Annotated in this window: 54 protein-coding genes and 1 tRNA gene (1 of these 55 running past the window's edge); 28 read left to right on the plus strand and 27 right to left on the minus strand. The window is 40.2% G+C overall.

Features of this window, described 5'->3' with window-relative positions; genetic code table 11:
* The 3 genes from FTV11_RS11855 to FTV11_RS11865 all read left to right on the plus strand — a co-directional run.
* On the plus strand, positions 1 to 659 hold a 659-nt coding region (locus FTV11_RS11855; RefSeq protein WP_180074049.1), incomplete at its 5' end, for an FAD-dependent oxidoreductase.
* A gap of 266 nt (positions 660 to 925) precedes the next feature.
* Positions 926 to 1,168: a hypothetical protein gene (locus FTV11_RS11860; protein WP_078192893.1), complete on the plus strand. Its 243-nt coding sequence runs from the start codon at positions 926 to 928 to the stop codon at positions 1,166 to 1,168.
* A 234-nt stretch (positions 1,169 to 1,402) separates the two neighbouring features.
* Positions 1,403 to 1,597: a hypothetical protein gene (locus FTV11_RS11865; protein ID WP_111885752.1), complete on the plus strand. Its 195-nt coding sequence runs from the start codon at positions 1,403 to 1,405 to the stop codon at positions 1,595 to 1,597.
* Positions 1,598 to 1,666: 69 nt separating this feature from the next.
* On the opposite strand, the gene FTV11_RS11870 is transcribed toward FTV11_RS11865, so the two are convergent.
* Both FTV11_RS11870 and FTV11_RS11875 read right to left on the minus strand, forming a co-directional pair.
* A complete protein-coding gene (locus FTV11_RS11870) occupies positions 1,667 to 2,314 on the minus strand; it encodes a LysE family transporter (RefSeq protein WP_180007363.1) in 648 nt (215 codons plus the stop codon).
* A gap of 146 nt (positions 2,315 to 2,460) precedes the next feature.
* Positions 2,461 to 3,033, minus strand: coding sequence for an FxsA family protein (locus FTV11_RS11875; RefSeq protein ID WP_078189033.1), 573 nt, complete (start codon positions 3,031 to 3,033; stop codon positions 2,461 to 2,463).
* 132 nt (positions 3,034 to 3,165) lie between these two features.
* Here FTV11_RS11875 and ruvC point away from each other — a divergent pair, with 132 nt between their 5' ends.
* The gene (gene ruvC, locus FTV11_RS11880) at positions 3,166 to 3,711 is read left to right on the plus strand and encodes a crossover junction endodeoxyribonuclease RuvC (RefSeq protein ID WP_078189034.1); all 546 of its coding nucleotides are present in this window, start codon (positions 3,166 to 3,168) and stop codon (positions 3,709 to 3,711) included.
* Between the two features lie 70 nt (positions 3,712 to 3,781).
* Here ruvC and FTV11_RS11885 read toward each other — a convergent pair whose 3' ends face one another.
* Positions 3,782 to 4,057 (minus strand): acylphosphatase, encoded by a 276-nt coding sequence (locus tag FTV11_RS11885; RefSeq protein WP_180074050.1) that lies wholly within the window; start codon positions 4,055 to 4,057, stop codon positions 3,782 to 3,784.
* 1 nt (position 4,058) lies between these two features.
* Complete coding sequence (locus tag FTV11_RS11890; RefSeq protein WP_180074051.1) at positions 4,059 to 5,546, minus strand: NAD(P)H-hydrate dehydratase; 1,488 nt, start codon at positions 5,544 to 5,546, stop codon at positions 4,059 to 4,061.
* A 20-nt stretch (positions 5,547 to 5,566) separates the two neighbouring features.
* Between FTV11_RS11890 and queG the strand changes: the two genes are divergently transcribed.
* Positions 5,567 to 6,661 (plus strand): tRNA epoxyqueuosine(34) reductase QueG, encoded by a 1,095-nt coding sequence (queG, locus tag FTV11_RS11895; RefSeq protein WP_180074052.1) that lies wholly within the window; start codon positions 5,567 to 5,569, stop codon positions 6,659 to 6,661.
* Positions 6,662 to 6,938: 277 nt separating this feature from the next.
* Positions 6,939 to 7,931, plus strand: a complete 993-nt coding sequence (gene bioB / locus FTV11_RS11900; protein WP_180012144.1) for a biotin synthase BioB — start codon at positions 6,939 to 6,941, stop codon at positions 7,929 to 7,931.
* A gap of 125 nt (positions 7,932 to 8,056) precedes the next feature.
* On the opposite strand, the gene FTV11_RS11905 is transcribed toward bioB, so the two are convergent.
* The gene (locus tag FTV11_RS11905) at positions 8,057 to 8,281 is read right to left on the minus strand and encodes a hypothetical protein (protein WP_180007368.1); all 225 of its coding nucleotides are present in this window, start codon (positions 8,279 to 8,281) and stop codon (positions 8,057 to 8,059) included.
* Between the two features lie 537 nt (positions 8,282 to 8,818).
* Complete coding sequence (locus FTV11_RS11910) at positions 8,819 to 11,023, minus strand: OsmC domain/YcaO domain-containing protein (RefSeq protein WP_180074053.1); 2,205 nt, start codon at positions 11,021 to 11,023, stop codon at positions 8,819 to 8,821.
* A 368-nt stretch (positions 11,024 to 11,391) separates the two neighbouring features.
* On the opposite strand from FTV11_RS11910, the gene FTV11_RS11915 reads away from it, so the two are divergent.
* The 3 genes from FTV11_RS11915 (at position 11,392) to FTV11_RS11925 (ending at position 13,854) form a co-directional block, all read left to right on the plus strand.
* Positions 11,392 to 11,468 (plus strand) — tRNA-Ile (locus tag FTV11_RS11915).
* A 763-nt stretch (positions 11,469 to 12,231) separates the two neighbouring features.
* Positions 12,232 to 12,801 carry a 1-acyl-sn-glycerol-3-phosphate acyltransferase gene (locus FTV11_RS11920; protein WP_078194352.1) on the plus strand — a complete coding sequence of 190 codons (570 nt, stop codon included), beginning with the start codon at positions 12,232 to 12,234 and terminating at the stop codon, positions 12,799 to 12,801.
* A gap of 300 nt (positions 12,802 to 13,101) precedes the next feature.
* Positions 13,102 to 13,854, plus strand: coding sequence for a YebC/PmpR family DNA-binding transcriptional regulator (locus FTV11_RS11925; protein ID WP_111886000.1), 753 nt, complete (start codon positions 13,102 to 13,104; stop codon positions 13,852 to 13,854).
* An 89-nt stretch (positions 13,855 to 13,943) separates the two neighbouring features.
* Here FTV11_RS11925 and FTV11_RS11930 read toward each other — a convergent pair whose 3' ends face one another.
* On the minus strand, positions 13,944 to 14,414 hold the full coding sequence (locus FTV11_RS11930) for an Lrp/AsnC family transcriptional regulator (RefSeq protein ID WP_111885999.1): 471 nt from the start codon (positions 14,412 to 14,414) through the stop codon (positions 13,944 to 13,946).
* A gap of 321 nt (positions 14,415 to 14,735) precedes the next feature.
* Positions 14,736 to 15,500, minus strand: a complete 765-nt coding sequence (locus tag FTV11_RS11935) for a glutathione S-transferase family protein (RefSeq protein ID WP_168379640.1) — start codon at positions 15,498 to 15,500, stop codon at positions 14,736 to 14,738.
* A 269-nt stretch (positions 15,501 to 15,769) separates the two neighbouring features.
* On the opposite strand from FTV11_RS11935, the gene ychF reads away from it, so the two are divergent.
* Positions 15,770 to 16,861: a redox-regulated ATPase YchF gene (ychF, locus tag FTV11_RS11940; protein WP_078189045.1), complete on the plus strand. Its 1,092-nt coding sequence runs from the start codon at positions 15,770 to 15,772 to the stop codon at positions 16,859 to 16,861.
* Positions 16,862 to 17,134: 273 nt separating this feature from the next.
* A complete protein-coding gene (locus tag FTV11_RS11945; RefSeq protein ID WP_373685422.1) occupies positions 17,135 to 17,527 on the plus strand; it encodes a hypothetical protein in 393 nt (130 codons plus the stop codon).
* Between the two features lie 64 nt (positions 17,528 to 17,591).
* Here the strand turns inward: FTV11_RS11945 and FTV11_RS11950 are convergent, their stop codons facing one another.
* Entirely contained in the window at positions 17,592 to 18,131 is a 540-nt protein-coding gene (locus FTV11_RS11950; protein WP_078189046.1) for a DUF962 domain-containing protein, read from the minus strand.
* A gap of 100 nt (positions 18,132 to 18,231) precedes the next feature.
* Between FTV11_RS11950 and FTV11_RS11955 the strand changes: the two genes are divergently transcribed.
* On the plus strand, positions 18,232 to 18,939 hold the full coding sequence (locus FTV11_RS11955; RefSeq protein WP_180074055.1) for a Crp/Fnr family transcriptional regulator: 708 nt from the start codon (positions 18,232 to 18,234) through the stop codon (positions 18,937 to 18,939).
* A 96-nt stretch (positions 18,940 to 19,035) separates the two neighbouring features.
* Here the strand turns inward: FTV11_RS11955 and FTV11_RS11960 are convergent, their stop codons facing one another.
* Positions 19,036 to 19,194, minus strand: a complete 159-nt coding sequence (locus FTV11_RS11960) for a hypothetical protein (protein WP_257221543.1) — start codon at positions 19,192 to 19,194, stop codon at positions 19,036 to 19,038.
* A gap of 433 nt (positions 19,195 to 19,627) precedes the next feature.
* Entirely contained in the window at positions 19,628 to 20,107 is a 480-nt protein-coding gene (locus tag FTV11_RS11965) for a hypothetical protein (RefSeq protein ID WP_180027232.1), read from the minus strand.
* Between the two features lie 103 nt (positions 20,108 to 20,210).
* On the opposite strand from FTV11_RS11965, the gene FTV11_RS11970 reads away from it, so the two are divergent.
* From FTV11_RS11970 to dapC, 5 genes are all read left to right on the plus strand, one after another.
* A complete protein-coding gene (locus tag FTV11_RS11970; protein WP_078194362.1) occupies positions 20,211 to 20,963 on the plus strand; it encodes an AzlC family ABC transporter permease in 753 nt (250 codons plus the stop codon).
* Positions 20,960 to 21,307 carry an L-valine transporter subunit YgaH gene (gene ygaH / locus FTV11_RS11975; RefSeq protein ID WP_180027233.1) on the plus strand — a complete coding sequence of 116 codons (348 nt, stop codon included), beginning with the start codon at positions 20,960 to 20,962 and terminating at the stop codon, positions 21,305 to 21,307. The genes FTV11_RS11970 and ygaH overlap by 4 nt, the downstream gene beginning before the upstream one ends.
* Positions 21,308 to 22,098: 791 nt before the next feature.
* Entirely contained in the window at positions 22,099 to 23,304 is a 1,206-nt protein-coding gene (gene purT / locus FTV11_RS11980; RefSeq protein WP_078194365.1) for a formate-dependent phosphoribosylglycinamide formyltransferase, read from the plus strand.
* Positions 23,305 to 23,333: 29 nt separating this feature from the next.
* Complete coding sequence (gene glnD, locus FTV11_RS11985; protein ID WP_180074056.1) at positions 23,334 to 26,000, plus strand: [protein-PII] uridylyltransferase; 2,667 nt, start codon at positions 23,334 to 23,336, stop codon at positions 25,998 to 26,000.
* 24 nt (positions 26,001 to 26,024) lie between these two features.
* The gene (gene dapC / locus FTV11_RS11990; protein ID WP_180027235.1) at positions 26,025 to 27,194 is read left to right on the plus strand and encodes a succinyldiaminopimelate transaminase; all 1,170 of its coding nucleotides are present in this window, start codon (positions 26,025 to 26,027) and stop codon (positions 27,192 to 27,194) included.
* 141 nt (positions 27,195 to 27,335) lie between these two features.
* Here the strand turns inward: dapC and FTV11_RS11995 are convergent, their stop codons facing one another.
* From FTV11_RS11995 to msrB, 4 genes are all read right to left on the minus strand, one after another.
* Positions 27,336 to 29,525, minus strand: coding sequence for a TonB-dependent siderophore receptor (locus FTV11_RS11995; RefSeq protein WP_180027236.1), 2,190 nt, complete (start codon positions 29,523 to 29,525; stop codon positions 27,336 to 27,338).
* 305 nt (positions 29,526 to 29,830) lie between these two features.
* Entirely contained in the window at positions 29,831 to 30,352 is a 522-nt protein-coding gene (locus FTV11_RS12000) for a TonB C-terminal domain-containing protein (RefSeq protein ID WP_180074057.1), read from the minus strand.
* Between the two features lie 106 nt (positions 30,353 to 30,458).
* Positions 30,459 to 30,941, minus strand: a complete 483-nt coding sequence (locus FTV11_RS12005; protein ID WP_180004104.1) for a glutathione peroxidase — start codon at positions 30,939 to 30,941, stop codon at positions 30,459 to 30,461.
* Positions 30,938 to 31,357: a peptide-methionine (R)-S-oxide reductase MsrB gene (msrB, locus tag FTV11_RS12010; protein WP_180009463.1), complete on the minus strand. Its 420-nt coding sequence runs from the start codon at positions 31,355 to 31,357 to the stop codon at positions 30,938 to 30,940. The genes FTV11_RS12005 and msrB overlap by 4 nt, the downstream gene beginning before the upstream one ends.
* A gap of 228 nt (positions 31,358 to 31,585) precedes the next feature.
* On the opposite strand from msrB, the gene FTV11_RS12015 reads away from it, so the two are divergent.
* Together FTV11_RS12015 and FTV11_RS12020 are read left to right on the plus strand one after the other, a co-directional pair.
* Positions 31,586 to 33,016, plus strand: coding sequence for a pyridoxal phosphate-dependent aminotransferase (locus FTV11_RS12015; protein ID WP_180027238.1), 1,431 nt, complete (start codon positions 31,586 to 31,588; stop codon positions 33,014 to 33,016).
* A 232-nt stretch (positions 33,017 to 33,248) separates the two neighbouring features.
* Positions 33,249 to 34,424: a YbfB/YjiJ family MFS transporter gene (locus FTV11_RS12020; RefSeq protein WP_180074058.1), complete on the plus strand. Its 1,176-nt coding sequence runs from the start codon at positions 33,249 to 33,251 to the stop codon at positions 34,422 to 34,424.
* A gap of 317 nt (positions 34,425 to 34,741) precedes the next feature.
* Here FTV11_RS12020 and FTV11_RS12025 read toward each other — a convergent pair whose 3' ends face one another.
* Entirely contained in the window at positions 34,742 to 34,918 is a 177-nt protein-coding gene (locus tag FTV11_RS12025; protein WP_168379654.1) for a hypothetical protein, read from the minus strand.
* A 406-nt stretch (positions 34,919 to 35,324) separates the two neighbouring features.
* A complete protein-coding gene (icd, locus tag FTV11_RS12030; RefSeq protein ID WP_180004095.1) occupies positions 35,325 to 36,578 on the minus strand; it encodes an NADP-dependent isocitrate dehydrogenase in 1,254 nt (417 codons plus the stop codon).
* A gap of 189 nt (positions 36,579 to 36,767) precedes the next feature.
* Between icd and FTV11_RS12035 the strand changes: the two genes are divergently transcribed.
* Complete coding sequence (locus tag FTV11_RS12035; RefSeq protein WP_180020878.1) at positions 36,768 to 37,556, plus strand: rRNA large subunit pseudouridine synthase E; 789 nt, start codon at positions 36,768 to 36,770, stop codon at positions 37,554 to 37,556.
* 81 nt (positions 37,557 to 37,637) lie between these two features.
* Here FTV11_RS12035 and FTV11_RS17150 read toward each other — a convergent pair whose 3' ends face one another.
* Both FTV11_RS17150 and FTV11_RS12045 read right to left on the minus strand, forming a co-directional pair.
* Positions 37,638 to 38,396, minus strand: a complete 759-nt coding sequence (locus FTV11_RS17150) for a hypothetical protein (RefSeq protein ID WP_257223038.1) — start codon at positions 38,394 to 38,396, stop codon at positions 37,638 to 37,640.
* A gap of 61 nt (positions 38,397 to 38,457) precedes the next feature.
* Entirely contained in the window at positions 38,458 to 40,161 is a 1,704-nt protein-coding gene (locus FTV11_RS12045; RefSeq protein ID WP_180074059.1) for a M61 family metallopeptidase, read from the minus strand.
* A gap of 180 nt (positions 40,162 to 40,341) precedes the next feature.
* Here FTV11_RS12045 and FTV11_RS12050 point away from each other — a divergent pair, with 180 nt between their 5' ends.
* From FTV11_RS12050 to FTV11_RS12060, 3 genes are all read left to right on the plus strand, one after another.
* Entirely contained in the window at positions 40,342 to 41,655 is a 1,314-nt protein-coding gene (locus FTV11_RS12050) for a D-alanyl-D-alanine carboxypeptidase PBP6B (protein WP_306669395.1), read from the plus strand.
* A 103-nt stretch (positions 41,656 to 41,758) separates the two neighbouring features.
* Positions 41,759 to 43,060, plus strand: a complete 1,302-nt coding sequence (locus FTV11_RS12055; RefSeq protein WP_180074060.1) for an NAD(P)/FAD-dependent oxidoreductase — start codon at positions 41,759 to 41,761, stop codon at positions 43,058 to 43,060.
* A 136-nt stretch (positions 43,061 to 43,196) separates the two neighbouring features.
* Positions 43,197 to 43,679 (plus strand): peptidylprolyl isomerase, encoded by a 483-nt coding sequence (locus FTV11_RS12060; protein WP_078189067.1) that lies wholly within the window; start codon positions 43,197 to 43,199, stop codon positions 43,677 to 43,679.
* Between the two features lie 155 nt (positions 43,680 to 43,834).
* Here FTV11_RS12060 and FTV11_RS12065 read toward each other — a convergent pair whose 3' ends face one another.
* The 6 genes from FTV11_RS12065 to FTV11_RS12090 all read right to left on the minus strand — a co-directional run bounded on the left by FTV11_RS12065 (position 43,835) and on the right by FTV11_RS12090 (position 49,461).
* A complete protein-coding gene (locus FTV11_RS12065) occupies positions 43,835 to 44,614 on the minus strand; it encodes a M48 family metallopeptidase (RefSeq protein ID WP_168379353.1) in 780 nt (259 codons plus the stop codon).
* Between the two features lie 112 nt (positions 44,615 to 44,726).
* The gene (locus tag FTV11_RS12070; RefSeq protein ID WP_078194385.1) at positions 44,727 to 45,035 is read right to left on the minus strand and encodes a hypothetical protein; all 309 of its coding nucleotides are present in this window, start codon (positions 45,033 to 45,035) and stop codon (positions 44,727 to 44,729) included.
* Between the two features lie 97 nt (positions 45,036 to 45,132).
* Entirely contained in the window at positions 45,133 to 45,936 is an 804-nt protein-coding gene (locus FTV11_RS12075; protein WP_180074061.1) for a M48 family metallopeptidase, read from the minus strand.
* Positions 45,937 to 46,128: 192 nt separating this feature from the next.
* Positions 46,129 to 47,451, minus strand: coding sequence for an adenylosuccinate synthase (locus FTV11_RS12080; RefSeq protein ID WP_180074062.1), 1,323 nt, complete (start codon positions 47,449 to 47,451; stop codon positions 46,129 to 46,131).
* A gap of 66 nt (positions 47,452 to 47,517) precedes the next feature.
* The gene (locus tag FTV11_RS12085; RefSeq protein WP_180074063.1) at positions 47,518 to 48,684 is read right to left on the minus strand and encodes an ATP phosphoribosyltransferase regulatory subunit; all 1,167 of its coding nucleotides are present in this window, start codon (positions 48,682 to 48,684) and stop codon (positions 47,518 to 47,520) included.
* A gap of 321 nt (positions 48,685 to 49,005) precedes the next feature.
* Positions 49,006 to 49,461: an Lrp/AsnC family transcriptional regulator gene (locus FTV11_RS12090; RefSeq protein ID WP_078189073.1), complete on the minus strand. Its 456-nt coding sequence runs from the start codon at positions 49,459 to 49,461 to the stop codon at positions 49,006 to 49,008.
* 142 nt (positions 49,462 to 49,603) lie between these two features.
* Here FTV11_RS12090 and FTV11_RS12095 point away from each other — a divergent pair, with 142 nt between their 5' ends.
* Together FTV11_RS12095 and FTV11_RS12100 are read left to right on the plus strand one after the other, a co-directional pair.
* Positions 49,604 to 50,350 carry an AzlC family ABC transporter permease gene (locus FTV11_RS12095; protein ID WP_180074064.1) on the plus strand — a complete coding sequence of 249 codons (747 nt, stop codon included), beginning with the start codon at positions 49,604 to 49,606 and terminating at the stop codon, positions 50,348 to 50,350.
* Positions 50,347 to 50,646, plus strand: a complete 300-nt coding sequence (locus FTV11_RS12100) for an AzlD family protein (RefSeq protein WP_180074065.1) — start codon at positions 50,347 to 50,349, stop codon at positions 50,644 to 50,646. The genes FTV11_RS12095 and FTV11_RS12100 overlap by 4 nt, the downstream gene beginning before the upstream one ends.
* Before the next feature lie 158 nt (positions 50,647 to 50,804).
* On the opposite strand, the gene FTV11_RS12105 is transcribed toward FTV11_RS12100, so the two are convergent.
* The gene (locus FTV11_RS12105; protein WP_078189224.1) at positions 50,805 to 51,107 is read right to left on the minus strand and encodes a hypothetical protein; all 303 of its coding nucleotides are present in this window, start codon (positions 51,105 to 51,107) and stop codon (positions 50,805 to 50,807) included.
* Between the two features lie 200 nt (positions 51,108 to 51,307).
* Positions 51,308 to 52,336: a type I glyceraldehyde-3-phosphate dehydrogenase gene (locus tag FTV11_RS12110; protein ID WP_180009414.1), complete on the minus strand. Its 1,029-nt coding sequence runs from the start codon at positions 52,334 to 52,336 to the stop codon at positions 51,308 to 51,310.
* A gap of 574 nt (positions 52,337 to 52,910) precedes the next feature.
* Between FTV11_RS12110 and alaS the strand changes: the two genes are divergently transcribed.
* The 3 genes from alaS to csrA all read left to right on the plus strand — a co-directional run.
* Positions 52,911 to 55,604 carry an alanine--tRNA ligase gene (alaS, locus tag FTV11_RS12115; RefSeq protein ID WP_180074066.1) on the plus strand — a complete coding sequence of 898 codons (2,694 nt, stop codon included), beginning with the start codon at positions 52,911 to 52,913 and terminating at the stop codon, positions 55,602 to 55,604.
* Positions 55,605 to 55,950: 346 nt separating this feature from the next.
* Positions 55,951 to 57,231 (plus strand): aspartate kinase, encoded by a 1,281-nt coding sequence (locus FTV11_RS12120; RefSeq protein ID WP_078194395.1) that lies wholly within the window; start codon positions 55,951 to 55,953, stop codon positions 57,229 to 57,231.
* 248 nt (positions 57,232 to 57,479) lie between these two features.
* Positions 57,480 to 57,671, plus strand: partial view of a carbon storage regulator CsrA gene (gene csrA, locus FTV11_RS12125; protein ID WP_078189080.1) — the 5' portion only. It continues 63 nt past the right edge of the window; only the first 192 of its 255 coding nucleotides appear in the window; its start codon is at positions 57,480 to 57,482; the stop codon falls past the right edge of the window.

Below are 57,671 nucleotides of genomic sequence, written 5' to 3' on the forward strand. Positions count from 1 at the left end.
TTGAAGTGACTTTAGAGAATGGTGCAAAACTTGAATCTAAAACAGTGATTCTTTCAACAGGTGCACGCTGGAGAGAAATGAACGTTCCGGGTGAACAAGAATACCGTACTCGTGGTGTTGCATACTGTCCACACTGTGACGGTCCATTGTTTAAAGGTAAACGTGTTGCAGTGATCGGTGGTGGTAACTCAGGTGTCGAAGCGGCGATTGACCTTGCAGGTATTGTGGAACATGTAACGCTAGTTGAGTTTGATACGAAGCTTCGTGCTGACCAAGTCCTTCAAGACAAGTTAAACAGCTTACCGAATACCACTGTGATCATGAATGCATTGTCTACAGAAGTGGTCGGTGATGGTTCACAAGTGACTGCATTGAACTACAAAGACCGTGCAACAGATGAAATCAAAACAATTGAATTGGCTGGTATCTTTGTACAAATCGGTTTGTTACCAAACACTGATTTCTTAAAAGAAACAGCAGTTGAACTTTCAAACCGTGGCGAGATCGTAATTAACGAGCGCAACGAAACCAATGTGAAAGGTGTATTTGCTGCCGGTGACTGTACAACAGTACCGTACAAACAAATCATCATTGCAACAGGTGAAGGCGCGAAAGCATCATTATCTGCTTTTGATTACATCATCCGCTCTGGTCAATAATTCAATTTAGACAGAACAGCAAAAGCCAGTTTTCGAACTGGCTTTTTTTATGTCTGAAAATTCATGTCTTGTTTCATTTATAAATTATTAATAAAACAAATATTTAACTCTCTGACGCTTTTCACTTACACAATAATGAGCAAAACAAACCGTTTAAAACTTGTACAGCAGCTTATTTGCACATTAAGATAAAACAATCATCACGGATTGATGGTTGACAATAACAACAAGAATGTTGGTCAAATTCGACTAAATGGAGAAACGCAATGCACTATCAATATCACTGTGCTTGTTGCAATAAAGTATTGGCTTCAAGCGATAAAGAATGTTCCGAATGTGGCTCGCATAATATCCGTAGCCCATATGGCTTTTGGATATTTTGCATACTCAGTTGTTTGGCTGTTGCCATTCTATTTAAGAGTGTTCAAGTGTATTTGCAACAGCACGATACTGAAGCGACAACCCAACTCAACATCTTTGAAGTACTCAAGCAGGATGGTAAAAATTAAGCTTTTTTACAACAGCCAAATATAGCCCTATGAACAAGCTGGCAATGCCTAAATATCATACAATCCGTATTTAAGCGCTATTATCCAGTTGCTTTAAAGTCATTCAAAGCGAGAAATTAAAATGATGAAAGCCTGAATGATTTCAGGCTTTTTTATGCGCTTGCATCGCCCTGCTTACTTATCTTCACGAGGAAAATTCTTTAAACTATGGCGATAGCAATGAGGTTCTAGATGATGGTGCAGTTAATCAAAAAAGGCGGTTTACGTGAACGCGCCAATCGTAGCCGATCATACAAAGGCTCTGAAAATACCGAAACTACCCTCAAGCCAAACCGTTATCGTGATCATGCTGAAACTACCGATGTTGCACAAGATCCATCAAATACAGCACCGTCTAAAGACCAAGATCAAACCAATCCAGAGCAATAGAACTTGGACATAAAAAAAGCCAAGTTTTAATACTTGGCTTTCGCTTTGCTGACAGCAATATGTTTGCAGCTATTGAAGATTGAACATTCTAATTGCGTCGAACCACAGCCAAATCGCAAAAATTAAAAATAACGCCCCTGAAACCACATCAATATAACTACCCGAACGTTGGTAGAGTGCTTTAATTTTAGGCAAAGACATAATCATCATAAACAAACTAAACACAATAAAGGTTTGAATCGGAATGATGACAGCTAGCTGTGCTTTTAGGTTACTACTGGCTGATGAACTCAACGCCAGTGAGAACACACTACTAAAATATATCAGCGTTTTCGGATTGGCTAAATTCGTAAATAAACCTAATAAGAAATAATTTTCAGTTTTCTGCTGACTTAAGGCCTGCCCGTCTTCTAAATTGGCTGTTTGATTTAAACTTTTAAGCCCGCCACTAAACATTGCCCAGCCCATTTTCGCTAAGAAAAATCCACCAACAGCCATTAAAACTTGTTGTATCCATGGAAATTGCTCAACCAGAACCGTAAAGCCCAATAAGGTTAAAACGACCCACACCACAATCCCGACAGAGATCCCAGCAATAATTTTTAAAGTATTTGCACGGGTTGTTGATGCTGCACTTTTAGCAATTAATAATACATCTGGACCGGGACTCAACTGCGCAACAAAATGTAGCGCACAGATGGTGAATAACAGTGACATGCAAGCTGATTCATTTGAATTAAAACGTGAAGATTATATCGCTTGTTCAATTTTTTTGTTGGCAACACAAGGTTTATTTTTAGGCCATATCAAAATTTACGCAAAAAAAAGGCCGAATACACATTCGGCCTTTCAAACTGAGTTACTTATTTTTTATTAACATCTTTCAGTTCAATTTGTTTCGCTTCTGGTGTCACTTCACGAGCTTCACCATCAATAACGGATGAATCACGACCTGATTGCTGATTTTGCATATCTTGCATTTGACGCATCATATCTGCAAATGGGTTCTGACCTTGAGCACCGCCCATGCCTCCCATATCGCCCATCATGCCACCCATCATTTTTTCCATCATGGCTTGTTGGCGCTTCATCATGGTTTTCATCATGACCGCTTTCATGGCATTTTGTACAGGCGGAATCAAAATAAGTAGTGCCATAATATCTGAGATTAAGCCCGGCAACAGCAACAAGAAACCAGCCAAAATTTTTGGTAAGTTTCCTGTTAAAGCTGGATCATTACTCATTTGACCCGCTTGCATTTGCTGCATTTGAGGCATCAGACCTGATGAATATTTACGGATAATATTCATCCCTATAAAGAAGGCCGCCACGAACCAGAAAAAGACATACCACATGCTGCCGACGAGGTCGCCCACACCGATCCAGACAAACACTTCCAGGATCAAGCCTGCTAAAATCAGAAGAAATAATTTCATGAAAATTAAACAAATCTCAGTAAATTAATTTAAGGTGTTGCGTTCAACTGCTCAATCACTATCAAGCTTTTTTGACACGCTTATGTAACAATATGGGCATTATTTTATTTTTAAAGGGCAAATAGGGCAAACATGTCATTAATTATCGGTATTGACCCTGGGTCACGCTTAACTGGTTACGGCATCATCGAAAAGGATGGTTCTAAACTACGTTTTGTCGATGCTGGCACCATTCGTACCGAAACAACAGAAATGCCTGAACGCTTAAAACGTATCTTTGCTGGTATTGATCGTATCGTAAAGTTTCACGGGCCTACTGAAGCTGCGGTTGAACAAGTCTTTATGGCTCAAAACCCTGACTCAGCCCTAAAACTGGGTCAAGCACGTGGTGCTGCCATTGCCGCTTTAACCAATTTAGATTTACAAGTCGCTGAATATACTGCACGTCAAATTAAACAATCAGTGGTCGGCTATGGTGCTGCAGATAAAGAACAAGTTCAAATGATGGTTATGCGTATTCTGAACCTAAGTATCAAACCCCAGCAGGATGCAGCCGATGCTTTGGCTGCCGCAATTTGTCATGCGCATGCGTCTGGTAGTATGAGTAAAATGGCTGTACTGAATGCCTTAGGTGGTATGGCTCGTGGCCGAAGCCGTGTAAGCACTCGACGTCGATAAATAATCGTCAAATCATATAGCGCAGTAATTCATTCTGTTTTCAAAAGCCCACTCAATCTAGTGATCAAATTTAGCGAATCATTTTAAAACCGCTATAGTCTAATTCATGCATTGGAATTTCTTGCTGATCGATTTTAGTCACGTCTGCTCGTAACGGCCCCACTAGACTGTGTTTCAGTATTTTATGAATGGCGTCTTCAGTTCCAATAATCAGCGCTTCAACTTCGCCCGTCACTAGATTTTTCACATAACCATTTAAACCAAGTGCAATCGCTTGCTGTTCAAACCAACGACGATAGCCAACGCCCTGCACTTTACCTTGAATTCGCAATTTAACTGCATGCATTTTAGTCTTCAACTCCTGAATGATTGACCACATGATAAACCGCTTGGGCCATATCCTGCGCTTGCAAACCACGCATCCCCGGCTTCGCCAATACATCACCTGCTAAAGCATGCAGGCTTACGATTTCGTGCAGATGAATTTGCTGATGGAATTGTGCTTTTAAACTTGCAATCATCCCTGCAAGCACATCGCCCATACCGCCTGTACCCATTCCTGCATTACCTGCGGTGCAAATCCAAAGTTGATCTTCAAGTATCAAGCTGCCTGCCCCTTTAAGCACCCATTGACCTTGAAATTTTTCTTTTAAATGTTGAATTGCTTGTATACGATCTGCTTCAACTTCAGCAGTAGTAATACCCAATAATTTTGCAGCTTCACCCGGATGTGGCGTTGCATAGGTGCGTGCATTCAATTTTTCAGGTGTTTCTGCTAGAAACCACAAGGCATCGGCATCCAAAACAATTTCCAAGGTTGACTGCTGAATCAATGGAAACCATGACTGAAACTGCTGTTGTGCCCAATTGTCACGACCAAGCCCCATGCCAAAGCTAATCGCATCAACATGATCGATCAGTTGCCGAATCGCTTCTGTAGTTAAAGCATTGATATCGCGTAGCATAATATTCGGTGCGCGCGCCAAAATTGCGGTGTGATGTCGTGCATCACAAACAACCGTGACCTTACCTGCACCTGCATGGAATGCAGCCTCAGCAGCCATTATCACCGCCCCACCCATTTCAGCATGCCCACCAACAACCAAAACATGACCATAACTGCCTTTATGACCAAAGGCTTGACGTGCAGGTAAGGCTATTTTCTGCGGAGACAAATACGCAAGTGGCTCTAGTTCTGCATCAGTCGGTATGCATGCCATCACCGAAACTTCACCTGCATATTCCTTCGCTTGGCCTGTAAATAACCCTGCTTTTAGACCCAATGCCGTAAATGTATAATCGGCTTGAAATGCGATGGGTAAAGGCTGCCCTGTATTGGCATGTAATCCGCTTGGAATATCAATCGCAACTTTGAGTCCCATGCATGCATTCAATCGTTGAATAATGGCTTGCCATTCATTAGAAAGTTCACGATTGAGTCCAATACCAAATAATGCGTCGATGTAGACGTCATAATCACGCTGAAAATCAAAATGTGTATAGATCTTGAGCTTGTGATCTAATGCTTCCTGTACTGCACAATGTAAGTCCTTCGATGCTCCAATTTCAGCGGCATAGATATCGACTTGAAAGCCTGCTTGCTGTAGGTATTGCGCTGTAAGATAGCCGTCGCCTGCGTTGTTACCCTGCCCACAACATACGGCAATATTTTTTAAATTTTGCTGCTTTAACATTGGAATGAGTTGCTGAGCAATCGACCATGCGACCTGCTGCATCAGACCATAACTGCTATTGTGCTGAGCAAACCAACGCTGCTCCCAAGCTTGAATACTTTGGCTAAGATAAACAGGGCTATGGTAAACTTGCAGACGCATTGTTTTTCCTTGTTATGATTATGGCCGCTTCAACTCCTGCACAAAAAATTCCTGTCGATCAATATGATCCAGAAACCCTTAAAGCATGGATTAAAGCACAAGCCTTAAATTTAGGTTTTTCTGATTGTGTCATCGCAAAGCCAGATGCTCAAGAGGAACTCCCTCGTTTTAAAGAATATTTAGAACGTGGTTATCATGGCGATATGAAATTCCTAGAGGAAAACCTTGAAAAACGTGCCAATCCAGTACTTTTAGTCCCCGGTACCCGCAGTATCATTTGTGTCCGCATGGATTATTTGGTCGAGACACCAAAACCACGTTATGTTCCAGATGAACCAAACTCAGCCATCATTGCACGCTATGCACGAGGTCGTGACTACCACAAAGTCATGCGTGGTCGTTTAAAAACCTTGTCGAATATCATCCGTGAAAAAATCGGAGATTTTGAATCTAGACCCTTTGCCGACTCTGCACCAGTGTTTGAAAAATCTTTAGCTGAAAATGCAGGCATGGGCTGGACAGGCAAACACACCTTACTGATCCATAAAAAATCAGGCTCATTTTTTGTATTAGGTGAGCTGTTTACATCACTCGATTTGCCTTTTGATTCTCCGGCAACCAAACATTGTGGTTCATGCACAGCCTGTATTGACATCTGTCCAACTCAGGCCATCGTTGAGCCCTATATGTTAGATGCACGTAAATGCATTGCCTACTTAACTATCGAATATAAAGGCATCATTCCTGAAGAATTACGCCGTGGCATTGGCAACCGTGTGTTTGGCTGTGATGACTGTCAACTTATCTGTCCATGGAATAGCTTTGCGCATAAAACTCAAATTGAGGACTTTTATCCACGTCATGGTCTCGACCAAGTGAGTTTATTAGATCTATGGCAATGGGATGAAGCCACCTTTTTAAGCTGCACGGAAGGCAGTCCTATCCGACGAACAGGCTATCAAAGCTTTATGCGAAATATCGCCATTGGCTTAGGCAATGCACCATACAGTTCAAATATTGTTCAATCATTAAAAAATTCTCGCGAAAAACATGACGCGATCGTGCAAGTTCATATTGATTGGGCAATTACAGAACAAAATTCAAAAATGCTTTAATGGATTTGATTCTATATTTTCCAGATCCTTACAAAGTTTTCATTTAAGCTAAAACTTAGTGGCGCAATCAAAGAAAATCAATTTTTCAGCCTAAAATAAACATTGTAGCGATTGTGCTGACATTTAACACAACTTTGCAAGTATCCTAAATATCAAAACTTCTTTAAAAAAGTCATTTTAATGCACTATAGCCAACTTTCAATGTTACAAAATAGTCTTGGAAGTCTGCAAATTTTACGTATGATGATTTGCATTAGGCAGAAAATATGGATTATTTATGAGCTACCGAAATGACTGGACACACCCAGAAATACAAGAGTTGTATCAACAACCATTGATGGATTTATTATTCCAAGCACAGACCATTCACCGTGAATATTTCCAAGCCAATCATATTCAAGTCAGCACCTTACTTTCGATTAAAACTGGTAAGTGCCCTGAAGACTGTAAATATTGCTCACAGTCCGCACATTATGATTCTGGATTAGAGGCTGAAAAACGTCTGGCCGTGGAAAAAGTCATCAATGAAGCGAAAGCTGCGCTTGCCTCAGGTTCTTCGCGTTTTTGTATGGGCGCTGCATGGCGCAATCCACATGAACGGGACATGCCCTATGTGCTAGAAATGGTGCGTGAAGTCAAAGCGCTGGGACTTGAAACCTGTATGACACTTGGCATGCTGAATCAGTCTCAAGCAGAGCGCCTACATGAGGCAGGCTTAGATTATTACAACCATAACCTCGATACCTCTCGTGAGTATTATCCCAATGTCATTAGCACGCGTAGCTATGATGATCGTTTAACGACGCTAGACTATGTTCGCCAATCTGGAATGAAAATCTGTAGCGGCGGAATTGTGGGCTTAGGTGAAAGCCGTGATGACCGTATCGCCTTTTTGATGGAGTTGGCAACGCTGCCGATTCACCCTGAATCTGTGCCGATCAATCTCCTTGTACCTATTCAAGGTACCCCACTTGCTGATGTTGAGAAACTCGATGTCATCGAATGGATTCGCACCATTGCAGTCGCACGGATCATTATGCCAAAAAGCTATATTCGACTCTCTGCAGGTCGTGAATCCCTGAGTGATTCAGAACAAGCTTTGGCATTTATGGCAGGTGCAAATTCACTCTTTTCTGGTGAAAAACTACTGACCACGCCAAATGCAGGCGAAGGCAAGGATCAACTTTTATTTAGCAAACTCGGTTTAGTGGCTGAACAGCCCAAACCAAATGCTGCACAGCTTTCAACTGATGCCATGCAAATGGCTTAAAATAAGCCCCGAAGTTCGGGGCTTAGTTCAATTGAATGATCAGTGATAGGTATCAAAGTGCAATGCAAGAGATGGTGCGAACAAATGAAATGGCTAAATCACCATGAGTAGGGAAAATATATCGTTTACTTAACAAAGTTATGTGCTGTTATTAAAATTCCATAGCCTGCATTTAAATAATCCCCTTCACGAATAATGTCTTGACCATTAGCATGTTGAACCACCAATTGCTGCTGAATCACATCATAATGAAAAGATTCAAAGCAATCCTGATGTTGTAATAACCATGCAATGGTATCTGCCATATTGGCATCGACGGTATAACGCTCGGCTTGAAAATCTTTACTCATATCTGCATAAAAACTGTGAATGTATTTCTATTTTAATGATTTCAATATTGACCGGCATTAAAAAAGTGAGCTTTCGCTCACTTTTTTTTCGGCTTAGACTCTGCATTACTTTGTCACACCGCACTTACGACATTCCTTGTGCGAACCGATTTCTTCCATTTGCTCGTATTCGTAAATATGCATGCAAAATAGTTTTCTGAATAATTGAAGCATGTTGTTAAAACTCCCATTTATTTATTAATGTGCTTCTGAATATTTCGTCCTGAAATATTATGAACATGCCTAAACACGCCATAGCTAATTTATTATCATATTTTTCCAATGAGTCAAATATCTTTACTTTAAAATGACACAATTTCGGATAATCGGTTATTTTTAAGCCTCCCTTATATTCACCTGAGTTATAAGGATTTTTATTAATATCAACATCACAGATATAGATTAATTTTCAGCAAATTTCGCACAAAAAAAACTCTCCCTTAGGAGAGTTTTTTCAAATAGATGATCACATGAGTAACGTTATTCACAAGCCCAGATTTAAACGTTCTGACTGGCAAACTTCGCACGTGCAGCATGCAATTTTTTATAGCTATCAATCAGACGTAAATGACGATCTAAACCTTCAAGTTGCATATTGGTTTCAGTTAAACCGTAGAAGCGAAGACTGCCATCCATTGAACCAATCACTGCATCCATACGTTCGTCACCAAACATACGACGGAAATTATGTTCATAGTCATTGAGATCTAAGTCATCGTCCAATTCAACTTCTAAAACCACATTCATACATTGATAGAACAAACCACGTTCGACCGTATTGGTGTTGTATTGAAGGAAAGTTTCAACCAACTCTTTTGCTTCTTCAAACTCTTGTAGCGCAATATAGATCAGTAGTTTGAGCTCAAGAACCGTTAATTGACCCCATACGGTATTGTCATCAAACTCAATCCCGATGAGCGTCACAATATCCGTGTAGTCATCCACTTCAAGCTCTTCTAAGCGCTCAACCAATGACACTAACTCGTCTTCATCTAGACGATGAATGTTTAAAATATCCTCACGGAAGTCCAAAGCTTTGTTGGTGTTATCCCAAACCAAGTCTTCAACCAAATACACTTCAGAATAACCCGGAACTAAAATACGACATGCCGTAGCACCTAGATGCTGGTAGACCGCCATATACGCTTCTTTGCCCATGTCTTCTAGAATCGCAAACATCGCTGCAGCTTCTTCCGCATTGGCATTTTCACCTTCTGTAGTGAAATCCCACTCTACAAAATCATAGTCTGATTGTGCGCTAAAGAATTTCCAAGACACCAAACCACTTGAGTCAATAAAGTGTTCTACAAAGTTATTTGGTTCAGTGACTGCATTTGAGCTAAAAGTTGGTTTTGGTAGATCGTTTAGACCTTCAAAGCTACGGCCTTGTAAAAGTTCGGTTAAGCTACGCTCTAAAGCCACTTCGAGTTTAGGGTGCGCACCAAAAGATGCAAATACCCCACCTGTACGTGGGTTCATTAAGGTTACACACATCACAGGGTACTGACCACCAAGTGAAGCATCTTTTACCAATACAGGAAAACCTTGTTCTTCTAAGCCTTGAATACCTGCAACAATACTTGGATATTTGGCTAAAACCTCTTCAGGGACATCTGGTAGAGCCAATTCACCTTCTAAAATCTCACGTTTTACTGCACGCTCAAAGATTTCAGATAAGCATTGAACCTGCGCTTCTGCCAAGGTATTCCCTGCACTCATGCCGTTTGATAAGTATAAATTTTCAATCAAGTTTGATGGGAAATACACTGTTTCACCATCAGACTGACGTACAAATGGCAGAGAACAAATACCGCGTGCTGTATTTCCTGAATTGGTGTCATATAGATGTGTGCCTAATAACTCATTTTCTGGGTTATAAATTTCACGCGTATAGTCATCTAAGATTTCAGTAGGTAACTCGCCTTCTGGGCCGGGTTGGAACCATTTTTCATCTGGGTAATGCACAAAGTCAGCATTGGCAATCTCTTCACCCCAGAACTGGTCGTTATAGAAGAAGTTGCAATTGAGACGTTCAATAAATTCACCCAAAGCCGAGGCTAAGGCACTTTCTTTGGTTGAACCCTTACCATTGGTAAAACACATTGGTGATTGTGCATCACGAATATGTAGTGACCAAACATTCGGCACGATGTTACGCCAAGACGCGATTTCAATCTTCATGCCTAAACCAGCCAAAATACCTGACATATTGGCAATAGTTTCTTCTAAAGGCAGATCTTTACCCGGAATAAACGTGGTACTTTCTGACGCTAAATTTGGCATAAGTAAAGCTTGTGCATCTGCATCAATGCTTTCTACTTCTTCAATGACAAACTCAGGACCAGTCTGAATCACTTTTTTAACCGTACAGCGGTCAATTGAACGCAAAATGCCTTGACGGTCTTTTTCTGAAATATCCGCAGGTAGTTCGACTTGGATTTTGAAAATTTGCTTATAGCGGTTTTCAGGATCAACAATATTGTTTTGAGATAGGCGAATATTCTCTGTCGGAATGTCTCGTGCTGCACAATACACTTTTACAAAATAAGCTGCACATAATGCTGATGACGCTAAAAAGTAGTCGAATGGTCCGGGAGCAGAACCATCACCTTTATAGCGAATAGGTTGGTCGGCAATTACCGTGAAGTCATCAAATTTGGCTTCTTGTCGAAGGTTATCGAGATAATTAACCTTAATTTCCATGTGGGCACCTAAATATTCTTATGTGTCAGTGCAACACATAAAAATGAAAACATAAGCCGAATAACTGTAGGACATTGACTTAAAAATGTGAGGCCAGTACCAATCTAAGCGCTTTTGGGCACGGTACTGACAAGAATGGGCATTATTATAAGGTTATTTTGACTGTTTGATAACTTTTGTCGTGATTTACATCACGATAGGATTCGACACTTTGTGCATTTTGGTCGAATCCAAGCTCAACTGCTGCAACTACAGCCAATTTGTTGTGTTAGTGTGCAGCCGTGAAGAAAAAGGCTTGTCTTTTAAAAAAATCTTCGCTAGTATGCTTTGCGTCTGAACTTGTTGATAAATAACACATTCAGAATATAGGGCCTATAGCTCAGTTGGTTAGAGCAGCGGACTCATAATCCGTTGGTCCACAGTTCAAGTCTGTGTGGGCCCACCATATAAATCAACCCCTTACGTGTATTAATCGTAAGGGGTTTTTTAATGTTAAAAGCTAAGTAAAGTTTGTCTAAGCCTTTAAAAGATATGGCAGATAACATATAGATACGTACAAAACTTCAAGTCAACTTGAGTAAGCTACGATTGGTTAATACGAGAAGTAGGTTATAAAGAAATACATTCAAGAAAAATTTAAAAGCTTAAGTTCTAGATACCCTTAAATAAAGTCACGATTTGTTATACTTAAAAGGTATTATTTTATTCATTATAAGCAAATGTTTTTTGATTCATGACATTTAGAAATACTATATATTTCACACTTTAAAAGCACAAATATTAAGACTCAATCTGTTCAGGCTTTCTTAAGTCCAAATAAAACTCAACAATTGACCAAATCACAATCAAAGCAAACATAGCAACAGCGAATAACACAGCAGTTAAATAAATCATGCTTGAGTTCTCCGTTAGAAAACGAGTTAAGACCAACAGGTTAAAAGTTTTAACCTACGACAAAAGTCTAATAAGAATTTCTAACGGTGCCTAGCCATATTTAGCAAATTTTTAAGAGTATTTTTATCTATGATGATAGCTTTTCTATATAAAATTTAACCGATTTATTGTTAAAAAGTATCAGTCTTCAATCCCCCTTCTTATTCTGATTTGAAATATATGCACAATTCAGATCAAAGCTCACTTAAATCCTCTTGACTCATGATCCAAACAAGCAGAAATTACACCTTTTTAAAATCACCGTATCACCGACTATGTTGAAAAAGTTTATTGGCGAATCTGCATTTAAATTGGCAGGCTGGAAATACCACGTAGAACCTGATGTTTTAGAAAATAAACAAGTGATCGTCGGCTTTGAACACACCTCAATGATGGATGCTGTTCTTTCACTGGCCCTTTGCCAAATTTACGACATTAAAATTCACACGCTGATTAAAAAAGAACTCTTTAAAGGTCCATTTAAACCTGTTCTTGAAGCGATTGGCGGTATTCCTGTAGACCGTAAAGCCAATAAAGACATCGTGACTCAAATGGTTGAGCATTTTGAAGCTAGCGAAAAATTTAATTTAGTCATTGCTCCAGAAGCGACCCGTGCAGTACGTGGTGAAACACGAAAACCAATTCGTACAGGCTTTTGGTATATTGCTAAAGCAGCAGGTGTGCCGATTGTATTAATGTATGCCAACTCAAAAACCAAACAAGGTGGTATTTTTGGCAAGATTTACCCGACTGAGCTCGATCACGATTTAGCTTTAATTAAGCAACTCTATAAAGATAAAGTAGGTTTAGATATCGTGATCCCAGAACCTAAAAATAAAGACTAAGCGCCATTCACGTTTTAACGAACTACGTATTTAAAGATATAAATGTCACGTGCTCCATGCATTGTACATTTATATCTTCCTGTTATATCAAGATAGAGCTCACCCTTTTAGCCCGATTCTCATCATAAGAAAAATTACAGTACGGGCGTTTAGACATTTCGCATTATTTTCTCAAATTTGGATATTTTTTTTTCAACTACTCAATTCCTGAAATCCAGTACTTTCACACAAAAAAGCCATTATGGTAGAATTTGCTCAATTTGATAGGCATAAGGCCAATCTACAAGGAGCATATTTCGCATGGCGGGTCATTCCAAGTGGGCTAATACTAAGCATCGTAAAGCAAAACAAGATGCGAGCCGCGCTAAAGTATTCACAAAATTTATCCGTGAAATCGTGACAGCTGCACGTTTAGGCGGCGGTGATGTAGCGTCTAACCCACGTTTACGTGCTGTTGTTGAAAAAGCATTAGTTGCAAACATGACACGTGACACCATTAACCGTGCGATCCAACGTGGTGTGGGCGGTGAAGAAAATACCGATCTAAAAGAAGTAACCTACGAAGGATATGGCGTTGGTGGTGTTGCGGTCATCATTGAAACAATGACGGATAACTTGAACCGTACTGTTCCTGACGTTCGTCATTGCTTCTCGAAAACTGATGGTAATTTAGGTACTGCAGGTTCAGTAGCTTATATGTTTACCAAACGTGGTGAGATTACTTTTGAAGATGTTTCTTTAGAAGATCAAATCATGGACGTCGCTTTAGAAGCGGGTGCTGAAGACATCGAAGTGGACGAAGAAGAAATTCTAGTTATCACCACACCTGAAACTTTCGGTGAGGTTCAGGATGCACTTGCAGCAGCAGGTTTAAAATCTGATAACGCCGAAGTGGTCATGAACCCTTCAACTAAAGCGTTAATTTCAGATATCGAACAAGCGAAAAAAATCATCAAAATGATTGATATGTTTGAAGATCTTGACGACGTTCAAAACGTGTATACCAACGTTGAATTTACCGATGAAGTGATGGCTGAGTTAGAAGCTCTATAGTTCAATCGAGTGAAGTATAAAACGCACCCTTCGGTGCGTTTTTTATTGCCTAGCTTTCAACTGTTTGAGTTTATATATGAGGGCTGCATTTAAACCTTATTTAATAAGCCATTACAGTTAAAAACATTATATTGTTTAATTACAAAGCTCGAATGTAATGCAACTACGTGTTCAATTTTACCAATGCGCTTGAGTAAAATTTCACTATAGTTTTCCATATCACGTGCAACGACTTCCACAATAAAATCGGCAGACTGCCCTGTCACTAAAAATGCATTAATGACTTCTGGGATACTTTCTAATGCTTCTAAAAATTTAGCAAAGGTGTCTGTATCATGCTTACTCAAAGACACCTGCAGCAGCACATGCAAACTAAAGCCCAATTTTTGATAATTAATTTCACGTTTCAGACCACTGATAATATTGTGATCAATCAATTGTTTGATCCGACGATGAACTGAACTGACCGATAAATTCACCCGCTCTGACAGTTCATTTAAATTGACATCTTCATGGGTCAAAATTTCTAAAATTTGTTTATCAAAACGGTCTAGTTCCATCAGTCTACTCCAGCCATTTTTGAAAACAGTGCTGATGAACCCGATTCATCAAACACCTGTTGTCATTTTCAATGTTATTTTAAGTTTTAAAATCAGCATTTATGTGCAAGTTTTCTCATGTATAGCATGATTTATTAAAAATAATAAAGCTCATATGCATTATGAACATAATAATTTGCATAAATATCGTGTTTAAATGAATGTTTTTTCATCACGGTTTGATTTTTTATATTACCAAGTAAGTATTAAGTGGCTTAAAAAAAGCGCGCCATTAGGCGCGCTTTTTTTAAGCAGTATGACGCAAAGTTTCATATAAAGGGCTTATACACCACGCCAATCTACCCGTGCATTCCGTTCTGTTTGGTATATGCGTTGTACATATTGACCTAAAGGCAAATCGCTCAAATAGGCTTTATAAGCTTTGAACTCTTCTGACAAGGTTTCGCCATGCTCTTTTTCCCACGGCGTTCCGACAACCTCTAATAACGGCGCTAACATTGAACACACCGCAATATCGGCTAAACCTAATCGGTCGCCCACAAAATAACGCCCACCTTGTTCAATCAGACGTTGATTTAAATCAACCACAATTTCATCCAGTCGCTCACGTGAAGCCGCAACCTTATCTGTATCTAATTGATAACCCTTAGAAACCAGTGCCTTTATAATCGGTTTTGAATATTTTTCAAACTGACGTAAATAGCCTTTTTCACCAATTAAAATATCAAGTGATTCTTCACTTTCATTTAATACATGTGCCAACCCCCAACGGCGCACATGTTGCCCTAACTCAATGGAGAGTTCATTAATTTCTAAAGCGTCTTCACGCAGTTTGACATCTGGACGGATCAGACTATGTTCGGGGTAGGTCGCATCCAAGTAAAAGGCGATTTGAGTTGAATCTGCAACCCAATGATCTTGATCACGTAAAATCGGTAATTTGTTTTGCCCTGTTTTAAGCTGTGCAAATGCACGATGTACACCCGGCATTAAATTATGAGCCACATAATCCAACTCTTTATGATCGAGTAACCAGCGCGCCTTTTCACAAAAATGTGAGAGTGGAAACTGGTAGAGAGTTCGCATAAATGCTCCAAGTTTTTGTTGTAACTGTAGTTTATAAAACCCAGTAATTTTATAGGGATACTTTAGTCACTGTGTTATTGAAACACAATGTCATTTTTGCACCTATTCTGCATCTGTAGTGCAACTCAAGCATTATTCAGACGTGAATTCATCTCTATCTCTGCGCGATTCAATAAGATATACATTCTCCTGCCCATATCACCTGACTTTATTATGGCTTTCATGTAAAATCATCCACAATTTTTTTATAATACTTTGTGAGTTATTTCATGGGTTTTAACTGTGGTATTGTCGGCCTGCCGAACGTTGGTAAATCAACGCTTTTCAACGCATTAACCAAAGCTGCGATTGCTGCTGAAAACTTCCCATTCTGTACAATTGAGCCAAATACTGGGATTGTACCTGTACCTGACCCACGTATGGATAAACTTGCTGAAATTGTAAACCCACAACGTGTTGTCCCAACCACGATGGAATTTGTGGATATCGCAGGTCTCGTTGCTGGTGCATCTAAAGGTGAAGGCCTTGGTAACCAATTCTTAGCCAACATTCGTGAAACGGATGCTATTGCACATGTTGTACGTTGTTTTGAAGACGAGAATGTCATTCACGTAAATGGCAAAATTGACCCACTTGACGATATCGCAACAATCAACACTGAACTTGCACTTGCTGACTTAGAAGCTGTTTCTAAAGCAATTACACGTCTAGCAAAATCTGCAAAAGGTGGCGATAAAGAAGCGATTGCGACCAAAGCTGTTTTAGACAAAATCTTACCTTTACTGGATGAAGGTAAACCTGCGCGTGCAGCTGACCTTGATGAAGATGAACGTAAATTGGTGCGTGGTTATGGCTTCTTAACCCTTAAACCAACCATGTATATTGCCAACGTTGCAGAAGATGGTTTCGAAAATAACCCTCACTTAGAAGCAGTACAAAAATTAGCTGCTGAAGAAAATGCGATTGTGGTTCCACTTTGCAACCAAATCGAAGCAGAAATTTCATTACTTGAAGACGAAGACCGTGCGGAATTCCTTGAAGCTTTAGGCATGGAAGAACCTGGTCTAAACGTAGTTATTCGTGCAGGTTATGGCTTACTCGGCCTTCAAACATACTTCACAGCTGGTGTACAAGAAGTTCGTGCTTGGACAGTAAAAATTGGTGCAACTGCACCTCAAGCTGCAGGTGTGATTCACACTGACTTCGAAAAAGGCTTTATTCGTGCTGAATGTGTTGCCTACAACGACTTCGTTCAATACAATGGTGAAGCTGGCGCTAAAGAAGCAGGTAAATGGCGTTTAGAAGGTAAAACATACATCGTTCAAGATGGCGATGTTTTACACTTCCGTTTTAACGTATAAAACAGCACCCATAAGAAGCCAGCAATTTGCTGGCTTCTTTAATTTTAGGCAAATGATGAAGCCAAAAAATAAGCATATTTAAAAACTTAAAACCTGCTTAAAAACAAAATTATATCGACACGAATACATGATTTGGTTGCTGAGTCACCACAGTGCAAAGACTTAAATCTCTACCGTTCTGCTATAAATTTACCCATAGGCACTAATGCCTATTTTCATAGAACAATAGCAATGAAAAAAATCAGCACAATTCTAACAGCAGGTATCTTTACAATGCTTAGTGCAACTGCGTTTGCATGTCCACAAGGCACCACACTTACAGGTGGTACAGGTGCAAACCATAAAGGTGGTACTTGTGTTTCCATTGCTAAAGATGCAAAACATCAGGAACGTACTGCTACACATGCAGCACAAGCTGCGCAGCATGATGCAAAAGTCGCTCGACACGATGCAAAACAAGCCAGCCAATTGGCTCAGAGCAAAGTGAAACATAATCAAAAATTAGCAAAACATGATGCAGCTCAAGCACAGCATCTTGCAACACAAGCAAAATCAGAAGCTAGAACTTCAGTCCATGCTGCCAAAGCTGCAAATACTGACGCAAAAGCAAAAATCGCTGCACAAAAGGTCGCAGCGGAACAACATAAAGCTGCTGTGAAATCATAAACAGTTGAGAATTAACACATCGCAAAAAAAAGCCGGAATTATCCGGCTTTTTTATTCAAAACATTTATGGGTGAGCGGTATGTAATGCTTTTGCATCCATCTCAGCACGCTGTCTTCTTGCTTCTGTCAGCATGCGTTGTTCAAGCTCTTTACGAAAGCCGAGTAGAAATACAAACTCAGCTAGGACAAATAAAGGCCCTATTGCCAAGCCAATGACATCATCCATAAACGCAGGCTTTTTCTTTTCATAATAATGACCGATAAATTGGATGATCCAACCCACAACAAAGATCCCCACACTCCAGATCAACCATGACATAAGGCTCATTTTTGCGATCATTAAGGCTAAGGGATATGTGACGGCAAACACCAAAAGCATGATCAAACCGAAAATTTTATCTAAACTCAGGTAATAAATGACACTGGCAATAATCAACAACAATGCAAGAGTCAGTTCAAAACCCGAAATCATTAGCCCTGCTCGTGCGGTTAGACACATAATTGAAAACACAATAAGCGGAATACCCACAAAATGCGTCAGCACATTTTTTCGATCTAAATGATATGCTGCATACTGGCTTAGCAATCTTTCAAGTTTGCTCATTAACTTACTTCTTGTTCATTCACTCATTTCACTATATAAAAAATGCATCAATAAAGTTGTCATCTAATAGACAAGTTGGACCATAAAATAAGGATATGCTGTGCTGGACGCTCAATATGTGCATCAACTCAATAAAAATGTGTGGTATTCAGGCTTAAATATTTCCTTCCAAGACTTTATCTGCCGCCATGCCCTGACCTTAACTTTCGAAAAAGACGCACGTGTTTTTTTATCAGGACAGCGTTTTAATGGTATGTATGCAGTCTTAGATGGCGCAGTTCGCTTAGGCTATATTGATATTCATGGCAAAGAAGCGATTGCCGCCATTGCTGAGCCAATTATGTGGTTTGGCGAAATATCCTTGGTTGACCAATTACCACGCTCTCACGATGCCATCTGTATCAAAAAATCCACTTTATTACACTTACCGGCTCAAGCAATTCAGCAATTATTACAACGACACCCTGAGTTTTGGTTTCATATTGCCCAGCTCACCAGTCAAAAACTTCGCTATGCCTTTATGGAACTCATTGCCTTACATACGCAAAGTTTAAGTCAACGTCTCGCACAGCGTCTGCTGTTTATTTTAAATGGATATGGAAATCATTTGGAAATTGAGCAACACACCATACACATCTCACAGGAACAACTCGCGCAACTGATGAATTGCTCAAGACAATCAGTCAATCAGGAGCTTCAGCAGTTGGAAAAAATGCAGGTGCTTCGTGTTGCGTTTAAACAAATTGAAATTTTAGATCTAGCGCAGTTACATCAGATTGCTCATGCACTTCCTGTGCATGATGTCTGACATTTGTGATTTAAATAAGTGCATTTAATTGCACCAGAATGATTCTTTATAGTTATTTTGCTTTTATTTGTGGCACTTCGCTTTATCGAGTTTTGATCACGACAATAATTGGCAAACATTTACACTGTCAAAACCATTTGTACATGCTGCAACTTCTTGAGTTGATGCTTCTGATTTGTCTTCAGTCGCTGCTTGTACATTGATCGCTGTAGTCAAAACAGCCAAAACCGATAACTTCATTAATGTTTTTTTCATCTTAATCACCTATTCAACGTCTTTAATTTAACTTACATACTTCATCTTTTACGCAGTAATTTTTACATACTTTATCAAATAATGATAATTTTAATTTTTAATCACATTATCTATACTTTATATTATTAATATTTTAAAGATATTAATTAAAGAGAAGGTCAGACGACTGGCGTTCTAAAATGGGGGGATTTTTTATCAATAAATTTTTCTCAAAAGATATTTTTACTATTCATTATCTATGCTTTATCTATTTAACTTCAGAAAACAACCATGCAATTTGGAATTTAGCTCAATACTACGGCAGCGCACTGATTTAATTTTTATATAAAATAGCGATGATTTTAGGAGGATTTTCCAATCCTCTCTTATAGATTTATTCTTGTTTTTGATATTTTCCAAAAAAAAGCAGTGAAAATTCACTGCTTTGATCGGGTTAAATGCCTACTTTTTTCGGATCGGTATTTCCGAGTTCAGGGTTTTCAATCGCACCTTTGCATTGATTTTTATCACGCTCATAATCTGCTTGCTTCTGTGCAACAGTCGAACTCTGATCAATACTTTCACGTGCCCAAATTTCCAAACTTGTCAAAGCCTTACGACACAGCGCGTATTTGCCTTCCGTAACAGAATCGGTCATTTTGACATTGATACGCCATTCCGTACTCAATTTACGCGCTGGAATACGAACTTTCTCTTCCATCTGATCGACTTGTTTTGCATAAACAATCGGATCGACTTCATTGATAAACGCCCAAGCTTTGGCAGCATACTCCGTTGCATCATTGGTTAATTTAGGTGCTGCTTTAATTTCGACTTGAGCTTGTTCAGCTCCATCATTACCACAGGCCTGCAACAACACCGTGCTGCTCAATAATGAAACAATCAGTATCCCACGCATCTTTAACCTCTGCATATCCGGCTCATTTCAGCAAACATATTCGGCAATATGCTAGTGAATTCGCGTACAATACTCAATCATCATTTGACCTGTTGTTCAACTCTTTCAAAGGTGTGTCGTGTCTGAGCACAAACTTCCTACAGTTCAGCCTGCGGGTTTTTGGCAAGGTGCTAAAGATAGTCAAGCCATTATCTTTACCTATCTTCCTGTTTCTTTTGCATTTGGGGTTTCTGCGACTCAATTTGGCTTCACTGCATGGGAAGCATTATTTTTATCTTGCTCTATGTATGCAGGTGCCAGTCAATTTCTCGTCGTGGCGTTACTGGGAAGTGGAACATCCATTTGGATGACTGCTCTTACTGTAATTGCCCTCGATATCCGCCATTTACTCTATGGCCCTGCCTTACAAAACCTGATTCAAGACCGACTCAATTTAAAGAAAACGGCAGTTTGGGCTTGGGGTTTAACCGACGAAGTTTTCGCATCAGGCATGATCAAACTGTCGCAACGTCGTCAAGAATGGTCGGAATCTTGGATGTTAGGACTCAGCTTATTTAGTTGGCTGTCCTGGGCAACAGGCTCATTTTTAGGCGGTTTATTTGCCGATCAAGTCAGCAACCTTCCACAATTTTTACAAGCCGCACTCGACTTTCTACTGCCTGCATTGTTTTTAAGCTTTTTACTTGCCGCATTTGAGAAAAAACATACATTTGTGGTCACGGTTACAATTATTGTTTCTGCGATTGCCTGCTACTTTATTGACTTGTCTGCCGCGATTTTTATCGGTATTTCTTCTGGTATTTTTGCCGGTTTATTCAAACATTATGTTTTAAAAAAACCTGATCCTGAGCATATGGGTGAAGCATCATGAATCTAGAAATTATCTTGGTCGGGATCTTGGTCGGAATTGTGAATTTTGCATCACGGTTTGGGCCATTTTTTGTAATTCAGAAATTTCAGCAAGGTTCACAGCAGCGTGGTTCTTTATGGCTAAAAATCGCTTTGGGCTCGATTGGCATTGCCGCAATTAGTTCAATGTTGGTGGTTGCAACCTTACCACCTCTGCTTGAAACCCCAAATAAAAGCTTTGCCATGTTAGTTGGATTTGCTGTGCTTGCAGGCTTGTATTTCAAGTTTAAAAAAATTGTCCCTGCTACACTGACTGCGGCACTGACTTACGGCTTAGTCTATACCTATATACCTTTTCATCTCTAAAGCTGAGTCAGCGACAATCCAAATAAAAACCTCAAGCACAAGCTTCTTCAGCCTGTGCCTTTTAATTAGCAATATTTATGAGATAGTCAACGCATAACATAAAAATCTAGCGAAACCCCATAGATGGCAAAGTACCATTGTATTCAAGGCAAAATTTATATTCATTCTAGACAACCATCTGAATTGAGTTGGGGACTGCAAAAGCCCATCGAAAGCGTATATTTGAATGCTTCATTCAAAGCCAGCTATTCAGTGCTAATTTCTGCGCTGTACATTGCCAACCTGCAGATCTGATCCGCGCCATTTATATAGAGAAAAATCAGCAACAAAAGATTGTGGGCTTATATAACTGCACACAGCAGATTCTGCTCTTACATCCACGTCGCCTGATGTTTTCACACATATCGATGCCTCGTCTGTTCAGCAATTTTCTGCAGCTGATCGGCTTCTTATTGATTTTTCTATTGTGCATTTTCAGCCTCAGTTCATGGCTCAATTCATCATTTCACCTTCTGTCGGTGGCTACAGACGCGCTTCAATGTGCAAATTTGGATATTGAGCCATTCCCTGCATCTGTAAAAAATGCAGGTATATTTAAAGTGAATTTAAATAAAAACAACTAAATACCACTTTTTAAAGATTTTCACAGGTAAATAATTACACGAACGCATACCCATAAAGATATAAAAAAAATTGTTGGACAATATCATTTATTTATGTGAATACTCGCTTATCTCTCGAACAAGTTCTGCTATGCTTAAATTCCCATAAAATCAAGCATGGATGATTACATGAGCGTCACTATTGGTACTCCACTTCAGTCTTCAGCGTATAAAGTCTTACTGTTAGGTTCTGGTGAACTCGGTAAAGAAGTTGTGATTTCATTGCAACGTTTGGGTGTAGAAGTTCATGCTGCCGATCGTTATGACCATGCTCCTGCCATGCAAGTTGCACATTTTTCTCATACTTTAAATATGGCAGATCCTGAGGCACTTAAAGCCTTAATATCTCAAGTTAAGCCTCATTTGATTGTCCCTGAAATTGAAGCCATTGCGACTCAAGTTTTGGTCGAGATTGAAGAACAAAATATTGCCACTGTCATTCCTTCTGCAAAAGCTGTCAACCTGACGATGAACCGTGAAGGGATTCGCCGTCTAGCTGCCGAAGAGCTTGGACTCCCGACTTCAGCCTACCGATTTGCCAACACACTTGAAGCGTTCCGTGCTGCATGCGATGACATTGGCTATCCAAATTTTGTTAAGCCTGTCATGTCGTCTTCGGGTAAAGGACAGTCACGTGTAAAAAGCTTTGATGAAGTCGATGCTGCTTGGGAATATGCACAAACAGGTGGGCGTGTAAATCAAGGTACAGTGATCGTGGAATCACAAATTGACTTTGACTTTGAAATCACCCTGCTGACTGTTCGTGCTAAAAATGCAGAAACAGGTGAAATTGAAACATCATTTTGCGACCCGATTGGCCACCGCCAAGACGCTGGCGACTATGTAGAAAGTTGGCAGCCACAACTCATGACTGCTCTTGCTTTAGAGGAAGCCAAGCGTATTGCCAATAAAGTAACCATTGCATTAGGTGGATGTGGCATTTTTGGCGTGGAACTGTTTGTCAAAGGCGATAAAGTATGGTTTAGTGAGGTATCACCTCGTCCACACGATACAGGCCTTGTCACTCTTGCATCGCAATTCCAAAGCGAATTCGAACTGCATGCACGTGCCATTCTTGGTCTGCCTGTGAATACTGCTCGACACAGTACTGCTGCGAGCGCAGTCATCTATGCAGGCGTGGATGATACCAATTTATCATTTACTGGCTTAAATCTTGCTTTGGCTAATCCAGACACCGATTTACGCCTCTTTGGTAAACCAGAAGGCTTTAAACGTCGCCGTATGGGCGTAGCAACAGCACGCGCTGAAACCACAGATCACGCGCGTGAACTTGCTCAACATGCTGCACAACAAGTCAGTGTTCAACAAAACTAAGTTTGTAACACCTTAACGGACCACTGTTCATGATCAATACGCTTCCTCTGCTGAATTACATTAAAAGTAACCACGACATTCAGGCGATTAACCAATGGCGCTCAGATGTTGAAAATCAGCTACAGGAATGCTTTGAAAATGGACAGTCGATTCGTGATGTGATTTTGGCTCGATCGAATCTAATCGATGAAGCCTTAAAGTTCTTATGGACACATGCTGAACTCGACCAAACCGATCTCGGTTTGTTTGCTGTCGGTGGCTATGGTCGCCGCGAAATGCTGCCTTACTCCGACGTCGATATCATGATTTTGTCTGAGGATGAAATCAGCCCAGAACAAGAAAAACTCATCTCTAGCTTTATTTCCACGCTTTGGGATGTTGGTAATTTCAAGCCGGGCATCAGTGTACGTACTATTAATGATTGTGTTGCTCAAGCCACCAATGATTTAACTGTGGCAACAGCGCTGATCGAAGCACGTTTGATTGTGGGCAATGAACACCTAGCCAAATGGCCACGCCGTATCGTATCGCAGACATGGACGGATAAAACCTTCTATGATGCAAAAATGCAAGAGCAAGCAAAACGCTATGCTCAACATAACAATACCGAAAGCAACTTAGAACCCGATATTAAAAATGCGCCCGGTGGTATCCGTGATATCAACCAAATCGGATGGATTGCAAAGCGTCATTTCCGTGTCAATCGCATCTATGACCTTGTACATCTAGGTTTTATTTCAGAGTTTGAACTTGGCGTTCTTGAAGAAACAGAAAGCTTTCTTTGGGAAATTCGTCATCATTTACATCGCTTAACCAAGCGCGACGAAAACCGATTATTGTTTGATTATCAACGTGACATTGCCGCTAAATTTGGCTATCAACGTGAAGAAGGTAAATCACCGAATTATCCAATCGAACAGTTCATGAAACGTTACTACCGTAGCGCTCAGCAAGTGACGACGTTAAATGAAATGCTCTTGGCTTATTTTAATGAATCTGTCATTACGCCACGCTTGCCTGACTATGAACGTAAAATTGAAGAGATCAATGCTAACTTCAAATTAGTCGATGGCAAATTAGCGGTACAGCATCATAAAATTTTCTCTGAAAATCCAAGTGCTATTCTAGAAATTTTCTACCTCTTGGCGAATCGTCCAGAAATTGAAGGGATTCGTGCCCGAACTTTACGTCTATTGTCACTTGCAGCAAAACGTATTGATCAGAACTTCCGTGACAATCCTGCACATCAAGCCTTATTTATGGCGATCATTCGCTCACCCTACCGTTTATACGACACCATGGTGGCGATGAAACGTTATGGCGTGCTCGGCAACTATATTCCTGCCTTTGGGCAAATCATGGGACTCATGCAATATGACTTGTTCCATATTTACACTGTCGATGCCCATACCCTATTACTACTACGTAATTTAAACCGTTTTAAAGAGCCTGAATTTGCTAAGGACTTCCCTGTCGTTAGCTCCGTATTCCAACGACTGGCGCGCCGTGACATTGTTTATTTAGCGGCAATTTTCCATGATATCGCCAAGGGTCGCGGCGGTGACCACAGTGAACTTGGTGCGGCGGATGCGATTAAATTCTGTCGTACCCATGGGTTTACTGAACGTGAATGCAACCTTGTCGCATGGTTGATTCAAAACCATCTATTGATGTCCGTTACTTCTCAGAAAAAAGATATTTCCGATCCAGATGTGGTGAAAGAATTTGCTGAGAAAATGGGCGATATGGAGCATCTCGACTATCTCTATACCTTGACAGTTGCCGATATTAACGCAACCAATCCGACGCTTTGGAATACATGGCGTGCATCCCTCATGCGCCAACTGTATACACAAGCGCGTGATGTGATTCGTTCTGGTTTGGGTCGTCCTGTAGATTATCCAATGCTGATCGAAGACACTAAATTTGCAGCCAGTGAACTGTTAGTCAACGATTTTTCGCTCTACGATGTAGAAACTGTTTGGCAAGAACTCGGTGATGAATATTTCCTAAAAGAATCTGCCGATGAAATCGCATGGCATACGCGCGCCATATTAAAGCATGGCAATAATGCAGAACCATTGGTACTGATGCGAGCACATCGTAAATTTGCACAAGATGCGGTACAGATCTTTATTTACACCCAAGATCAGCCTAACTTGTTTGCAACAACAGTGGCAATTTTGGACAGAATGAACTTAGACGTTCAGGATGCTCGGATTATTACTGCATCCACTGCATTTAGTTTGGACACCTATGTTGTACTTGACCGTTTTGGCACTTTATTAACAGATCCTGAACGTGAGCAAACTGTTATTGAAGCACTCAAACAAGCCTTGAGCCAATCTGACAAGTACCCAGGCCTGATGCAACGTCGTATTCCACGTCAACTGCGTCATTTTGATATTGAAAATACCGTGAGTATTTCTTTTAATGAAGCGCTTCAACAAAATATGGTTGAAATTGCGACACTTGACCATCCGGGCTTACTTGCTAAAGTCGGTGGTTTATTTATGATGCAAGGCCTAGATATTCACTCTGCGAAAATTGCGACGCTCGGTGAACGTGCTGAAGATATTTTCTATGTCACTAAAAAAGATGGCTCACCTATGAGCGATTCAGAAGCAGAAACGTTTGCTGCACAATTAAAGTCAGCACTCGATGAAGCTTCGAATCAGGTTTGTAGTCATCATTAACTTAAATTGATCGGTATCCATTCCATGAACTCCAGTTTGTCATTATTGCACCCTTATCCATTTGAAAAGCTAAATAAGCTATTTCAGGATGTGAAACCCGCAGAGTTGCCTTTGATTCCCCTATCGATTGGTGAGCCAAAGCATCCTGCACCGGAGTTTGTGAAACAGGCCATTATTGATAATTTTCAACACTTATCAACTTACCCAAACAGCAAGGGTTTACCTGAGCTTCGCACAAGTATTGCAAATTGGTTAACCCGTCGCTTTAAACTCAATAGCATCAGTGCAGACACCAACGTCCTGCCTGTATCAGGTACACGTGAAGCGATCTTCTCGTTTGTACAAGCTTTGGTTAAACGTGAAGATGCCCCTTATGTGGTGATGCCAAATCCGTTTTACCAAATCTATGAAGGCGCAACTTTACTTGCGGGTGCAGAGCCTTACTTCATCAACTGTACAGAAGAAAATAACTACCTTGGCGACTTTGACGCTGTACCAGCTGAAGTTTGGGAAAAAACCGCTTTACTGTTTGTCTGCACACCGGGTAATCCTACAGGTGCGGTACTTTCTAAAGAACAGTTTAAAAAACTGATTGCTCTGTCTGACCAATATAATTTTGTGATTGCATCTGATGAATGCTACTCAGAGCTTTGGTTTGATGAAGCGCCTGTTGGTCTGCTTGAAGTTTGTGCTGAAATAGGCCGTGATGACTATAAAAACTGCGTGGTATTCCACTCACTGTCTAAGCGCTCTAACTTACCGGGTATGCGTTCTGGCTTTGTTGCAGGTGATGCTGCGCTTTTAAAACCTTATTTACAATACCGTACTTATCATGGCGCTGCGATGCCTGTTCAACACCAGTTAGCTTCAATTGCAGCTTGGGATGACGAAGCACACGTCGAAGAAAACCGCGTACAGTACCGTGCAAAATTTGAATTATTCCAACGCGAACTGGGTCACCTACTACCATTACAAAAACCTGATGCTGGGTTTTACTACTGGTTAAAAGTCGATAATGATGAAAGCTTTGCCAAAATGCTCATGGAAAAAGCACACGTTAAAGTGCTTCCAGGCCGTTACTTATCGCGTGATACAGCACAAGGTAATCCGGGTGAAAACCATGTCCGTTTAGCCCTTGTTGCCGATATTGCCCAATGTGAAGAAGTAATTCGTCGCTTAAAAGCAGTACTTTAATTGATGTAAAGCGCTTTGCTTATAACAAAAATGCCCCAAATTTGGGGCATTTCTATTTGAGTCATTTCTTAACCATCATTTAGTGAAAATCATTTAAGAGTATTCACTTTGAAACAATCATTGAGAAATCACTGAAAACCATTAGAAATCAAATGTAGCACTCAATTTAAATGTTCGAGGTTCGCTGAGTGACAAATACGTATAGTCGTTCACCGATGCAGAGGCCCAATAATCTTTATCTAAAACATTAGTCACAGTAAAATTCAAACTGGTGGGTATATTCTTGATTTGCGTTTTATAGTTTGCACCCAAATCTACACGTGTCCAATCTTTAAGTTTCAATGTGTTGGCATTGTTTGCATAAGTTGAACCCGTATAGACAACACGCCCATTTACACTCACATCTTGCTCAATCGGTAGTTTCCAGTCCGCTTCGACATTGGCTTGAAACTCCGGCACACCAATCACACGATGTCCATCAAATAAATCTTGGTATGTGTCTTTTTGCTCGGTATCAATCCAAGTTGCGCCGCCCAATATTTTGATTGAATCTGTTAATTGACCATAGGCATTAAATTCAAGCCCTTGGTGAATATTCGTCGCTTGACTGATTTGTGCAGTCCCTGAGCTATTCACTGAGGCTTTTTGGCGATCTGTATAGAAATAATTCAATGTTCCGCCAATCAAGCCATTTTCATATTTCACGCCCAGTTCTTTTTGTTTCGAGACAAATGGATCGGCAATAAAGTTATTACCTTCGCTATCCAAAATCGCTTCGCCTTGCACCAAAGCTTCGATGTAATTGGCATACATAGACCATTCAGGCGTTAATTTATAACTCACGCCTAATGCCGGAGTAAGCTGATTTTTATTAATATTGTATTTATAGGTTCCGTAAGAATATACGTCTTGATCAACTTCCTGATAACGCGCACCCAGCATGAGGGTCAAACGATCATCTAACATCGAAATATTGTCGCCCAAGGCAAAACTTTTCAAGGTACTGACACCTGCTTTTGGATAAGTCCCTTCTACCCCCAACCATTTGTCAATGTTAGAATCTTCGGTATAAATCGGATCATAAAAACTATCATTCAAACTGGTGGCATAACCATAGCTATAGCGTTTATCTGCACGATATAAAGAACCAGAAGCGACCACTTGATGTTTTAAAGCACCTGTTTCAAATTTAGTTTTGACACCCAATTCTGCTGAGTGATTACGATCTTTACGTGGAATCATCGATGCAGAAAGTTTTGCCGTTCCTGCTGCGGTATCACTTAATTGTTGGCTTGAGTAAACACCAGCTTCTTCTGATTTGCGGAAACCATATGCGGCATAGGCTGTTGTTGCATCGGTTAAGTCATATTCTGCTCGTACACTTCCGAATAAATCTTCTTCGTTTGAATAAGTCCATGCTTGACCATGATAATTAGCATACTGAGCAGCACTCGGAAGCTGTGTAACTGCATTGGTTAAACGTAAACTTGGTCGATTTTCTGAAAGGCGGTTATTGTTATATCCCAAATCACCAGATAGGCGGAAACGCTCCCCTTTGTAGTCCGCAGCAATCAAAGCCAATCCAAGTGCTTTCTTTTCTTGGTCAATCTCGGTTCCGCCATCATTGTAAGCGGTATTGACCCGCACTCCAAATTGATCACCTGTCCCAAAGCGACGTGATACATCCGATGCCACATAGGCACCATTGAAGTTTGTCCCCACCGTCACACGTGTTAAGGGATCATTACTGGCACGTTTCGGAAGTAAGTTAATTGACCCACCTATGCCTGTTCCACCTGGGATTGCACCATTTAAAAATGCCGAAGCGCCTTTGAAGACTTCTACCCGCTCAAACAGTTCTGTTGGAATATATTGGCGTGGCAATATGCCATACAGGCCGTTATATGCCGTATCATCTGATGCCAGTGCAAAACCACGAATAAAATAAGCTTCTTGAAAGTTCCCATAACCTTTGGCCGTACGCACACCCGCATCTGCTTGTAGCACATCGCCGACGCTCTTCGCTTGGCGGTCTTGAATATATTGCTGGGTATAACTGGTGATATTAAATGGTGTTTCTAAATTTTTCTGATTACCGAAAATACCCACTTTACCGCCCGTCGCAACTTGCCCCCCTGCATAAGGCTTCATCAAGCCATTTGCAGAAGCATCCGCACTGACGACCACATTAATGGCTTCTAGCGTTTGAACTTCAGTAGTATCGATATTGGCAGCGGGATGTTCATTTTCAGCGATTTCATTCGCATAAACATATGTAAACCCTTGTGTAGCACACGCCATCATCACACAGAGCTGCTTCATTTTTAACATTGGGAGAGTAATCCTAGAAAATACGCCCATATAATAAATGATAGTGATTAGCATTTACTCTTTCATTTCATTATTTGCGATGCTTTTTATTTATTACTTTTTATTTTTTAATTGTAATTTTTTATTAAGCTCAACTTAACGAGTTACACTCACCTGATTGCTGAAGAGTGTTTTCATTCATCAAATACACCGATATCAAGCAAGTTAATAACACTTGGGAAACCAATCACTCATCCACCATTAGATGAAAACCCGAGCAATGACAGTTCTAGTACCATGATTAAGACAACCCTTCTGCTATAGGCTTATTGAGGTGGATGAATAGCAAATTCATGTTCAACGGTATAACTAAGTTTTTTATCAACCATCGGAATAGGTTCAAGTCGCGCAACCAATAGGGATTTTTGTACTTTTTGATCAAAGCTTTTAGAGCCCGAACTTGCAATGAGTTTTGAGCTAACAATATAGCCTGTTGCAGCAATCACGGTGAGCTGTAGTTTGACGGGATGCTTATATGTTTTCATTTCAGACGCAGATAGCACATATTGTGGTACATTCACCCAAGAGACGTCATACATTTTCGGTTTGACATGTGGATCAATTGCATCAGCAACACGCGTAGGTTGGTATTCTTCTACAGGTGTTTTTAATAATTGCAATAATGCGTTGACCCGAGCATCTCTCGTGCGGTCTAGATTGCTGGCATCAACAGACGTTTTTACAACTTCAGATGCGCTCAGATTGCTATCTGCCCATGCTGTACCCACACATACGGGTAAAAAAACCGTTAAAACACAAATTCGACGTTTAACTATCTGCCTAAACAATGTTATGACCTTCAAATAAAGAGACGTCAGTATAAAACATCCAAAAAAATAAAGACGCTTTCGCGCCTTTATATCAACCTCAGTTCGGCCAATGATTCACTTCATTTTACTGAGCCAAAGCTTTTTCAATATCTTCATTCAATGTTTCAGGCTTGGTCGTGGGTGCATAGCGGTTAATAACTTGCCCATTTTTGCCAATTAAAAACTTGGTGAAGTTCCATTTAATACCATTACCCAATACGCCTTTCGAGTTATTGGTTAAATAACGGAAAATCACATGCGCTTCAGGGCCTTTTACATTCACTTTGGCAAACATCGGAAAAGATACGCCATAGTTTTTTTGACAAAATGCGCCAATTTGATCATTTGAACCCGGATCTTGTCCGCCAAATTGGTTGCATGGAAAACCTAAAACCTCAAAACCTTGATCTTTATATTGTTCGTAAATTTTCTCCAAACCAGCAAATTGAGGAGTAAATCCACATTTACTAGCGGTATTTACAATTAATAAAACCTGGCCTTCATAATCTGCAAAGGATTTATTACTTCCGTCCAGTAATTCTGCTTCAAACTGGTGAATGGTGGTCATGGATAAGTTTCCTCATCATTTTTTTCTTTTGTTTCTAATTCTAAGGATGCTGAATTAATACAATAACGCAATCCAGTCGGCTGTGGTCCATCAGGGAAAACATGCCCTAAATGTGCGTCACAATGATGACAAACAATTTCTGTTCTGACCATACCGTGTGTCGTATCTACATTTTCTTCTACTGCAGCAGGTTCAATCGGCTTATAAAAGCTCGGCCAACCACAACCGCTATCGTATTTTGTTTCAGAAGAAAAAAGCGGTTCCCCGCAACAACGACATACATACGTGCCAGCTTGTTTCGTATTCCAATATTTTCCAGTGAAAGCTTGCTCCGTGCCTTTCTGACGCGTTATGCGAAACTCTTCTGGCGACAATTCTCTTTGCCATTCTCTTTCTGTTTTATTGAGTTTTCCCATGATGACGTCCCTTTATATCGTGGTATTTAAAATAGGATAATCCTATATTTACGTCATTCAATCTTAAATTTCTAGTCTTTATTCAACAATTTACAAAATCTATATAATGACCCAAAAAGCAAAAAGTAAGCAAATATAAAATCGTGGTGAGCAAAATACAAAATTAAATGCTTTTTTGTGAGCACCTTTAGTGATAATCTTAGCGCTACTCTTGCTCAGGATTAAAAAATGTCGCAGAAAAAGAGCGTAATTTTTAAAAATCTGCTGCCCGTGATCAAACAATATCAACAGGCAGGGTTTACGCATGAAAAAATAGTTGCTTTACTCAGAGACGAACATCATCTCGATTTAGTAACGACCGAGACATTTAAAAGCTATTTATACCGTTATGCAAAAGTGACCTCCACTCTTTCCGAGAATATAAAAATGCCGAATACGTTTAACACCCCCCGCGAAATTAAGAAATCGTCTAAGCTCGAGCATGTTTGCTACGACATTCGCGGACCAGTGTTGCGAGCGGCCAATGAGATGGAAGAGGCTGGCCATAAAATTATTAAATTAAATATTGGTAACCCTGCTCCTTTTGGTTTTGAAGCACCTCAAGAAATTATTAACGACGTGGCACTCAACCTGCCTAATGCAATTGGTTATACCGACTCAAAAGGCATCTTCCCTGCGCGTAAAGCGATTTGTCAGTATTATCAACAAAAAGGCATCTTAAACATGCACGTCAATGACGTGTATGTCGGAAATGGCGTATCTGAACTGATCGTGATGGCAATGCAAGGCTTGCTCGACGATGGCGACGAAATGCTAGTGCCTATGCCAGATTATCCGCTTTGGACAGCAGCAGTTAACCTTTCTGGCGGTACAGCTATTCACTATAAATGTGATGAAGAAAATTTCTGGTATCCAGATACTGCCGACATGGAAAGTAAAATCACCCCTAATACCCGCGGTATCGTGGTGATTAACCCGAACAACCCAACAGGTGCGGTTTACCCACGTCATGTGCTTGAGCAAATTGTAGCTCTTGCGAAGAAATACGACTTAATTTTATTTGCTGATGAAATTTACGACAAGATCGTTTATGACGGTATTGAGCACGTCTCTGTTGCGTCATTGGCAGGCGATCAGCTATGTATTTCATTCAATGGCTTATCTAAAGCGTATCGAATTGCAGGTTACCGTTCAGGCTGGATGGCAATTACAGGCGATAAATCACGTGCGCTAGACTACATTGAGGGTTTAGATATGTTGGCTTCAATGCGTCTATGTGCCAACCACCAAGCGCAATATGCGATTCAAACAGCTTTAGGCGGTTATCAATCGATTAATGATTTAATCCGTCCAGGCGGACGTTTATATGAACAACGCAACATTGCTTGGGAAATGTTGAATGATATTCCGGGTGTGTCTTGTGTGAAACCAGAGGGTGCTATGTACTGCTTCCCTAAACTGGACCCTGAAATTTACCCAATTCAAGACGATGAGAAATTCATGTTGGATTTCCTCCGTGCTGAAAAAGTACTGTTGGTTCAAGGTACGGGTTTTAACTGGCCAACACCTGATCATTTCCGTGTGGTGTTCTTGCCTGCTGAAAATGAACTACGTGAAGCACTCACTCGTTTAGGTCGTTTTTTGGCGAAAATGCGTTAATTCATAAGTGCTTTAAAAATAAAAAAACCGTACGCCATGTACGGTTTTTTTATTACTGTATCTTTAAATTTGATTTCTTACTGTACTCACACCACAGCTATCTTTTTGAATAGTTAAGTTTTTATAAATTTATTTTGAGCTTAGACCTTAGTCAAAACTTTAAGATCTGTTGATTTTTCTACAGCATATTCATGTTATTTTTTAACCAATCATAAAAACACATGAGTACGGGATGTTCTCAAACAAAATTAAACTGAGCCTATTTCTCTGTCTAAGCATGTGCCTAGGCATCGGGATATTACGTTTTTCCTATACCGCACTCCTCCCTTCAACCCGCGAAGCATTTGGTTGGAGCTCAAGTTTTGCCAGCATCTTAGGTAGTGCCAATTTGCTCGGCTACTTAATCGGCGCATTTTGGGCCATGAAATTACCCCAAAATAAAAGCATGGTGAGCTACATCCAACTCGCGGCTATTGCAGGGACACTCAGTTTACTCAGTTGTGCATTTTCAGGTTTTTCAGAAATTTGGTACAGCACTTGGCGCGTAATTTCAGGGATCAGTGGCGGCTTACTGATGATCCTCTCCCCAAGTGTCGTTGCCCAATGTTCAGTGCTTCAAGATCGCTTTAAAATCAACTTTATTGGTTTTAGCGGCATTGGCTTGGGGGTCTTAATGGCAACGCTATTTTTGCCTTACATCCAACAAATGTCGACAAAGTGGGCTTGGTTGATTTTATTTTCTTTTTCAAGCCTGATTTGTATTTTACTCAGCGTACTTTTGAAGAGTTTTAAAACACAGCTCACATCATTCACCACGATTTCAGCTGCAGAACATAAAGTTGATGGAATTTTCTATTGTCTCTTAATCGTGTATAGCACCAGTGCTTTTGCTTACGTGCCCCATTCATTATTTTGGATTGACTATTTAACTCACACCCTACACCTCAGCCCGATCGGGATCAATTTCAATTGGATTTTATATGGTCTAGGGAGTGCTTTAGGGGCATTTGTTGCTTACTGCCTAGCACAAAAACTGGGAAATATTAGCGCTCTTAAAATTTTATATAGCTGTTATGTCTTCGCGATTTTTATAGCGATTATTAATATCCATCCACTTTTTACTTTTTTATCTTCTTTTGCGACAGGCTTGCTCAATCCAGCAGTGGTTTTTCTCACCTCTTATACCATTTTGCAAATCTATGGTAGCGCCTATAAAAAGCTCTGGAGCATTGCAACTCTGTGCTTTGCATCTATTCAATTGATCGGTGGTTTAAGCTTTAGTTTTTTACAGCGAATTGGTATTGATTATTCACAGCAATTTATTTTGGCCGCATGCGTACTCTGCATTGGAACAATGCAACTCTTTTGGTTCACTCGAACAGCAAAATTGAGCAAAAATCTCGTCTAGGCAAATCACATGACATTCAGCTGCATCATCAATCACACATACAAAAGTCATGCATACAAAGAAAAGACCTATATAAATAGGTCTTCTCATTTTGATAAATCGTGAATGGGCTAAGCTTTTTTCAGCTTTTTCTTTAATTTTTTCAAAGCAGAATTATGCTTTGAAATTTTGTTCAACCTCGCTTTAATTTCCTTTTTAAGTGATTTGGTTTTCTTAGACAAATTCATCTCCTTCTCGTCTACGTATAAAACTTAAATTTCGATAAATTAGAAAATCGTTTGACCAAATGAACTTTGACTCACAAAGTCTTTAGCCTATTAATGATGTTGTTGACGCTGATTTCGTTGATGTGGCTGTTGTTTCTGTTTCTTCTGGTCTTGTTGCTGTTGCTGTTGCTGTTGCTGTTGCTGTTGCTGTTGCTGTTGCTGTTGCTGATCATTTTGCTGCTGTTGTTGATCAGATTGTTGGTTTTGTTGATGCTGTTTACGAGACATTTCATTTCTCCTTTTTCATCACAAATATCGCAATGTACTGCTGCTAGGTGTACTTCTACTAAAGGACAACAACCAATGTACCGCTAATTTTCAAGGAACCAAGCCGATAAATGTTTCGAATTACGTCATTGTAAAATTTCTGGAGAATAATTAATTTGAAATCAATCTCCCTCTATTTTCTGCATTACTTAAGTTCACTCGAATAGTGTGGTTTTAAACTTTTAGTAACATGACAAGCATGCCAGACCATCTGATTGATTGCGTGAAGTCACCTTTTGATTGCTGTATTTTGAATTGTATTGAGAAGCTATGATTCTGTGTTTTTAATGTTTAGTCCTAAAAAAGGACTAAATCATTCAGTCCTTTTTTCACCTAGCATTTTTTACACTTAGATTGGCAAATAAACTCAGTCCATATGCTCAATGATGGCTTGTCCAAACTCCGAACAACGTAATAGTTTTGCACCTTGCATGAGTCGTTCAAAATCATAGGTCACCGTTTTGGCTTCAATGGCACCTGCGATCCCTTTAATAATTAGATCTGCCGCTTCAGTCCAGCCCATATTTCGCAGCATCATTTCTGCAGACAGAATAATAGACCCAGGGTTTACTTTGTCTTGACCCGCATATTTAGGTGCAGTGCCATGTGTCGCTTCATAAACTTGTACCGCGCCACCAATATTAGCACCCGGTGCAATACCAATGCCGCCAACTTCAGCCGCTAAAGCATCTGAAATATAGTCACCGTTTAAATTTAGGGTAGCAATGACTGAATAATCGGTCGGACGCATGAGAATCTGCTGTAAAAAAGCGTCCGCGATCGCATCTTTAATCACGATTTCTTTGCCCGTTTTTGGATTTTTTATTTTGACCCAAGGACCACCATCTAGCAATTCACCACCAAAGCGCTCAAGTGCGACTTCATAACCCCACTCTTTAAACGCCCCTTCGGTATATTTCATGATATTACCTTTGTGCACCAAAGTGACATTCGGCTTATCATTATCAATGGCGAATTGAATAGCTTTACGTACCAAACGCTGAGAACCTTCTTTAGATACAGGCTTAATCCCGATACCGCAATTTTCCTCAAAGCGAATCTTAGTGACGCCCATTTCCTCTTTAAGAAATTTGATCATTTTCTTGGCTTCAGGCGAATCTGCTTTCCATTCGATCCCTGCGTAAATATCTTCTGAGTTCTCTCGGAAGATCACCATGTCTGTACGTTCAGGATGCTGAACAGGTGAAGGAACGCCCTTAAACCAACGTACTGGGCGCACACAGACGTAGAGATCTAATTCTTGACGTAGTGCAACATTTAGCGAACGAATGCCACCACCGACAGGCGTCGTTAACGGCCCTTTAATTGAAACCACAAATTCGCGTAAAGCCTCAAAGGTTTCTTCGGGCATATAGGTGCCATAAATTTTATTGGCTTTTTCACCACAATAGACTTCCATCCATTCTATGGCACGTTTTCCACCATAAGCTTTTTGTACTGCGGCATTCACCACGGTTTTCATCACGGGCGTGATATCAACACCTATACCATCGCCTTCAATAAACGGAATAATTGGATTATTGGGAACATTGAATGATAAGTCTGAATTTACTGTAATTTTTGTCCCATCCACTGGAACGACGATCTTCTGATAACCCATTTTTATGATCCTCCCTGAGAAGCGAGTGAAAAAATAATTTCTGTTTGATAAGACTTTTAATTGCGCTTCACGCATAATACTCTAAAGCAAATCTACCTTTTTTGAGATTTAGATGGGAAATAGCTGCATTTCCCTATTGAATAAATCTTAACCAATTTGAATTATTGTATTTAATAGAAGTTATTTCCTATGAAAATCGTCATCTTAAACAAGCCATATGACGTGCTCTCCCAATTCCGTAAAGACGAAGCGCATATGACCATATCTGACTTCGTGGACGATCCTAGTCTACGTATTGCAGGTCGTTTAGATATGGACTCCGAAGGTTTGGTATTTTTAACCGATCATGGTGGTTTAAATCAGTACATCACCAATCCTGAAAATAAAAAGTTCAAAACCTACTTAGTGCAAGTCGATGGCGACATCACAGAAGAAGCGCTTGAACAATTACGTAAAGGCGTTGAGCTAAAAGATGGTATGACTTTGCCAGCCAAAGCCATTAAAGTGCAACAGCCAGAATGGTTATGGGATCGTGATCCTCCTGTACGTTTCCGTGCAAACATTCCAACCTCTTGGGTTGAAATCCAAATTTGTGAAGGCCGTAACCGCCAAGTTCGTCGTATGACTTCAGCAGTGGGTTTCCCAACCTTACGTTTAATTCGTACACGTATTGGTGCAATCGATTTAGTTCAATTGGCTTTAGAACCAGGTGAAACCAAAGAAATTGAACCGTTACTTTACCCTGACTTTCAAAATGTACCTGCAGAAGAACCTTACCGTTCGCGCTCTTATGTGAAAAAACCAGGCGGTACAGGTGGTAAGCCAATGGTTCGTAAGAATAAAGACGGATCCGTGAAAAAGTCAGGTACAAAACGTATCTGGCAAATGGATGAGAGCGAAAAACCAAAACGCCGTACCAATGGTACAACTCGTCCGAATACTAAAGCCCCACGTGGCCGCGGTCGTAACGGACGTTGATATTATTTCTTAAAAATCAGTTTGAAAAAAGCTTACACCAGTGAGCTTTTTTTCAATAAAAATGAATCTTTGAAGCATAATTTATACAACTTTACTTGCTACTAACGAATCTCTCAGTGATGGCTTTAATACTTGAACCTCACCTGTTTCATGTCTTAATATTCTATATGAATAAATATTTTCAGTTTCTAATCCATAAATATTCTGAAATCTCATCTTAAATTTAAAATCCAAATCATTGATTTTTCCTGATAAAAAATCATTAGTATAAGTGTCATTCAAACAATCTAGCCTTAATTTAAATTCAATAGACTCATCAACTAATATTTTCATTTCACGCTGATAAATTGTGTCATCCAAAGTCATTAATAAAACAATTCTTGATTCATTAATTCTCGAATAAACACTAAAAATTAATGAACATAACTTTTCAGGCTTATTAGTTAATAGATCTCTAATATTAAGAATTTCTAATTTTGGAGTGCATAATTCTAAGTAAGGTTGGCATGAATTATGATTCATTCTCAATTGTTCTGACTGTAGCTGAGCAAGATACCCTTGCTGTTTAACGCTCTCCTTCATCTCTTCTATTTGAAGTTTAAGTGCTTTTTCTTGCTGTTCCAAAGCTTTGGTATTTTGATCTAATTGTTTACCTTGCTGGAGATACCCGAGTATTAACCAAAGAAAAGCAACTGGAGCAAATATACCTGCGAGAAAATCCCCTAGTGAATTCAGCTCTCTATTGGTAAATACAAAATTGTTTTGAAAGCAAAACAGTACTATCACTAAGAACCAAATTACAGTTATCGAAATTCCAATTATTAAATTTTTACTATTCATTTTCTTATAAAAAACCCATACCTAAGTATGGGTTTTACATGAAAATTAAATACTTATCAAATTAAGCCTTCAACCACTTCTCAACTTTAGCCTGATCTTCCACTTTAAGTTCAACTTCAGTTAATTCTGAACCTGCCGCTTTCACTTCAAAGCTCATCAGCTCATCACGGCGGAATGCCAACACCGTATAACTGCCATCTTGCTTGGCATATTTTTCTGCCAATTTAACGGTTGCTTTTAGACCATCAATTGCAATAATCACATCGTTCGCAGACAAGCCAGCTTTTGCAGCTGCACCGTCACGGCGAGCAGACTGAACCAACACACCTTCAGGCTTATCAGCCAGTTTTAAACCAAATGGCAATGATTTGTCATTTTTGAGTGTATAGCTTAAGCCAAACTCAGGGAACAACTGATCTAACGGCAATTCATCTGTAGTATTAATCAAGTGATTGATTTGTTCTAACCAATCATCACCTGTTAATTCATTACATAAATTGAAAATAGTCCGTTCATTGACTTGAATGCCATTTTGCGCATTTTCATATAGCTTACGCATTAAGGCATCAAGACTCGAACCACGTAGGCGTAAACCTAGGTCTAAACACAGCGCCACGAGGCAGCCTTTGTTGTAATAACTTGTACCTGCGTTATTTGAGTTTTCATCCTGACGGTAGAATTTCACCCATGCATCAAAGCTTGATTCAGCCACAGTTTGAATCTCACGACCTGGATTTTGTAAATAGCGATCAATTTGTGCTTTTAAAAGCTTGATATAAGAATCCTGATTAATCACACCACTACGCAGCAAAATCAAATCATCATAATACGATGTGAAACCTTCAAAAATCCAAAGCAAAGAGGTATAGCCTTCTTTGTTGAGGTCATAATTCACAAATCTTTCTGGACGGATAAATTTTACCAACCATGAGTGGAAATATTCATGGCTGCATAACCCTAAGAAACGTTGATAATCTGCCGATGGTTCTACAGGTTCATTGGCTTTTGGTAAATCATCACGCGGGCTAATTAAACTCGTACTGTTTGGATGCTCTAAACCACCATAGCTATTGGCCGTTGCCATGGTCATAAAGGTATAGTCTTTAAATGGCGCCGAACCAAACATTGAAATTTCAGTCGAACAAATTTTTTCGATGTCTTGCTGCATACGCTGCGCGTTCATAGCATGTTTGCCCGACACCACAAACTCATGCGGAATGCCGTTGGCTTCAAAACTAAAACGGGTTTGTTCCGCCAGTTCAAACGGTGCATCAATTAACTGAGCATAGTTATCTGCATATAAGGTATAACGACCTTTCACTAAACTTTTTGACTTTAATCCAGTCGCAAGTTGGAAATGCTTTAACTCGGGTGGCAAGAAAACTTCAACCTCAATGGCTGTATCTTCTTGGTCAACTAAACCTAAACATGCGCAAGCTGGATTGACATATAAACGGCTTTGATCGACATAAGCACCACGGACCGATAAATCGAAGGCATATACATCATATTCAACCGTGATCAACTCATGATCTGTATTGAATAAACGCCATTTATTTTTTTCAAATTTCTCAATTTGTAACAAACGCCCATCTTCATCATATGCTCGAACGGCTTCGATATGCTTCGAAAATTCACGGATTAAGTAACTTCCGGGAATCCAAGTAGGCAACGAAAGCACCTGTGTAGGATTTGCCAAGAAACGTGCAGTGACATGGACTAGATGCTGACGATAATCGTCAAATTCGATTTGATAATGCAACATAATGGGCGATATAAAATAAATAAAAGATAACTTATCAATTAGATTAACATTTTTTACAACTGAATGCGGAACTGTCGCAATTGTCTACAATAATGACTAGTCAGCAGAAAAAAAAAGGCATAGCATGCCTAAAAATTTTTTCGTTTTACCACCAACGGAATGGTTGGTTAAGGAACCTCATTGAAACACATGATTTACCTCATCGCGCTGCTTAGTTTTCTATGCTCCACGATAGCAAATGCTGCCCTTTTAAATATTGTCCCTGAAACCGTTGAAGCTGAAGCTTGGACCATTTTAGACCCTCAGTCGGGTCAGGTGATTGCAGAACATAATAGCCATGTTCAGCGTGCCCCTGCTTCACTTACCAAAATGATGGTGGCTTATATTGCTTTAAAGGAAATTAAAGCAGGTCATTTAAAGAAAAATGAAATCCTGACCGCAACCCCAGTCGTACAAGTGGTTCAATGGGATGAATCACAAATGTATCTCAAAGCTGGTGAACAAATTTCAGTTGATCAGCTTTTAGCAGGTCTTGTGGTCATGTCAGCCAATGATGCCGCAGTGACTTTAGCTGAACGCATTTCTGGTGATATTCCAAAATTTATTGAACGCATGAACAAAGAAGCTAAAGCTTTGGGCATGAATGACACCAATTTTCAAAATCCAGCCGGTATTACCATGCCAGAACATTATTCATCGGCGGCTGACCTTGCACGTTTAGGGCAAGCACTGGTGACTGACACACCTGACTATTTGTATTATTCAAAACAACAAAGTTTTAGTTATAACCAACGCTTCCACCGTGCAACCAATATCTTATTAAAACAAGATCCCACCGTTGATGGCTTAAAAACAGGTTTTACTAAAGCTGCAGGTTATAACTTAGCTTTAACAGCCAACCGTTTGATCGCGAATCCTGACGCGCCAGAACGTCGTTTGATTGTTGTAGTATTAGGGGCAAAAAGTGGATTAAAACGTGCAGAAGTAGCACACAACCTCATGAACTTGGCTTATACCTATACACGTAATGAAGTTGCAATCAAAGATAAGCAATTAATTGCAGAATTACCTGTGGTTAAATCAACCTTGAAAATGTTTAAGGTGGAAACTCAACAACCCAAACTAATTACAACTTCACTTTATGATCAAGCTTATGCCATCGATTTAAAAGCTTTTGATCCTACACAGCAACGTATTCTTTTAAATACTGGCAATGGCCAAATTCAAGCCATTGAACCACTTCATGAAACACAGACTAAACTGAGTGTTGAAGTAAATGAAAAAGAACTCACTGCGCCTTTGGCTGAAGTAATGAAATTAGCCACCGTTACTGTTTATCAAAATAATCAGCTGATCAATACCTTTGATATCGAAGATGACGTGCAAATTGAAGAAGCCAATATTTTTGAGCGTTTCATGATGTGGATCAAAGGCCTTTTTAGCATCTTTAATACGGATGCAGCAGAAGTTAAAACCTACCCTTTAGGTCAATGATGTGATTATGTAACTTGTAAGACAATTCGTTATTTGTGCAATAAAGAAGATGACATACTCGTGCCATCTTCTTTTTTTCAACAATAATAAAATAGGTAATTCAATGAATAACGCTGATGACTCCAAGTTACACCATATTGTCATTGTCGGTGGTGGTGCTGGTGGTTTAGAACTGGTTACGCAACTCGGTGACTTACTCGGGAAAAAAAAGAAAGCGCGCATTACCCTCGTAGATATGAAACTCACGCATGTCTGGAAACCCCTTTTACATGAAATTGCCGCAGGCACGATGTCAGTCAGCGAAGAAGAAATCAACTACTATGCGCATGCTGCGAAGCATCATTATGAGTTTGTCTTGGCTAAGTTTGAAAATGTTCATCCTACTGAAAAAACCATTCAGCTCAGCAAAGTCCAACAAGGTAAATATGAATCCACTCAAGAACAACTGCAACTGAGTTATGACACCCTTGTTCTTGCTTTAGGCTCAGTTTCTAACGATTTCAACACGCCGGGCGTGTATGAACATTGCCACTATTTGGACAGCCTACAACAAGCTGAAATCTTCCAACAAGATCTCTTACAGTTATATTTGGATGCGCAAAATAGCAATACAGCACGTGAGTTGAAAATTGCCATTATTGGCGCAGGTGCAACTGGCGTTGAACTCTCCGCAGAATTGGTCGAAGCCAAACATAATTTTTATAAATATGGTTTAAATAAAATTCATCCGCAAAGCGTACAGATCAATTTAATTGAAGGTGCTGATCGGATTCTGCCTGCACTCCCTGAAAAAATGGCCGAGCATGCTCAGCAGCAATTACAACGCATGAAAATTGAGGTCTTAACCTCTAAACGTGTGGAAAAAGTCGATGCTGAACATGTTTATTTTAATGATGGCAGTAAAATTAAAGCTGAACTGAAAGTATGGGCTGCAGGTATTAAAACACCAGAAGTAATTTCTAAACTTGAAGGCTTTGAAAAAGACCGCATGGGGTGTTTAAGTGTATATGCAACATTACAAACTAAGGCACACCCAGATATTTTCGCGTTTGGTGATTGTGCACATTGCCAACCGCGTGCAGATGAGCCTGTCCTCGGCCCACGCGCTCAAGTGGCCAGCCAACAAGCGTCATTTCTCGTGGATTGTTTAAAGGCGCGTATCCGTGGTCAACAACTCCCAATGTTCGTATTTTCAGACAAAGGCTCCCTAGTCTCATTAAGCAAGCATAAAGCGGTTGGTGAACTTTTAGGTCAGGTCAATGTTCAAGGCTTTGTTGCCAAATCAATGTACGTTTCACTTTATCGAATGCATCAAGCCACAATTTACGGCTACGCACATGCAGGACTATTAACGGCTAAAGATTTTGTTACACGAAAAATTGCGCCTAAAATTAAATTGCATTGAAATTTACAGATTTGCCCCGATTAATGAAAAAATCATCATAAACATTTAAAAATTGCATTTTTTTGATAAATTTAGTCTACAAAAGTGCAATTTCACTTTATGATGTAACCCTTAAAAAATTGAATGGATCAATAACATGACTGCTATTGCAAATAACTCTGTGGTTTCTTTCCACTACACATTGACTAATGCAGAGGGTGAAACTCTCGACCAATCTCAAGGTGAGCCACTAGCATATTTGCACGGCGCTGGTAACATCATTCCAGGTCTTGAAAAAGCTCTTTTAGGCAAAACAGTTGGTGAAAAATTCACTGTAACTGTACCTGCTGCCGAAGGTTATGGCGAATACAACCCTGATCTCGTTCAAGAAGTTCCTGCTCAAATGTTCCAAGGCGTGGATAACATCCAACCAGGTATGCAATTCCAAGCTCAAACTGATGACGGCGTACAAATCGTGACAGTTAAAGCGGTTGAAGGCGACAACGTTCTTGTTGATGCAAACTTTCCACTTGCTGGTCAAGATTTAACTTTCGAAGTTGAAATCGTTGAAATCCGTGAGGCTTCTGCTGAAGAACTTGAACACGGTCACGTACACGGTGCAGGCGGTCACCACCACTAAGATCTTCTGATCTCTAGTGCAAAAAGGCAAAGTTTTTACTTTGCCTTTTTTATTGCGCCTGATATAGGTATGCCATATAAGAACTTTTCAAACTATTAAATACAAAAAAGCAGGCCATAGCCTGCTTTTTTTAAATGGATAATTAATTCATAATATTAACGACGTTGGTTATAAACCTGCTGCGCTGCTGGTAGATTTTTACGCATCGCTTCAATACGTTGTGAGTTTGATGGATGCGTAGACAGGAATGATGAACCTCCCGCACCTTCAAGCTTGTTCATTTTTTCCCAAAGTGTAATCGCCGCTTGTGGGTTATAACCTGCACGTGCCATTAACATTAAACCACCTTGGTCAGCACGGCTTTCCAGAGAACGTGAATACGGTAACCCTATACCGATTTGACTACCTAACTGCGCAGCAGCAGTGCCCAATTGACCGACATTATTGCCTGCGGCACTTAAACCAATATTCAGCGCAAGATCCGTTAAGGCTTGAGCACCCAATTTACTTTTTGCATGTTCTTCAAGAGCATGGACCATTTCATGTCCCATAACCGCCGCAATTTCTGCATCAGTTAAATTCAGTTTATTGACGATACCTGTATAAAATACAACTTTACCGCCTGGAGCGACAAAGGCATTGACTTGGTCTGATTTCATGACTGCCAATTGCCATTGGAACGCTTGACCCGTTTGGTTCATTTGGTCTGCATAAGGACGCAGTTTTTGGAATACAGTATTAATGCGCTTATATGTACTCGAAGAGGTATCGAGCTGATTTTTAGAACGCGCATCTGTCACCATTTTGTTATAACTTTGTGTTGCTTGCGCGTTCAATGTGGCAGTATCCGCTCCTGCCATATCTGCCACTGTCGCACAGCCCGAAATCGTCATTACACCGGCCATACACAGGCTCGTTAGAATTATTTTTTTCATTAAGGATACTCCAGACCATTAAAATATAAGTGAATTTATGGATATTATATTCTTATGGTTTGGAGCTTAAAACGAAGTTATAGCGACTTATAATAGTATTTATGTAATTTTTTTAAGCTGAAAATTGAAGAACCAACCAATAGATTAAACAAACCACATTCAAGCCCAAATACACATGCATTAATGGCTTAATTTTTTCTTCTAACTGCACATTTTTTCGCTTAAAAAATAGGACAGCATTTTGTATCAAAACTATGGGCACAAGAATACAGGCAATAATCACCGACAACCCAATCAGGGCTTGATAAATTAATTGTGGATCTTGAGTTTGGGCACGAATGATCATCATAGCAATAGTGGGTGCTCCCCCCATCGCAAATAATAAAGAATAAAAAATGGTGGTCGAAATATTCTTTTGCATCCTGCACTTCTCTTCCTAATTCAAATTGCATTTTAGCAACTCACCACAAAGTGTATAGCGTACTAAAATGCAACTTTAGTCTTGAAAACCGCAGATATTAACGACGTACACTCGATGGTGTCGCATTTTTATAATATTGCTGCGCTTCCGGCATCATTTTTTGCATAGCAGCAATACGGTCATTATTGCTTGGGTGTGTAGACATAAATTTGCTCAGTGCGTCGTTGCCACTGTTATCATTCGCATTCATTTTTTTCCACAATGAAATCGCCGCTTCTGGATTGTATCCAGCCTTTGCCATCATCACTAGGCCACCTTTATCCGCGCGACTTTCCAAATTACGTGAATACGGCAAGCCCACACCAAATTGACTCCCCAAGTCAAGCAAGGTTGCACCATAGCCACCTGCTGCATTACCTACGTATTGTGAACCTATACTCACTGCAAGATTGGTCAGTGCTGAAGCGCCAATTTTATTTTTTGCATGTTCTTCTAAAGCATGAACCATTTCGTGACCCATGATTGCTGCGACTTCATCATCCGTGAGTTTGAGGGTTTCGACGATTCCTGTATAGAAAACAACTTTCCCGCCGGGTGCAACATAGGCATTGATTTCTTTAGACTTGATCACGGCAACTTTCCAATCAAAAGCCTGACCCGTTTGATTCATCTGATCTGCAAATGGTTTCATTTTCCAGAAAACACGGTTTACTTTTTGATAAGTTGCAGACTTGGTATCGAGCACTTGTTTGGTCTGAGCGTCTTTCAGCATTGCGTTATAAGACTGTGTTGCTTGTAAGTTCAAAGATGCAGAATCAGCACCTGCAAGATCAGCAATCGTGGTACAACCTGATAAAGAAGCTGCTACGGCAAAGCATGCCAAAGTTTTTTTATAATTCATCATGATCTCTAGTTATTTATAAAGAGTGTCAAATATATACAAAAAATTGACTGACTCAATATTTTTATGCTTATTTTTTCAAAATCTTTATTTTTCCATCATTTAAATTTAATCAACTTTTTTGAAGTTGTATTCTTCGTTATATAAAAAAGCCCCGCTTTCGCGAGGCTTTTACATCTTAATTCAACAACATTATGCGTCGAATGGATGACGTAATACGATTGTTTCATCTCGGTCTGGACCAGTTGAAATGATGTCGATTGGACATTCAATCAATTGCTCTAAACGTTTCACGTAGTTAATTGCATTTTGTGGCAATTGATCTAGTGATTTCGCACCGAAAGTAGACTCTGACCAACCTGGCATAGTTTCGTAGATTGGTTTTAAAGTTTCAAATGCAAGCGCATCAGAAGAACCTACACAACCTGCAGCATCAGAAGCTTCGTAACCTACACAGATTTTCACTTCTTCTAAACCATCTAGAACGTCTAGTTTAGTTAAGCAAATACCAGAAAGTGAGTTCACTTCTACTGAACGACGTAGAATTTCAGCATCGAACCAACCACAACGACGTTGACGGCCAGTAGACGCACCAAACTCAGAACCTACAGTACCCAAATGTTTACCGATCGCATCACCAACATCGTTTGCAGCATCGTAAACAAGTTCAGTTGGGAACGGACCAGCACCTACACGAGTTGTGTACGCTTTAGTAATACCCAATACATAGTCAAGGTGTAATGGACCAAGACCTGAACCTGAGCTTACGCCACCAGCAGTTGTGTTTGAAGAAGTAACATACGGATATGTACCGTGGTCAACGTCAAGAAGTGAACCTTGCGCACCTTCAAACATGATTTTCTTACCCGCTTTACGGTAAGCATGAAGTTCGCCAGTAACGTCCATCACCATAGGTTCGATGACTTTACGCCATTCGTCACATAGAGCGATTACATCTTCAACTTTAACGGCTTCAACACCGAAGAATTGAGTCAATTGGAAGTTATGGTATTCAAGAAGCTCTTCAAGTTGAGCTTTAAGATGAGCACCACCACGAACCAAGTCAGCAACACGGATTGCACGACGGGCCACTTTGTCTTCGTATGCAGGACCGATACCACGACCTGTTGTACCAATTTTCGCATTGCCACGTTTTTTCTCACGTGCTTGGTCAAGGGCGATATGGTGTGGAAGGATCAATGGGCAGTTTGGAGAAATACGTAGACGTTCACGTACAGGCACGCCTTCTTTTTCTAAAACTTCCATTTCATGGATTAAAGCTTCAGGTGATAAAACAACACCATTACCAATTAAGCACAATACGTTGTCACGTAAAATACCAGATGGAATGAGGTGTAATACAGTTTTCTTACCACCAACCACAAGTGTATGACCTGCGTTGTGTCCACCTTGATAGCGAACTACCGCAGCCGCTTGATCTGTGAGCAGGTCGACGATCTTACCTTTACCTTCGTCGCCCCATTGGGTACCAAGTACCACAACATTCTTGCCCATAATAGCCTCATTGCATCATGCTGTTAAAATTGGAAAAAACGTGTGTGCCCGCAGGCACATCCGCGATTAAATTTGTTTGATTGTCCACTCGCCATTTGCATTCACCAACTGGTGCGTTGCATACGGTGCTGAGCTTAAATCATCATTACCTAACAATTGAACAACACTGAATCCTTCGGTACGTGCTGCCTCAATTGCCTTTAATAAATCTGCTTCGATGCCTTTTGGTGCAACCAAAACTTGGCTTTTCTGAACTTGACCTGCAGTTAATGCATATAGGTCACAAGAAAAACCTGTAGCTGGACGCGCACGACCGAAGTGTTCACCAATACCGTCATAGCGACCGCCTTGAGCCAATGGCGCAGCACGGTTTGGCGCATATACGGCATACATTAAACCAGTGTGATAGTGATATGAACGAAGTTCAACCACATCAATACCAATGTGTAAGTCTGGCCAACGGGCTTGGATTGCCGCTTGAGTCGATTTCACTGCATCAAAAGCCAGTTTAAATGCTTCGTTATTTAAAACTTCAGCACTTAAATTTGCTTGTAACGCATCTAAATCACTTGCAAAACGACCTAAAGTATAAAAGTCAGCACCATTTGGAATGCTTTGTGTGAATTCAGCAAGTTCAGGTAGAGCTTTACGTTGATACAAGTCAGATAACTGACGTTCAACTGCTTTGCTCAAGCCAGCTTGTTTCACCATGCTGCGGAATAAACCGACATGCCCTAAATCAAGATGGATACCATCTGCATGACCTGCTTTAGCAAGCAAGTTGATCATGACATCAATCAGTTCAACGTCAGCATCAATGCTGTCTGAACCAAATAATTCAGCACCTAACTGTAAAGGTGCACGTGTGGTATTAAAACCCTGTGGCTTAGTATGTAGTACTGTACCAGCGTAGCAATAACGAGCTACACCTTCGACAGGATGTACATGCGCATCAATACGAGCCACTTGTGGTGTCATATCGGCACGCACACCAAGCAAACGACCTGAAAGTTGGTCGATCACTTTAAAAGTGGCTAAGTCTAAATCTTGATTCGATTCTGAAAGAGAAGATAGAGATTCGATGTATTCAATGAATGGCGTGTACACCAACTGATAACCTCGAGATGCGAGGAAATCTAATGCTTCACGACGCAAAGATTCAATCACTTGCGCCTGTTCTGGCAGTACATCAGCTACACCATCAGGTAATAACCATGTCTCTGAAATGGGCATGTTGTAAACCTAAATTCTTGTCAGCGCGGAACAAATCCGCATAAAAAAATCGGGAGCACACCCGATTTCTCCTAGTTTAGCACGATAGTTTTACGCTTGCACACGACTTTTTCATAAAAGATGCTTCAGCATTCATTACTTCATCTACAGCTTTAACTTTTACAACTAAATCCATGTTTATGCTTATATTTTAAAATCCTGTGAACGTTATTTTTTTAACCATTTGATAAAAAATAATAAGCGTCCTACTTTCTATAGATGAAGTTTTAAACAAAGTTATAAATATGATCAGGCTCAATAACTTAATTTAAGACTCGAACATCAATCCAAAGGAAGTGCTGTAGTTTGTTTAACAGCCTGTAACGGTATCTCTGTTTTTACATTTTGCACACTGGCAATCTGCGTTAAATGATGAATCTGAAACTTTCGATAGGCTTCTAAATCTGCCACGACGATACGTAAGAAAAAGTCACAATCCCCTGCCATGAGTTGACATTCAACCACCTCAGGCATCGTTTGAATCGCTGCGACAAAATCATTCACGGTTTTTGCATCTTGACCTTTTAGCCAAATCCGCGCAAATACCGTTAAACTTAAATTCAATTTTGACTGATTCAGTAAAGCCACATATTTCTCAATATAGCCTTCATCTTCTAGTTGCTTAACCCGTCTCAAACACGGCGAAGGTGATAAACCAACTAGTTGGGCCAATTCATTATTTTGTAGTTTTCCATTTTGCTGTAATGCTTGCAAAATGCGTTTATCTATCTGATCCATCAATAAAGGCACTAAATTTCACAATAATCTTTATTTTAGCAATTTCATTGCACAATAAAAGCAATCTTTCATAAAATAGCTGCCAAATGCTGCTCAGATATCCATAAAATATTGCTTTCGATCTCGCTTCATGGAAAACGTCATGTTGATGTTTAGACAAAGTACACTCAATCATACCCATTCACAGCATTCTATTGAGTTTAAACGAGGTCTAAAAACATCTATTCCAATGCTGCTGGGCATTATTCCTTTTGCATTAGTTCTGGGTGCTCAGGCAACACATAAAGGCTTTTCTAGTTTAGAAGTTCCGCTTTTGACTGGTCTTAACTTTGCAGGTGGTTCTGAATTTGCCATTTTGCAAGTTTGGACCAATCCCCCTAATATTCTCATGCTGATGTTTATTACGTTTTTAGTGAATAGTCGGCACCTATTAATGGGGGCGAGCCTTGTCCCGTATTTACGACATCTACCAAATCGCACGGTTTATACCGCTTTATTTTTTATGTGCGATGAAAGTTGGGCCGTAGGTTTGGCCGATGCGCAAAAAAAATCTAATGCTTTGGGAATTCAGCGCGCCTTTAGTTTAATGTTCTATGCAGGCTTATGCTGTGCTCTATATTTGATGTGGGTCGGCTTTACCACTTTAGGAGCAATGATCGGACCGATACTTGGCGATATTAGTCGACTTGGTTTTGATATGGCCTTCCCTGCTGTATTTCTTGTTTTACTACGTGGCATGTGGAAAGGCTTTAAAGCGGCGCGTCCATGGCTGGTCAGTTTGATTGCCGCATCTCTGGCTTATTTGTATCTCCCTGCGGGCTGGTATGTTCCGATTGGCGCAGTTACGGGTATTGCTTCTGCATTTTTCCTAATTGGAGATGATGTATGATCCACTCTAGCACCCTGATCGCGATTCTATTTATTGCCTTAACCACTTACCTGACCCGTATCTTGGGTTATGTGTTACTGAAAAACCGTAGCCTCACCAACAAACAACGTCAAATTATGGAAGTTGTTCCCGGCTGTGTGTTGATCTCAGTGATCGCGCCTTATTTTGTTAAAGATAATCCTGCTGATTTGATCGTGATGGCCATTACCCTATTTACAGCATCACGTTTTTCATTATTGCCTACCGTTGTGATTAGCATGCTTTCAGCAGCCGTGTTAAGACAAATTTTGATTTAGTCCCATACGATCATATGTTGAAAAACGCGTGAACTACGATTTGAACCCAATGACAATAAATATTGAGAATCATCTTATTGGATAAAAAAATACCCATACCTTGAGATTACATGCTTCATGCAGATATCGAGCTATGGGCAGTCTTCTTTATCTTTCGATTAGCTTTGATCGGTTTTGACCACTTTTGCCAAAAGGTTCACCAACTCTGCATTTTGCAATTCAACTTGCTGTAATTTGTGAGTGGTTTGATCTAATACTTCTTGCTGGATATGCATTTTCTTTGCAAGGTCTTGCATAATTTCCAAGGTCTTTTTCAGGTTGGCTTCTAGATGCACCACTTTTTCCTCGAGTGGCAAGGTTTCATGCGCGGTAGATTGCGATACGTCACGATTAAACTGTAGCCAAATTAAAAATATAACCGCCAGCGCCAATAATAAAATAAATCCCCAAAGTAACATCAACATCATGCTCAATACTCTTTATATATTTCTTTGACTTTCATCTTAAACAATAAATCGGCTGTGCTTGAATATTTTTTAAAGTTTTTCAATATTTTCGAGATACATCAACGAGATTACGCATGATTTTTCATCTAATTTTAGAAAATAAAAAAACACCTACAAGCTAGTAGATGTTTTCTATATTGGATAAGTTTGAATTTTTATAAAGAGTGAAAACTTTCACATAAATCGAGCAAGCGGTTCGCATAGCCCCATTCATTGTCATACCATGCGAAAACTTTTGCTTGCTTTCCTACCACCATGGTTTGATTCAAATCGACAATCAATGAATAAGGTGAATGATTAAAATCACTTGAGACCAAGGGCTCATCGGTTACTGACATAATTTCATGATAATCAAAACGTGCAGCTTTGCTTAACACTGCATTTAACTCATGCTTGGTGATAACTGATTGAGACACAAAACTTAAATCGATTGCAGCAACATTGATAGTCGGCACACGAATCGAATAGCCATCGATTCGATCTTCCATTTTCGGCATGACCCGTTTCAACGCACCCAGAGCTGAAGAGGTTGTTGGAATAATATTTTGACCTGAAGCTCGCGCACGACGTAAGTCACGATGTGCATGATCCAATACAGACTGATCCGCAGTCACAGCATGAATTTCTGTCATGAGTGCTGTGTCTATACCAAAGGCATCATCAATAATTTTGACTAAAGGCACCAAAGCCTGCGTGGTACACGACACACTCGAAATAATTTGATCCGTCGCTTTGACTTCATGATGATTAACACCATACACAATCGCAGCATCAACACTGTCAAACGGCGCAGCACCAATAATCACACGTTTGGCACCTGCACCAATATGCTGTGTGGCTGCCTCTCGCGATCTAAATAAACCTGTACATTCGAGTACCACATCGACATTCAGGTGTTGCCAAGGCAAAAGACTCGGCTGTGCTTCATTTAAAACTTGCACTTTGAGATGTGCTTGGGCACAAGAGATCTCTAGAAAAATAGCGCCATCTTGTTCAAGAATGTCGACTTGGCCTGCAAAACGACCATGCGTGGTGTCGTATTTAAACAAATGCACCATGGTTTCCACATCAGCGACATCATTTATGGCAACAATTTCATAGTGAAATTCCTTTGGATTTTCAAACCAAGCGCGTAATACATTGCGTCCGATTCGACCAAATCCATTAATTGCCACTCGCTGCATGACCAATCCTTCGTTTTAAAACAAAAATAAAGCATCTATATATTAATGGATTTCAACATGAAAACGTTATCATTTATTCGTTTAATGCTTATTGGGCTTTATTTTTATAAAGCGTTAGCGCCAACATAGATCTAAATATTAGCTTCACTGAAAATGTACGGCACCAAGATCAAGTTCAATCACTCTTAATAAAATGGATGCAAACATGCAATTTTCCCAATGAACTGAAAAATATAAATGCAAAGCACCTTCACGTAGAGCATTTATCAACGTGCTGAATTTGAACATTAAAAACTTTTCAAGACATATAAATGAAACGCAGCAACAGTGCGCTCACTAGATTAATCAATAAATACTTTCAGCGTTCCAAAGGTTTAAAAATCTAAAAATATAGGTGCTAAATTTAAAACATATAAAAAGTCATAGAGATAGCCGAAAATCATTGGTCACTACACCTTTTTCCGTTATAATTTAGCGTTTTTAAATTTTATGTCAGCATCTCAAGCCAGCTTTAAATTTTTGTAAGACTTGCTTGATATGCTATTACCAAATCGAAATTAGGAGAGACTTGGTTGTGAGTACTCGTTTTATGACATCAGCTGAAATTCGCGAAGCTTTTTTAAGCTACTTTGAATCGCAAGGGCATACACGTGTCGCGTCGAGTTCTCTGGTACCTGCCAACGACCCAACACTATTGTTCACAAATGCTGGTATGAACCAGTTTAAAGACTGCTTCCTTGGTCTTGAAAAACGTGACTACGTTCGTGCAACTTCTTCACAAAAATGTGTCCGTGCCGGCGGTAAACACAACGACTTAGACAACGTTGGTTATACAGCACGTCACCACACATTCTTTGAAATGTTGGGTAACTTCTCATTTGGTGACTACTTCAAACGTGATGCCATCACCTTTGCTTGGGATTTCTTAACCAACGAAAAATGGTTAGGTCTGCCAAAAGATAAACTATATGCCACTGTTTACCATACAGATGACGAAGCATTTGATATCTGGAACAAAGAAATTGGTCTAGACGCTTCACGCATTATCCGTATTGGTGACAACAAAGGCGAAAAATACGCTTCAGATAACTTCTGGGCAATGGGCGATACAGGTCCTTGCGGTCCATGTTCTGAAATCTTCTTTGACCATGGTGACCACATTTGGGGCGGCTTACCGGGCACTCCTGAAGAAGATGGCGATCGTTTCATCGAAATTTGGAACAACGTATTCATGCAGTTCAACCGTACTGCTGATGGTGTTCTGCATGCCCTTCCTGCACCTTCTGTAGATACAGGTATGGGCCTTGAGCGTATTTCTGCAGTTTTACAGCATGTAAACTCAAACTACGAAATTGACCTATTCCAAAACCTACTTAAAGCTGCTGCTGAAATCATTGGTTTAGATACCACTGAACTTGAAGCAAAAGCACAAGCAGAAAACAAACCAGTTGAATACCCTGCTTCACTTAAAGTTGTGGCTGACCATGCACGTTCTTGCTGCTTCTTGATTGCAGACGGTGTTAACCCGTCTAACGAAGGCCGTGGCTATGTACTTCGCCGTATTATCCGTCGTGCAGTACGTCATGGTAACAAATTGGGTGCAACAGGTTCATTCTTCTACAAAATGTTGCAGCCGCTGATCGACGTGATGGGCGCTGCTTATCCTGAGCTTGCTGCACAGCAAGCACGTATCGAAGCACAGCTTTTGAAAGAAGAAGAACAATTCGCAAAAACTTTAGAGCAAGGTTTGAAATTGCTTGAAGGCGAATTGGCTCAACTTAAAGGTTCAGTGATTCCAGGCGAAACTGTATTTAAACTTTACGATACTTACGGCTTCCCGACTGACTTAACAGCAGACATTGCACGTGAACGTGATTTAACGATTGATGAAGCTGGTTTCGAAGTCGAAATGGCGGCTCAACGTCAACGTGCGCGTGATGCTGGTAAATTTGCTGTCGACTACAACTCAATTGTCAAAGTTGAAGGCGAGACTCAATTTGACGGCTATGACGCAACTCAAGGCCAAGGTCAAATTGTTGCAATCTACAAAGACGGCGAACAAGTTGATGAAGTTTTTGAAGGTGACGAAGCACTAATCGTTCTAAACCAAACTCCGTTCTATGCAGAAAGTGGCGGTCAAGTTGGCGATACAGGTATCTTCAAAAACGAAACTGGTATTTTTGAAGTTCAAGACACCAAAAAATCAGGCGGCGCATTTGTACACCAAGGCATCGTGACCATGGGTAACTTAAAAGCGGCTCAAGCGGTTGAAGCGATTGTTAAAGCAGATATCCGTGCAGCAACATCGCGCAACCACTCTGCGACTCACCTGTTGCATGCAGCGCTGCGCCAAGTTTTGGGTACGCACGTACAGCAAAAAGGCTCATTGGTTGCCAGCGAACTTTTACGTTTTGACTTTGCCAATGATCAGCCTGTTTCATTTGAACAGCTTCAAGAAATTGAACGCATTGTCAATGCCGAAGTGATTGCCAACACTGCTGTTTCAACTGAACTTTTAGACATCGATGCGGCCAAAGAAAAAGGCGCAATGATGTTGTTCGGTGAGAAATACGGTGACGAAGTACGTGTACTTTCAATGGGTACAACCAAAGATGAGAAAAACTTCTCTATCGAACTTTGTGGCGGTATTCATGTAAAACGCACCGGTGATATTGGTCTATTCAAAATCACTTCTGAAGGCGGTGTTGCTGCAGGCGTACGTCGTATTGAAGCCGTTACGGGTACTGAAGCTGTTGAAGCTGCGCAAAAAGCAGATCGTGACATTCATGCAATCAACGATTTGCTGAAAGCGCAAAAAGATCAAACTTTAGAAAAAGTTGAAGCTTTGTCTCACACAGCATCTAGCTTGCAAAAACAAATTGAACAATTGAACCAAAAATTGGCAAGCTTCCAAGCCGCTGAGTTATTGAGTCAAGTTCAAGAGATTGGTGGCCGTAAAACATTAATCACCACGGTTCAAGGTGTAGATGCGAAATCACTTCGCAACTTGCACGACGGTGTGAAATCTAAGTTAGACAATGCTGTGATCGTGATCGCAGCGGTTGATGCCGACAAAGTGAGCCTCATTGCTTCGGTTGCTAAAGAATACACTGCTGCTGTAAAAGCAGGTGACATCATCAAACACCTTGGTCAAGAACTTGGCGGTAAAGGTGGTGGTAAACCTGATATGGCTCAAGGTGGTGCGCCTTATAGCGACAAACTTGAAGCGGTAATGACTGACCTCGTTGCATGGTTAGCTGCAAAATAAGACCAAAAGTCCTATAGCTCAAAGTGACTCACCTCCTTTGAGCAAATCAACAGGTTTAAGCAGTGTGTTTTTTAATGCTGGATCCTGCTTAAACACTGTTGATGCGTGAAAGCGCAAACTCAATCATCATGTTGAAACCAATATTCAACCTCTGGCTAAATGATGAAAATGGAGTCTAAAAGGCTGGGTTCATGTGAATCCCCTGCAGACACAAAGTATCTATTTGAACTCCTCCTACCTTGGAGTTCATAAGCTACGTGGTATATTAAAATCGCGCCGAAGTGCGGTCTTAAAATATGTGTAAGTGCTTTAAGTCTTTAGACTTATTTACTTGGTAAGGATAGTTATGGCATTAATCGTTCAAAAATATGGCGGTACCTCAATGGGTACTCCAGAGCGCATTTTAAATGTTGCTCGTCGTGTAAAGCGTTGGCATGATCACGGTCACAAAGTTGTGGTTGTTGTATCTGCAATGAGTGGCGAAACCAATCGTCTACTTGCTTTAGCGAAAGCCATTACCGAAACACCTGATCCACGCGAATTAGACCAAATGGTGTCTACGGGTGAACAGGTAACGATTTCTATGTTAGCAATGGCACTTAACTCTATTGGTGTTGAAGCTAAATCACTTACAGGTCGTCAAGTTGGTATTAAAACCGACAGCGCATTTACCAAGGCGCGTATTGAAGCGATTGATACAGATGTATTGACTTCAAACCTTGACGCTGGACGTGTCATTGTTGTGGCAGGTTTCCAAGGCTTTGATGCTGAAGGTAACACAACGACTCTAGGTCGTGGTGGTTCTGACACTTCAGGTGTTGCATTGGCTGCTGCACTTAAAGCTGACGAATGTCAGATTTACACAGACGTTGATGGTGTTTACACCACTGACCCTCGTGTCGCTCCAAAAGCGAAAAAAGTTGATCGTATTTCTTTTGAAGAAATGCTTGAAATGGCATCACTTGGTTCTAAAGTCCTTCAAATTCGCTCTGTAGAATTTGCAGGTAAATACCAAGTGCCTTTACGCGTATTATCAAGTTTTGATAATGACGATGATGGCGCATTCGACGAAAACTTTAAACAAAACGTCGGGACACTAATCACCACTGAAGCGGAAGACAACATGGAACAACCAATCATCTCAGGTATCGCGTTCAACCGTGATGAAGCTAAATTAACTATTCTTGGTGTACCGGATAAACCGGGTATTGCTTCAAACATCCTTTCACCAATTGGTGATGCCAATGTTGAAGTGGATATGATTATCCAAAACGTTGAAGAAGACGGCACAACTGATTTCACATTTACAGTTAACCGTAGTGAATTATCAAAAGCGAAAGCCATTCTTGAAGCGACTGCTCAAGAAATTGGTGCACGTGAAGTTGCAACTCGCGCAGACATCGTAAAAGTATCGATTGTTGGTGTTGGTATGCGCTCACACGCAGGTGTTGCAAGCAAAATGTTTACTGCTCTTGCAAAAGAAGGCATTAATATTTTGATGATTTCGACTTCTGAAATCAAAATTTCAGTGATTATTGATGAGAAATACTTAGAGCTTGCTGTACGTGCTCTACACACTGCATTCGGTCTAGACCGTGAAACAGGTGAATCAAGCGCACGTGCTTAATTAACCTTGCTGTGTGTCAAAATTTGTCATTGTTAGACAGATTTTGAAAAACATCGTAAAAATTCAGAGCCACTATAGTTTTTTTTATAGTGGCTCTGTTATATTAAACCTGAGGATTTTAAAATTTACTCAGTTTGCGACTGTCACAATGATTGTTTCAGATGCACTGCTAAATTTTTTGCTTTTACAAGTTATGAATTTTACATAACAGATCATTTGCAGGTTTTGCATTTTGCAAGGAGAGAAACATGCTGATTCTGACTCGTCGTGTCGGAGAAACATTAATGATTGGAGACCAAGTTAGCGTGACTGTACTTGGTGTTAAAGGTAATCAGGTTCGTATTGGCGTGAATGCTCCAAAAGAAGTATCTGTTCATCGTGAAGAAATTTACCAACGAATTCAACATGAACGCGCAATGCACGAACATCTCCAAAACATT

This window comes from Acinetobacter sp. YH12231, from assembly GCF_013417755.1.
Lineage (GTDB): Bacteria > Pseudomonadota > Gammaproteobacteria > Pseudomonadales > Moraxellaceae > Acinetobacter > Acinetobacter amyesii.

Bases quoted from the DNA above. Each gene is read 5' to 3' on its own strand.
- FTV11_RS11860 (WP_078192893.1), top strand. From the start codon at position 926: ATGCACTATCAATATCACTGTGCTTGTTGCAATAAAGTATTGGCTTCA.
- FTV11_RS11865 (WP_111885752.1), top strand. From the start codon at position 1,403: ATGGTGCAGTTAATCAAAAAAGGCGGTTTACGTGAACGCGCCAATCGT.
- FTV11_RS11870 (WP_180007363.1), bottom strand. From the start codon at position 2,314: ATGTCACTGTTATTCACCATCTGTGCGCTACATTTTGTTGCGCAGTTG.
- FTV11_RS11875 (WP_078189033.1), bottom strand. From the start codon at position 3,033: ATGAAATTATTTCTTCTGATTTTAGCAGGCTTGATCCTGGAAGTGTTT.
- ruvC (WP_078189034.1), top strand. From the start codon at position 3,166: ATGTCATTAATTATCGGTATTGACCCTGGGTCACGCTTAACTGGTTAC.
- FTV11_RS11885 (WP_180074050.1), bottom strand. From the start codon at position 4,057: ATGCATGCAGTTAAATTGCGAATTCAAGGTAAAGTGCAGGGCGTTGGC.
- FTV11_RS11890 (WP_180074051.1), bottom strand. From the start codon at position 5,546: ATGCGTCTGCAAGTTTACCATAGCCCTGTTTATCTTAGCCAAAGTATT.
- queG (WP_180074052.1), top strand. From the start codon at position 5,567: ATGGCCGCTTCAACTCCTGCACAAAAAATTCCTGTCGATCAATATGAT.
- bioB (WP_180012144.1), top strand. From the start codon at position 6,939: ATGAGCTACCGAAATGACTGGACACACCCAGAAATACAAGAGTTGTAT.
- FTV11_RS11905 (WP_180007368.1), bottom strand. From the start codon at position 8,281: ATGAGTAAAGATTTTCAAGCCGAGCGTTATACCGTCGATGCCAATATG.
- FTV11_RS11910 (WP_180074053.1), bottom strand. From the start codon at position 11,023: ATGGAAATTAAGGTTAATTATCTCGATAACCTTCGACAAGAAGCCAAA.
- FTV11_RS11920 (WP_078194352.1), top strand. From the start codon at position 12,232: ATGTTGAAAAAGTTTATTGGCGAATCTGCATTTAAATTGGCAGGCTGG.
- FTV11_RS11925 (WP_111886000.1), top strand. From the start codon at position 13,102: ATGGCGGGTCATTCCAAGTGGGCTAATACTAAGCATCGTAAAGCAAAA.
- FTV11_RS11930 (WP_111885999.1), bottom strand. From the start codon at position 14,414: ATGGAACTAGACCGTTTTGATAAACAAATTTTAGAAATTTTGACCCAT.
- FTV11_RS11935 (WP_168379640.1), bottom strand. From the start codon at position 15,500: ATGCGAACTCTCTACCAGTTTCCACTCTCACATTTTTGTGAAAAGGCG.
- ychF (WP_078189045.1), top strand. From the start codon at position 15,770: ATGGGTTTTAACTGTGGTATTGTCGGCCTGCCGAACGTTGGTAAATCA.
- FTV11_RS11945 (WP_373685422.1), top strand. From the start codon at position 17,135: ATGCTTAGTGCAACTGCGTTTGCATGTCCACAAGGCACCACACTTACA.
- FTV11_RS11950 (WP_078189046.1), bottom strand. From the start codon at position 18,131: ATGAGCAAACTTGAAAGATTGCTAAGCCAGTATGCAGCATATCATTTA.
- FTV11_RS11960 (WP_257221543.1), bottom strand. From the start codon at position 19,194: ATGAAAAAAACATTAATGAAGTTATCGGTTTTGGCTGTTTTGACTACA.
- FTV11_RS11965 (WP_180027232.1), bottom strand. From the start codon at position 20,107: ATGCAGAGGTTAAAGATGCGTGGGATACTGATTGTTTCATTATTGAGC.
- ygaH (WP_180027233.1), top strand. From the start codon at position 20,960: ATGAATCTAGAAATTATCTTGGTCGGGATCTTGGTCGGAATTGTGAAT.
- purT (WP_078194365.1), top strand. From the start codon at position 22,099: ATGAGCGTCACTATTGGTACTCCACTTCAGTCTTCAGCGTATAAAGTC.
- glnD (WP_180074056.1), top strand. From the start codon at position 23,334: ATGATCAATACGCTTCCTCTGCTGAATTACATTAAAAGTAACCACGAC.
- dapC (WP_180027235.1), top strand. From the start codon at position 26,025: ATGAACTCCAGTTTGTCATTATTGCACCCTTATCCATTTGAAAAGCTA.
- FTV11_RS11995 (WP_180027236.1), bottom strand. From the start codon at position 29,525: ATGTTAAAAATGAAGCAGCTCTGTGTGATGATGGCGTGTGCTACACAA.
- FTV11_RS12005 (WP_180004104.1), bottom strand. From the start codon at position 30,941: ATGACCACCATTCACCAGTTTGAAGCAGAATTACTGGACGGAAGTAAT.
- msrB (WP_180009463.1), bottom strand. From the start codon at position 31,357: ATGGGAAAACTCAATAAAACAGAAAGAGAATGGCAAAGAGAATTGTCG.
- FTV11_RS12015 (WP_180027238.1), top strand. From the start codon at position 31,586: ATGTCGCAGAAAAAGAGCGTAATTTTTAAAAATCTGCTGCCCGTGATC.
- FTV11_RS12020 (WP_180074058.1), top strand. From the start codon at position 33,249: ATGTTCTCAAACAAAATTAAACTGAGCCTATTTCTCTGTCTAAGCATG.
- FTV11_RS12025 (WP_168379654.1), bottom strand. From the start codon at position 34,918: ATGTCTCGTAAACAGCATCAACAAAACCAACAATCTGATCAACAACAG.
- icd (WP_180004095.1), bottom strand. From the start codon at position 36,578: ATGGGTTATCAGAAGATCGTCGTTCCAGTGGATGGGACAAAAATTACA.
- FTV11_RS12035 (WP_180020878.1), top strand. From the start codon at position 36,768: ATGAAAATCGTCATCTTAAACAAGCCATATGACGTGCTCTCCCAATTC.
- FTV11_RS17150 (WP_257223038.1), bottom strand. From the start codon at position 38,396: ATGAATAGTAAAAATTTAATAATTGGAATTTCGATAACTGTAATTTGG.
- FTV11_RS12045 (WP_180074059.1), bottom strand. From the start codon at position 40,161: ATGTTGCATTATCAAATCGAATTTGACGATTATCGTCAGCATCTAGTC.
- FTV11_RS12055 (WP_180074060.1), top strand. From the start codon at position 41,759: ATGAATAACGCTGATGACTCCAAGTTACACCATATTGTCATTGTCGGT.
- FTV11_RS12060 (WP_078189067.1), top strand. From the start codon at position 43,197: ATGACTGCTATTGCAAATAACTCTGTGGTTTCTTTCCACTACACATTG.
- FTV11_RS12065 (WP_168379353.1), bottom strand. From the start codon at position 44,614: ATGAAAAAAATAATTCTAACGAGCCTGTGTATGGCCGGTGTAATGACG.
- FTV11_RS12070 (WP_078194385.1), bottom strand. From the start codon at position 45,035: ATGCAAAAGAATATTTCGACCACCATTTTTTATTCTTTATTATTTGCG.
- FTV11_RS12075 (WP_180074061.1), bottom strand. From the start codon at position 45,936: ATGAATTATAAAAAAACTTTGGCATGCTTTGCCGTAGCAGCTTCTTTA.
- FTV11_RS12080 (WP_180074062.1), bottom strand. From the start codon at position 47,451: ATGGGCAAGAATGTTGTGGTACTTGGTACCCAATGGGGCGACGAAGGT.
- FTV11_RS12085 (WP_180074063.1), bottom strand. From the start codon at position 48,684: ATGCCCATTTCAGAGACATGGTTATTACCTGATGGTGTAGCTGATGTA.
- FTV11_RS12090 (WP_078189073.1), bottom strand. From the start codon at position 49,461: ATGGATCAGATAGATAAACGCATTTTGCAAGCATTACAGCAAAATGGA.
- FTV11_RS12095 (WP_180074064.1), top strand. From the start codon at position 49,604: ATGTTGATGTTTAGACAAAGTACACTCAATCATACCCATTCACAGCAT.
- FTV11_RS12100 (WP_180074065.1), top strand. From the start codon at position 50,347: ATGATCCACTCTAGCACCCTGATCGCGATTCTATTTATTGCCTTAACC.
- FTV11_RS12110 (WP_180009414.1), bottom strand. From the start codon at position 52,336: ATGCAGCGAGTGGCAATTAATGGATTTGGTCGAATCGGACGCAATGTA.
- FTV11_RS12120 (WP_078194395.1), top strand. From the start codon at position 55,951: ATGGCATTAATCGTTCAAAAATATGGCGGTACCTCAATGGGTACTCCA.